Below are 56,488 nucleotides of genomic sequence, written 5' to 3' on the forward strand. Positions count from 1 at the left end.
GGGCTCACTTCCACTAAGCCAAAACCGCCTGCGGGTGGAGAACGGCCGGACGAGGGTTAGACGAAGCAATGTCACACAACTTAGTAAACGGATGCATGCCACATGCCCCCGCCAATGAAATGCCCAACGATGGACAAAGCAGAGAGGAAACGCGTTGATCGCGCTTGCGCTTCCCGCCGCCAATGAAGAGGGGTTTGTTCCACCAACCCTCGATGAAATGCACCTCCCTGAGATCCTTCCCTGGGGCGCCGAGTACGGCGAGGGCTTTGGAAAGCAGATGCTGCTTATCCTTCTGTCCGTTGCCCTGATCAGCTGGTTCTTTATTGCTGCCGCGCGGAAGCGGCAGCTTGTTCCGGGCCGGCTGCAGTTCCTGGGCGAGTTCAGCTACAACCTCGTCCGCAACTCGATCGGACGCGACATCATCGGTGAGAAGGACTTCCGTCCGTTCATCCCGCTGCTGTTCTCCCTCTTCTTCTTTATCCTGCTGAACAACCTGTGGGGCAGCATCCCGCTGGCCCAGCTGCCCACCACCTCGCATGTTGGAACGGCATATGCCCTGGCAGCGATCGTGTACTTCACCTGGATCATCCTTGGCATCAAGAAGCACGGCATCAAGTACTTCAAGTACGCCACTGTTCCTTCCGGTGTTCCGATGGCCATCCTTCCGCTGGTTGTCCTGATCGAAATCATCTCGACCTTCCTGGTCCGCCCGATCACGCACAGCCTCCGACTCTTTGCCACCATGCTCTCCGGCCACCTGATCATCATGCTTGCTGCATCGGGTACCGAGTTCCTGCTGCTCGAGGCTGAAGGCCTGCTGAAGCCGCTTGGCGCGCTGACGCTCGTTGGCGGCGTGGCAATGTTCTTGTTCGAAGTTTTGATCCAGTGCCTGCAGGCCTACGTCTTTACCCTGCTGACTGCGATCTACATCCAAGGCTCTGTCGCAGCCGCGGAACACTAAAACCTCCCCTTAGGGGGAAACCCCTGAACCAAACAACCTGCCTGCGGGCATCTTGAAAGGAACAAACCAAATGACTGGTGAAATCAACGGCAGCCTTAACCTCATCGGCTACGGCCTCTCCGCAATCGGTGGTGCTATTGGTGTGGGCCTCGTCTTCGCCGCTTACATCAACGGTGTTGCACGTCAGCCGGAAGCACAGCGCGTGCTGCAGCCGATCGCATTCCTGGGCCTGGCCCTGACCGAAGCACTCGCCATCCTTGGTCTGGTTTTCGCGTTCGTCCTCGGATAGTTTCAGCGCGTTTTCCCACACCAAGTAGATAGGACGGATGAGAAATGAACGAGGCAGTAATCCTCGCCGCCACTGAAGGCGCTAATCCTCTGATCCCAAACATCTGGGAGATCCTGGTAACACTGCTTGGCTTCGCCGTGCTGATGTTCATCGTCGTCAAGTTCGTCGTCCCGATGTTCGAGAAGACGTATGCAGAACGTACCGAGGCCATCGAAGGCGGACTTGCCAAGGCCGAGGCAGCACAGGCTGAGGCCAGCGCTGCCCTCGACGAGTACAAGCAGCAGCTGATTGACGCACGCACCGAAGCCAACCGGATCCGTGAGGAAGCGCGCGCTGAAGGCGCTCAGATTCTCGCCGACCTGAAGGCAAAGGCTGCTGCCGAATCGGCACGCATCATGGAACAGTCCCAGGCCGCCATCGAAGCAGAGCGGCAGGCAGCAGTTGTCTCGCTCCGCAGCGAAGTCGGAACCCTGGCCACTGAGCTGGCAAGCAAGATCGTCGGCGAGTCCCTCGCAGACGACGCTCGTTCGGCACGCGTAGTGGACCGTTTCCTGGATGAGCTGGAAACCTCGCAGAACGCAGGTGCGGTTCAGTAATGGCAGGTATATCGAGCGAGTCACTGGCAGCGGCCCAGGGTCAGTTGGAAGCACGCCTTCCCAACGCGACCCTTGGCCTTGCCGAGGAACTCTTTGGAATCCTGGGCCTCCTGGACGGCCAGACCGGCCTGCTGCGGGCCCTGACTGATCCGGCTCGTGACGGCCATGAGAAGGCAGCCCTGGTCTCCAAACTGGTTGGCGGCAAGGTTTCGGCCGACGCCGAGCAGATTGTTGCTTCTTTGGTTGAATCCCGGTGGCGCACACCGCGCGACCTCGGGGATGCTCTGGAAACCCTGGCTGCAACGGTTGTCTCCGCGGTCGCGGAAAACAAGGGTCCCGGTGCAGCCGGCCTTGAGGAACTTGAGGGAGACCTCTTCCGTTTCAACGAGACCGTGGCGTCCAGCCATGAAGTGCAGCGCGCACTGTCCAACCCGCAGGCAACTGTTCAGGCTCGGGCAGAGCTGGCACTGAAACTTGTACCCGGAGCGTCTGACGCAGCCAAGGTACTGATCCGGCAGGCTGTTACCGCTCCGCGCGGCCTCCGCCCCACTGCACTGGTCACCCGGTTCCTGGAACTGGTGGCTGGACGGCAGCAGCGGTGGATCGCAGAAGTGCGGACCAGCCGGCCCCTCACCGATGAGCAGCGTGCACGGCTGCAGGCGTCCTTGAACGGCCTGTACGCCCGTGAGCTGAAGATCAACGCAACCGTTGATCCCTCGATCGTCGGTGGTATCCGGGTTACGGTGGGCGATGAAGTCGTCGATTCCACCGTGGTGACCCGGTTGTCGGAACTGCGCCGGAAGCTCGCGGTTTAGCCACCTTTGTGGCTCTACCGGCCATGAGAAACATTTGAGAACCAATCGAAGGTCATCGGCACGAAGCGATGATCACAACATAGGAGAGCAGGGACTGCAGATGGCCGAATTGACCATCAACGCCGACGACGTCCGTAATGCGTTGAATGAATTTGCGGCGTCCTACGAACCCGGAAACGCAGAGCGCGTTGAAGTTGGCCGCGTAACCACCGCCAGCGACGGCATTGCCCGTGTGGAGGGCCTGCCCTCCGTGATGGCGAACGAGCTGCTTCGGTTTGAGGACGGCACGCTGGGCCTGGCCCAGAACCTCGACACCCGTGAAATCGGTGTCGTTGTCCTTGGCGACTTTGGCGGCATTGAAGAAGGCCAGGAAGTTCACCGCACCGGTGAAGTCCTGTCCGTCCCCGTTGGGGATGCCTTCCTTGGCCGCGTCGTCGATCCGCTGGGCGAGCCCATGGATGACATGGGACCGATCCAGGCTGAAGCACGCCGTGCACTGGAACTCCAGGCACCGGGTGTTACGCAGCGTAAGTCGGTTCACGAGCCGCTTCAGACCGGCCTGAAGGCCATCGACGCGATGATCCCGATCGGCCGCGGCCAGCGCCAGCTGATCATTGGTGACCGCAAGACCGGCAAGACGGCAATCGCCGTCGACACCATCCTGAACCAGAAGGCCAACTGGGCCTCGGGCGATGCGCAGAAGCAGGTGCGCTGCATCTACGTGGCCATCGGCCAGAAGGCTTCGACGATCGCCGAGATCAAGCGCACCCTCGAAGACGCAGGCGCCATGGAGTACACCACCATTGTGGCCTCCCCGGCATCTGACCCCGCAGGCTTCAAGTACCTGGCACCGTACGCCGGCTCGGCCATCGGCCAGCACTGGATGTACGGCGGCAAGCACGTCCTGATCATCTTTGATGATCTCTCCAAGCAGGCTGAAGCCTACCGCGCCGTGTCGCTGCTGCTGCGGCGCCCGCCGGGACGCGAAGCCTACCCGGGCGACGTCTTCTACCTGCACTCCCGCCTGCTGGAGCGCTGCGCAAAGCTCTCTGACGAGCTCGGTGCAGGCTCGATGACCGGCCTGCCGATCATCGAAACCAAGGCAAACGACGTGTCGGCTTACATTCCGACCAACGTCATCTCCATCACCGACGGCCAGATCTTCCTGCAGTCGGACCTCTTCAACGCCAACCAGCGCCCCGCAGTGGACGTCGGTATCTCTGTCTCCCGCGTTGGCGGTGCTGCACAGCAGAAGGCCATGAAGAAGGTCTCCGGTACTTTGAAGCTGGAACTGGCCCAGTACCGCGACATGCAGGCATTCGCCATGTTCGCTTCGGACCTGGACGCTGCTTCACGCCAGCAGCTGACCCGCGGTGCACGCCTGATGGAACTGCTCAAGCAGGGCCAGTACGCTCCGTTCCCCGTTGAAGACCAGGTTGTCTCCATCTGGGCCGGTACGAACGGCTACCTCGACGACGTTCCGGTGGAAGACATCCGCCGCTTCGAATCCGAGTTCCTTGACCACGTCCGCCACTCTTCGAAGGTCCTGACCGTTCTGGCCGAGACCAACAAGCTCGAAGATTCAACGGTGGATGAACTCAAGACCCTCATCACCAACTTCAAGCAGGGCTTCTTCGGCGAAGGCGACAACCGCATGGTTGCAGCCGGCCACGAAGAGGCATCGGCTCTGGACGAGGATGCAGTCGACCAGGAAAAGATCGTCAAGCAGAAGCGCTAGCGGCTTAGGGTTCCGCGGCCGGTTCACACCGGCCGCGGAACCCGCCGCAATTGCCTTAGCCCCTAGTTCAAAACGCTAGGAACCGAAAGGAAAAGTATGGGAGCCCAAATTCGGGTCTACCGCCAGAAGATCGCCTCGACCACGTCGATGCAGAAGATCTTCAAGGCGATGGAGCTGATTGCTGCCTCTCGCATTGGAAAGGCCCGCACCCGCGTAGCCGCGGCGCTGCCTTATTCCAACGCGATCACCCGTGCCGTTTCTGCTGTGGCGTCCCAGTCGGAAATCGATCACCCGCTGACTACCGAACCGGAGCAGATCCGCCGGGCAGCAGTGGTCATCATGACTTCCGACCGCGGTCTTGCCGGATCTTATTCCGCCGGCGTCCTGAAGCAGAGCGAATCGCTTAACGAGTTGCTCCGTGAAGAGGGCAAAGAGGTCAAGACGTACCTGGTTGGTCGCAAGGCCCAGGCGTACTACGACTTCCGTGACCGTGCCTACGAGCGCGTGTGGACCGGCGGTACGGATGCGCCCGAGTTCGAGACTGCCCGTGAAATCGGCAAGACACTCCTCGATGACTTCAATACGGCCTACGAAGACGGCGGCGTGGACGAAATCCACATCGTGTTCACGCGCTTCAAGTCCATGGTTGTCCAGGAACCTGCGGTTATCCGTCTGCTGCCGCTGGAAGTAGTCGAAGAGGAAGCACCGTCCGAATCGGACATCCTGCCCCTCTACGAGTACGAGCCCGAGCCGGAACAGGTCCTTGACGCCCTGCTGCCGCGTTACATCGAGTCACGCATCTTCGCAGCAATGCTCCAGGCCGCCGCTTCCGAGCTCGCAGCCCGCCAGCGTGCCATGAAGTCCGCAGGGGACAACGCCTCCGATCTTATTAAGAAGTACACGCGACTTCGCAATAACGCCCGTCAGGCTGAAATCACCCAGGAACTCTCCGAGATCGTGGCTGGTGCGGACGCGCTTAGCGCTTCCTAGCCCGCCTTCGAAGAGATCCACCAGAAAATACTTAGTCCACACGCCATCTAACTGAGTGAAGTGAGAGAGATGACTGCCCAAACTGCCGAGCACGGAGCAACCTCCGTAGCACCGGGCGCCACAGGCCGTATCGCCCGTGTCATTGGCCCGGTTGTCGACGTCGAATTCCCGGCTGACGCAATCCCCACCATCTACAACGCCCTCACCACCGAGCTGACGCTCAACGGTGAGACCAAGACCATCACGTTCGAGACCTCCCAGCACCTGGGTGACAACCTCGTCCGCGCCATCTCCCTGCAGGCCACTGACGGCCTGGTCCGCGGCGCAGCCGTGGTCGACACCGGTGCTCCGATCTCCGTGCCTGTTGGCGACGGCGTCAAGGGCCACATCTTCAACGTGCTCGGTGAGCCGCTTGACGTTCCGGCTGAGCAGCTGGAAATCAACGAGCGCTGGCCGATCCACCGCAAGGCCCCGAACTTCGCGGACCTTGAAGGCTCCACCGAGATGCTCGAAACCGGCATCAAGGTCATCGACCTCCTCACCCCGTACATCAAGGGTGGAAAGATCGGCCTGTTCGGCGGCGCCGGCGTTGGCAAGACCGTGCTGATCCAGGAAATGATCACCCGTGTTGCCCGTAACTTCGGTGGAACCTCCGTGTTCGCCGGTGTTGGCGAGCGTACCCGTGAAGGCAACGACCTCTGGGTCGAAATGGAAGAGGCAGGCGTCCTGAAGGACACCGCCCTTGTATTCGGCCAGATGGATGAGCCGCCGGGAACGCGTCTGCGCGTTGCACTGTCCGGCCTGACCATGGCGGAGTACTTCCGCGATGTTCAGAACCAGGACGTGCTGCTCTTCATCGACAACATCTTCCGCTTCACCCAGGCCGGTTCCGAGGTGTCGACCCTGCTGGGCCGCATGCCTTCCGCCGTGGGCTACCAGCCCAACCTGGCTGACGAGATGGGTCTGCTGCAGGAGCGCATCACCTCGACCAAGGGCCACTCCATCACCTCGATGCAGGCCATCTACGTCCCGGCTGATGACTACACCGACCCGGCTCCGGCCACCACGTTCGCGCACCTGGATGCCACCACGGAACTTTCCCGTGAAATCGCATCCCGTGGCCTGTACCCGGCTGTGGATCCGCTGAGCTCGACGTCGCGCATCCTTGACCCGCAGTACGTGGGCCAGGAGCACTACGACACGGCTGTCCGCGTGAAGCAGATCCTTCAGAAGAACAAGGAACTGCAGGACATCATTGCCATCCTCGGCATTGACGAACTGGGCGAAGAAGACAAGATCGTCGTCGCCCGTGCACGCCGCATCCAGCAGTTCCTGTCGCAGAACACCTACACTGCCAAGCAGTTCACCGGCGTCGAAGGCTCGACCGTGTCCGTCAAGGACACCATCGAAGGCTTCAAGGCCATCTGCGACGGCGACGTGGACCACATTGCCGAGCAGGCCTTCTTCAACGTTGGCGGCATGGACGATGTTGAGCGTCAGTGGGCGAAGATCCAAGAGCAGACCGGGAAGTAAGCCCCATGGCTGACACTGCTGAACTCGAAGTCGAGATTGTCGCGGCCGACCACTTTGTGTGGTCCGGCCCGGCAAAGATGGTCAAGGCACGCACTGCCGACGGTGAAATCGGGATCCTTCCCGGCCACGCGCCGGTGCTGGCGATCCTGGCCGAGGGCGAGCTGGCCATCGAACCGGTGTCCGGCAGCCGTATCACGGTGGGCGTCGACGGAGGATTCTTCTCCGTTGATTCCAACCGTGTGGTCATCGTCGCGGACAACGCCCAGCTGAACGACGCAGCCAACGCTGGGACCCGCTGACCCTTCCCAATGGACAGTACCTACGTGTTCATTGCGCTGGCAGCGGTCCTCGGACTGCTGGTACTCGCAACGGCGCTTTTCTGGGTGCGCCGCACACAGCTGCGGCGCACCCTGGGTACCTTCGACGCCTCCATCTGCTTCCCGCCCGGCGGGTGGCGGATGGGGGTTTGTCGTTATACGGACACCCATCTGGAATGGCTCCGGCTGCTCTCACTCAGCCCGGTTCCTCCGTACCGGTTCCTGCGCAGTTCCCTGGTGCTGAAGGGGTGGCGCCAGCCCACTGAGGCTGAGCGCGCCCGTATTCAGCCCGGAGCACTCGTAGTGACCTTTGAGTACGAAGGACGCGAGCTTCACATGGCGATGAAATACGACGTCTACACGGGACTGTCTTCCTGGCTGGAAGCCGGGCCCGTGATTGGCATCGGCACCTGGCGGTAACGCCGGCAGGACTAAGTACGCGTAAAGGCGCGGGGAATATTCCCCGCGCCTTTACGCGTATCCGGACCCCCTGAGGACCGGTGGCCAAACCGGACCTTAGTATGGAGGAATGGAAGACGTCATTGTTGTCACCGGCCCCTCCACACTCAACGGGTCGGTGACCGTCCCGGGGGCCAAGAACTCGGTACTGAAGCTGATGGCAGCAACGCTGCTGGCGCAGGGACGTTCCACCATCACCAACGTGCCGAATATCCAGGACGTCTGGATTATGTCGGAACTGCTCCGCCGGCTGGGCTGCGCGGTTGACTACGACGCCGACGCAGCGGAGGTACGGATCGACGTTCCAGCCGTCCCCGGGCACCAGGCCGACTATGACCTGGTTCGGGCCATGAGGGCATCGATCTCCGTCCTTGGGCCGCTGGTGGCCCGCTGCCGGCGTGCTGAGGTTGCCCTGCCCGGCGGAGACGCCATCGGCTCGAGGGGACTGGACATGCACCGGGCCGGGCTGGAGGCGATGGGCACTTCGATTTCCATCGACCACGGCTACCTGATCGCTTCTGTTCCGGAAGGCCTGCACGGCGCCCGCCACATCCTTGATTTTCCATCGGTTGGCGCAACCGAGAACATCATGATGGCCGCCACCCTGGCCCGCGGCACCACGGTGATCGACAACGCGGCCAGGGAACCGGAAATCACCGATATTGCGCAGATGCTGTGCTCCATGGGGGCGCGCATTAGCGGGATCGGTTCCAACACGCTCGTGATCGAAGGTGTTGAAAGTCTTTCTCCGGTGACGCACCGGGTTGTTCCGGACCGGATTGTTGCCGGTACGTGGGCCTTCGCAGCGGCTATCACGGGAGGGAATATCGAGATCCGCAACGCGGACCCGCGTGCCCTGACCATGGTGCTGGACAAGCTTTCCCAGGCTGGCTGCGCCGTGGAAACCGGCCAGGACAGTTTTACAGTCAAAGGACCGGCACGCCCGGAACCGATCAATGTTTCCACCCTCCCATACCCGGGGTTTCCCACTGACCTCCAGCCCTTCGTCGTCGCCCTTAACGCCGTGTCCACCGGTTCGGGCATGGTGACGGAAAATGTCTTCGAAGCCCGCTGGGGGTTCACGTCCGAGCTGGCCCGCCTGGGCGCCGTAGTGCGCCTGGACGGACACCACGCCCTGATCCAGGGAGTCTCGCGCCTCTCCGGCGCACCGGTGGAGGCGAACGACATCCGGGCCGGGGCCGCACTCGTCATCGCCGGACTTGCAGCAGAGGGAACCACCGAAGTGCGGGGAGTGGACCACATTGACCGCGGGTACGAGCGTTTTATGGAATCACTGCGGGGCCTCGGCGCCAACGTCCTGCGCCGCCGCAGCTGACGCCGCCCAGGCACCGCTTCCGTACCCGGTGCAGGAGAGCGTCCGGGCAGCAGAAAAGCGGGGACCGTTCGGTCCCCGCTTTTGCTGGTGCTGCGTACTTTTGCTGGTGCTGAGAACTAGAGGGCGGTTACGCCGGTGGCCTGGGGGCCCTTGGCGCCCTGGCCGATCTCGAACTGAACGCGCTGGTTCTCATCCAGGGTCTTGAACCCGTTGGACTGGATTTCCGAGTAGTGGACGAAAACGTCTCCGTCGGAATCATCCGGAGTAATGAAGCCAAAACCCTTTTCCGCGTTAAACCATTTGACGGTTCCCTGTGCCATTTGCCTGTCTCCTTTATTGCTGGAACTGTACCGGCACACTTCGTGCCTGTGGTTGTTACCGAAGCGGGAAGTCCAGGTTCCCTGCCGGTAAGGCAGTTCCTACAGGAGCTTCACGCTCGCAACCGTCTTGCGAGCATGAAAAACACCTACACAAAGACTGGTTATAGAATTACATACCACTAATGACCCGTCAATGGATTCGAAGAAAAACTTCGGAGATTTTTTCGGCACGTTTTGCGGCCATTAACCGGGCCGTCAAAGTGCTCAGAACAGGCGCGACTCGACGTCGTCCACACCGCGCATTTCGTCGTAGTCCAGGGTTAGGCAATCAATGCCGCGGTCCGCAGCAAGAACGCGTGCCTGCGGTTTGATCTGCTGGGCGGCAAAGACCCCGCGGACAGGTGCCAGGAGGGGATCGCGGTTCAGCAGTTCAAGGTAGCGGGTGAGCTGCTCCACGCCGTCGATGTCCCCGCGGCGCTTGAGCTCGACGGCTACGGTGCCGCCGTCGGCGTCGCGGGCCAGGATGTCCACCGGTCCAATGGCAGTCATGTACTCACGGCGGATCAGGGTGTAGCCCTCGCCCAGCTTCGTGATCTGCTCCGCCAGCAGGCGCTGGAGATCTGCTTCCACGCCGTCCTTGATCAGTCCGGGATCGGTTCCCAGCTCATGGGCGACGTCGGAGAGATGCTCGTACACGCTGATCACCAGCTTGTCGTCGGTCTTGGCGCTCTGGACGTTCCAGACCTCAACAACACCGGCCTCGGCGTCGTCCGGCGCCGGTTCCGTGATCCGGAGCGTAGCGGGCGGACTCATCCAGTTCAGCGGTTTATACGAACCGCCGTCGGAATGGATCAGCACGGAGCCGTCCGCCTTCACCATCAGCAGGCGGGTAGCGAGGGGCAAATGGGCACGGAGGCGGCCGACGTAGTCAACGGAGCAGCGGGCTATCACTAAACGCACAGTTGCACTTTACCGGCTCCGCTGCGGCAAGATGGACTCATGCCCCGCTCCAACCGTCCCCGCCGGCAGCTGCCGGCTTCCAGCACGGCCGCGGGACGCAATGCACGCCGCAAGTGGGCGGCCCCGGTCCCTGACATTGACCTGGAACGGGCGCGGGCCGGGCTGCCGCAGCGCGAGTCGGCCTCCGACGGCGAATGGTCGGTGCGCCGGATCACCGCCAGGAATGCTGCCAAGGACTACCGCTGCCCGGGCTGCGGGCAGATTATTCCGCCCGGGATCGAGCATCTGGTGGTCTGGCAGGAAGACTCCCTCTTTGGCAGGCAGAGCGCGGTCGAGGACCGGCGCCACTGGCATGCCCGGTGCTGGCGCACCCGTCCGGGTTCCGCTCCGCGCCGCTAGCCCCGGTCGTTCCGGAACCGGCTAGATCCGGTCCTGCCGGGCAATGACTACTTCCTTCATCAGCAGCAGCACCGCTGCGGCGGTGGGAATAGCGATCAGGGCGCCGAGCACGCCCAGGAGGGTTCCGCCGGCAATGACGGCGATGACCGCCACTGCGCCGGGAACCGCCACCGCCCGCTGCATAACGCGCGGAGAAACGAAGTAGGCCTCAAACTGCAGGTAGGCCATGTAGAGAATGGCGAAAACCACCGCCGTCTGCCAGCTGGCCGTGAGGGCGACGAGCGAGACCAGCACCAGTGCGATCGGCGGGCCGACCAGCGGGATGAAGGCCAGGAGCGCGACGACGAATGCCAGCAGCACGGAGAACGGAACTCCGGTGATGGTCATGATGATGAACGCGTAGAGGGCGTCAAGCAGTGCCACGAAGCCCTGGCCGATGACGTAGTTCCCCACGCTTCCGGTGATTTCCTCCGAGAGGGCTTCCACCCGCCTGCGGCGGCTGCGCGGTGCCAGCCGGTAGGCCCATTTCTTCATCGACGGCAGCGAGGCCAGGAAGTAGAGCGTCAGCACCAGGATGATCAGCGCGCCGAACAGGCCGTTGGCGATGACTGTGCCAACGCTAAGGACCCCGCCAAAGATGCCGCCCACCGCGTCAGCGTTGGAGAAGAACTTCTGCACCTCTTCATCCACGCGTTCGCGGATCTTGAACTGTGCCTCAATGGTGACGAAGAAGTCGGAGGAGAGGAACCGGTCCACATAGCTCGGGGCATTGTTCACGATTTCAGTGGTCTGGCTGACGATCGTGGGGATAAGGGTGGCGAAGAATGCGGTGACGGCTCCGGCAAGGACGACCACCACTATGGCTATGCCCGCGGGCCGGGGGACTCCCCGTGCGCTGAGCCAGCGCACCACCGGGTCAAGGCCAAGGGCGATGAAAAGTGCAGCACCAATCCAAACCAGCAGTTCCCCGACGTTGGTGATGATGAAGAACAGCAGCAGGGCAAAGCCCACGCCAACCGTGAACATAAAACCGAACCGGATGGGGTGTTTATCCGGGCCGGCGCCGGTCACGTTCGGAGGCTGGGCGCCTCCGAACCGGCGTCGTTCATCCGAAAGCTTGGCGTCCGGGTCCACCTCCGGTTCGGGAAGGATCTCCAGTTCCTCCTCTTCCGGCGGGAAGTCGAACTGTGGGCGGGGACGTGCACCCGGGATTCGGGAGACCATGCGCCAGACACGTGAGCTGGCCGAACTCAGCCGCTCGCGGCGGGTGGGAGGGGCACCCGGCGCAGGGAGTGGTTCGTCGACGGGAAGGTCCCGGTCTTCGCTCATCTGGCTTGCTCTCCCTCGGTGCCTGTACTGCTGCTCGGGGTGTACCGTGCCGCGCCAGATTATCAGTCGTATACCGGCTGCGGGCGAAGGCCCGCTGCAGGGACCCCCAGGGGAGCCCCGGATGCCCAAATGTGCTCTTGGAGGGGCTTTCGTTACCATAGGGTTATAAAGCAACCGCCAATGAGGATGACCATAGGGGCATCACGTCCCGTTCCCGCTGCCCAAGCGGAGGACCGTGACCAACGATAGGTAAGCTGTGCGAAACAAAATTGCAGTTCCGCTGATAGTGCTCGGAATCCTGATGATGCTCATCGGGATTGGCCAGCGCACGCTGTGGGCTCCGCCCGAAACCGTAACGGCCCAGGCGCCCCAGGATGCCGGAACCGCTCCGGTCGCCGTGCTGGAGGCTGACCTGCTGGCCTCGCGGCCGGACGGCGCAGAGATCAGGGTGCGGTCCGCGGACCCCGTGTTCCTGGCAGTCGGCCGGTCAGCCGACGTCGATGCCTGGGTTGGCGATGCAGCCGTCACGCGGATCTCCGCAGGCACCGAGGATTCCCTCAGCGCGCAAACTGCCGAGGGCGAAACAACGGTCCCGAATCCGGCCGGGTCAGACCTCTGGGTCAGCGAGGAAGCCGAGGACGGCGAGGTCTCCTATACCTGGACCGCGCCGGCCGCCGGAGACTTCTCGGTACTGATCGCCTCCGATGGAACTGCACCGGCTCCCACCGATATCACGCTCAGCTGGGCCAACGACGAAGGAACGCCGCTGGCGGTTCCGCTGATCATCGCCGGTGCACTGGCCGCCGTGCTTGGTCTGGCGCTTGCCTTCCTGGCCCGCAGCGGCGGCAAGCCGACCCCGCCTGCACCCGGCAGCCGCCGTGCAGTACGGGAATCCGACACCGCTGCCCAGCGAATCGTAGCCCGCCGGGGCGCCGGTGCTGCGTCGTCGTCTGCCACGAACACCGCACCCCGCACCGCAGCCGGGATTACCGCCGCGGTACTGGCCGGCGGCCTGGCAGTGAGCATGGTTCCCGGTGCCGCAACCGCAGCCGAAACCAGTGCTCCCGAGGAGAACTATCCGGTGGTGCTGGACGGGCAGCTGGCCAGGATCCTCAGCTCTGTTGCCGGGACGGTCCAGAAGGCAGACGCAGCCAAGGACGCGAAGCTGCTGGCTGACCGCACCGCCTCAACGGCACTGGAGCTGCGGAAAGCCAACTATGCAGCGGCTGCCAAGGTCCCTGACACGGAGGCTCCCGCTGCTGTCGCAGCTGCTCCGCTGCTTACCGACCTCGTCGCCACGGGGACAGAGTTCCCGCGGACGGTCATTGCCGTTACCCAGGGGGAGAACAACACCGTTCCCCAGGCACTGATGCTGGTGCAGGAATCCGCGCGGGAAAACTACAAGCTTGTCTCAGCGATCCAGATGCTGCCGGGCACAACATTCCCCCAGCCCCCGGCTGACGGAGCGGGCGTGGAAGCCGCAGCTGCGGACTCCGATGAGGACCTGGCCCTCGCACCCCAGGCATCAGTCGAGGCGCTGGCAGACGCACTGACCAACCCGGACGGTGACAACAAGGGAACTTTCGCACCGAACAGCTTTGCGGAGGCAGTTACCAAGTTCCAGGCCGAGGTGACGGCCAACCCGGACAACGAGTTCGCAACCATCACGTTCAAGCACACTCCGGTTGCCGCCGACACCAGGGCACTTCGGACAGCGGACGGCGGGGCGATCGTCTTCGGCTACATGTCCCACGACTACTCCAGCGTGCCGCGCGAAGCCGGCGACTCGATCAACCTGGAGGGCACCATTTACGAGAGCCTGACCGGTGAGAAGAACACCGAGAAGGGCATCGACGTCACCTACGGCGAGGCAGTGATGCTGTATGTGCCTCCGGCCGGCAGCTCCGACCAGGTTGAGGTCATTGGCGCAGCGCAGGAACTGCTCTCCGCCAAACTGAAGTAAGGAAGCGTTCATTACCGGCGGCGCCGCAGGCAACCAATGCCTGCGGCGCTGCTGCCGTTTCAGCAGAACCTGCGGGGACACTTGCCCGGCAGCACAGTGCCCGTATTAGGGTTGAGGCCATGAGTACACCGAACCACCGCCCTGCGCCTGCACCCTCCATGAACCTTCGGGGAGCAGTGGACCTTTCCGCACTCAAGAACCGGGCCAGTGCTCCTCCGGCCGCACCGGCACCGGCCGGGGGAGAGGGCGCAGGCGGCTCTTCCTATGTGGTGGAGGTTTCAGAGCAGACCTTCCCGCAGGTGGTGCAGCTTTCGGCGACCGTTCCGGTGATCGTGAACCTGTACTCGGCCCGCAGTCCGGAATCCGCCGAGGTTACGGCCGTGCTGGAGCAGGAAGCTGCAGGACGGCGGGGAAAGGTGCTCCTGGCCAACGTTGACGTTGATGCCCACCCGCAGATCGCCCAGGCATTCCAGGCAGCGTCGGTACCCACCGTCGCCGCCGTCATCAAGGGCCAGCCGGTCCCGCTCCTGGACCGTGCAGTTCCGGCGGAGCAGATCCGGGCGCTCATTACCGAACTCATGCAGGTGGCCGAGGCCAACGGCGTCAGCGGGAGTCTCGGAGAAGGCGGTGCCGCTGCCGAGGAAGAGGCGCCGCTCCCGCCGCTGCACCAGGAAGCCTACGACGCGATCGTTGCAGGGGACTACGACGGCGCTGCGGCCGCCTACCGGAAAGCCCTGGCGGAGCAGCCCGCTGATGCTGACGCAAAAGCCGGGCTGGCACAGGTTGAACTGATGCAGCGGCTCAGGGACGCAGATGCTGAGGCGCTCCGCTCTGCCGCCGCTCAGGAACCGGACAACGTGGATGCCCAGCTTGCCGTGGCGGACCTGGACATGTCCGGCGGCCATGTTGAGGACGCTTTCAACCGGCTGATCCGGCTGATCAGCCGCACCTTCGGGGAGGACCGGGAACGCATCCGCGTGCGCCTGCTGGACCTTTTCGAGATTGCGGGACCGGCCGATCCCCGTGTGACCAAGGCCCGCTCGGCTCTGGCCCGGGCTCTGTTCTAGGACTATCCGGGCTTTCCGGTCCCCACCCTCTGCCGCAACCTCCTGCGCAGGCCTAAGCTGAAACAGCCGGGCAGCGCAGGGGGACAGGCAGCCTCGCCGGTCCTGGATCCGGCCCGGCCCAGGACATAGGGACAGGCGGAACCCGATTCCGGGCCCGCCGGGACAGGAGAGTACCAAATGTGCACAGGCATCAGATTCTCTGACGGCAGCGGAAACCTCTATCTGGCGCGGAACCTGGACTGGACGGCAGGCTACGGGGAACGCGTGGTGCTGACTCCCACGGGGTACGCGACGCGGTCTCCGTTTGGTGCAGTGCCCCGGATCCGCCACGCCGTGATCGGCATGGGAATCGTGGAAGAAGACACACCGCTGTACTTCGACTGCGGCAACGACGCGGGCCTGGCCGTCGCAGGCCTCAACTTCCCGGGATACGCGGACTACGCGGCGGAACCGGCGGACGGTGCCGTGAACGTTGCCGCCTTCGAGTTTCCGCTCTGGGTTGCTTCGCAGTTTGCCAGCGTTGACGAGGTCGAGGCTGCCCTCGGCCAGGTAGTCATTGTGGACAAGCCGATCAACGAGAAGTACCCGAGCTCCCTGCTGCACTGGATCATCGGGGATTCGACGCGCGCGATAGTCGTGGAATACACCAGCGACGGCATGCACGTCTTCCAGGACGACGTTGACGTCCTGACGAACCAGCCAGGTTTTGGCTGGCACCACGAGAACCTGCGCAACTACCTCAGCGCTTCGCCTGACTATCCCGAGAAGGTTGTGCTCAATCGGGCCGACCTGGTGCCGTTCGGGTCAGGTTCCCTTATGCGGGGAATTCCGGGGGACTACTACTCTCCGTCGCGGTTCGTACGTGCGGCGTACGTCCACGCGCATTACCCGGGCAAGGACACCGAGGAAGAGAATGTCAGCCGGGCGTTCCACACGCTGCAGCAGGTCGCGATGGTGGAGGGCAGCGCGGCCATGGGATCGGGCGAGTTCGAGAAAACTATTTACACCGGCCTGTTCTCCTCCCGGACCAACAGTTATTACTGGAACACATATGAAGACCCCTCAGTCCATTCCGTGTCGATGGCAGACCATCCCTCCGGCGGGACGGACCTGCTGGTGTTGTAACCGGAGCCTCCACAGGGCCCCTAGTCCGCGCGGTGGGTGCGGCGCACATCTTAATTTTGCGGATTTCGTCCGCAAGATGGATGGCCGCAAGGCTCCAGGTTGCTAGATTTCAGGTATGAGCCAAACACCTGATCCTTCCGCAATGCCCGGAGGGAACCAGCAGCCCGACCCTTCCGTTTCGACACCCGCGGAGCAGGCGCCCTCGGCAGCCGCACAAGCCGTACCCGCCCTTGCAATCCGCGGACTGGCCAAGCGCTTCGGAGCGAAGATCGCCGTCAACGGCATCAACCTTGACGTGCCTGCCGGGTCCTTCTACGGCCTGGTTGGCCCCAACGGTGCGGGAAAGACGACTGCCCTGTCCATGGCGACCGGACTGATGCGCCCGGATTACGGCCAGGTCTGGGTCCACGGTGTGGATGTCTGGGAGCAGCCTCTCGCTGCCAAGAAGCTTATGGGCGTGCTTCCCGACGGGGTGCGGCTCTTCGACCGGCTGACCGGCGAACAGCTGGTGACCTACGCCGGACTGCTGCGCGGAATGGACCGGGACACCGTGGCCGAGCGGACAGCGGACCTCCTGCGTGCGCTTGACCTCTCTGCCGACGCAGGCACCCTGGTGGTGGACTACTCAGCCGGCATGACCAAGAAGATCGCACTGGCATCGGCATTGATCCATGCTCCGCGGCTGTTGGTCCTGGACGAGCCCTTCGAGGCCGTGGACCCGGTCTCCGCAGCGAACATCCGGGACATCCTGGCGGACTACGTCTCCTCCGGCGGAACGGTCATTGTTTCCAGCCACGTTATGGACCTGGTGCAGCGCATGTGTGACCACGTTGCCGTGGTCGCGGCCGGGAACGTCCTCGCGGCCGGGACCGTGGACGAAGTCCGTGGCGGACAGAGCCTGGAAGAGACCTTCGTCAACCTGGTGGGCGGCCGCAGCACCTCGGAGGGCCTCTCATGGTTGCGTACCTCCTAAAGCTCAAACTCATCCTGCTGCGCAACTCACTGCGACGCAGTCCCTGGCAGATCGTCGGCATCGTCTTCGGGGCGCTCTACGGCATCGGAATCCTGACCCTCCTGATCGGTGCGCTCTTTTTCCTTGGAATGAGCGATCCCGCCCTGGCGCGCACCGTCGTCATCCTGGCGGGGTCGGCACTGCTGCTCGGCTGGGGGCTCGTTCCGCTTCTCGCCACCGGCGTCGACATGACCCTCGACCCCGCACGCTTCGTGACCTTCGCGATCCCCATGCCCCAGATGCTCACCGGTCTGGCGCTCGGATCACTGATCGGCATCCCCGGACTCATCACGCTGCTCGCTTCCCTGGCACAGGCCTTTTCCTGGTGGGCACACCCTGCTGCCGTGCTGGCGGGAATCCCGGCGGCACTCATCGCTGTGATGTCCTGCGTTGTCCTGGCCAGGATGACTGTCGCCGCCACAACGTCGCTTGCCAGTTCGCGGCGGTTCAAGGACGTCGCGGGCCTGATCGCCATCGTGCCGCTGGTACTGATTGGCCCCATTTTCGGGACGATGGCCACGGCGTTTTCAGCGTCAGGGAACTTCCTGGCTGATCTGGCGGACGGACTCGCCTGGACTCCCTTTGGGGCCGCGTGGGCCATCCCGGGGGATATCGCAATGGGAAATCCCGGAGCAGCCGCCGCGAGATTCGTGATCGCCGCCGCCTTCCTGGCGCTGATCACCTGGGCCTGGAAAGTCCTGCTGGCCCGTGCGCTGGTTACGCCGGCACACAACGCGACTGCCCGCCGGGGCGCCGGTAAGCTGGGCTTCTTTGCCCGATTCCCGGCAACACCCACCGGCGCCGTCGCCGCGCGTGCACTCACGTACTGGATCCGGGATCCCCGCTACGGCGCTTCCCTGATCATCATTCCGGCGCTTGTCGTAGTGCTGGTCTTCACCGGCATCCAGGGCGGAGAGGGAATCCCTCCGGTGGTGCTTGGCCTCGGCCCGCTGGTGGCCTTCCTGCTCGCGTTCGGCATCTCGGCGGACATCTCCTACGACAACACCGCCTTTGCCCTCCACATTTCCACCGGGGTCTCCGGGACAGCAGACCGGGCCGGCCGTGCAATTGCCTGCGCAGTCTTCGCCCTTCCTGCCACGCTGGCGGCAGCGGTGGTGCCGCCGGTGCTGATTGGTCAGCCGGAAGCCATACCGGTTCTTCTCGGGCTCTCGCTGGGACTGCTGCTGAGCGGGCTGGGGCTCTCGAGTGTGTTCTCTGCCCGCTACACCTACAACGTGCCGCTGCCGGGGGAGAACGCCTTCAAGACCCCTCCGGGTTCCACGGGACGCACCATGCTGGTCCAGTTCCTCTGGCTTGCAGTGCAGTTCGTGATCGCGCTGCCCCTGCTGGTCCCTGCGGCACTGTATACGTTCGGCGCGGGCGGCTGGTGGGGCTGGGTCACTCTGGTGCTGGGAGTGCTGTACGGCTCGGCGGCCATGATCGCCGGTATCCGGATTGGCGGCAAGTGGCTGGACCGGCGTGCGCCGGAGGTTCTTTTGGCTGTTTCGGTCAACAAGTAGCTCCACCCCGCAGTACTAAGATGGGGGCATGACTCTGCCTCCTGATCCCTTCGAATCCGATCCCATGCGCCGGGCCGACAGCGGTTCCTCCACCGCAGTCATCGAGCGTGAAGAACAGCGCGAACTGGTTGAGCCCGGTGACGCGGAACGGTTCTCGCATTACGTGCGCAAGGAAAAGATCATGGAATCGGCCCTGTCCGGTGAACCGGTCATTGCCCTCTGCGGCAAGGTCTGGACCCCGGGCAGGGACCCGAAGAAGTTCCCGGTCTGCCCCACCTGCAAGGAAATCTACGAAGGCCTGCGCCCCGGCAAGGACAAAGGCGACAAATAAGCCGCTGCACCTCCCAGCCCTTCGTCGCCGTCGCATCCTGGCGCGGCAGTAAGTCCTGATGCCCTTATGAGTGAGCCCCTGCCCGCGGACCGGCGTGAGGGCGCGATGTCCGCTGCGTTCCGGCCGCTGACCCTTGGTGTGATCGCGATCGTCACCTGCGTGGCGTTCGAAGCCATGGCAGTCACGACGGCGATGCCCGTGATCGGCGCTGACCTCGGTGCCGGTGCGGGCTACGGCCTTGCCTTTTCCATGTTCCTGACCGCTTCCCTGCTCGGGTCGGTGCTGGCCGGATCCCGGTGCGACGTTGAAGGTCCGCGCAGGTCGCTGATCACCGGCATGGCCCTGCTGATCGCCGGGCTGGTGCTTTCTGCGGCGGCCGGTGAGTTCTGGCTGGTAACGGCCGGACGGGCCGTGTCAGGACTCGGCAGCGGTGCCATGGTGGTGGCGCTGTACGTAATCATCGGGCAGGTCTATCCATCGAAGCTGCAGCCGGTGATTTTCGGCTGGGTGGCCACTGCCTGGATCCTGCCTTCCATGGTGGGCCCGCTCGCAGCGGGACTGCTGGCACAGTACGCCAGCTGGCGGTGGGTTTTCGCCGTCGCCATTCCAATTGTCCTGATCGCCGCTGCGCTGGTCTGGCCTCGGGTGCGCCATCTCGGGCCGCCGGACAGCCCGGATCTTGACCGGGCGCTGGGCCGCAGGCGCGCGGTCTGGGGTCTTTTCCTGGCCGGAGGCGTCTTCGCGGCGCAGTGGGCCGGGAACGAAGCCGCTGCTGCAGGGTCCGTCTTCCTCGGAGTCCTTACGGCCGCGGGTGTCCTGGCAGCAGTGGCAGCCCTGGCCGTGCTGCTTCCGCGGGGGACACTGTGGCTGCGGAGGGGCCTTCCGTCAGTGGTGGCGACACGCGGATTGATCAACGCTGCTTTCGTGGCAGCAGAAGCCTTTATGCCGGTTATGCTCCTTGCCGTTTACGGCGTGAGCCCGGCCACGGCCGGAATCGCGCTGACCGCCGGCGCGGTAGGCTGGGCCATTGGATCCTTCCTGCAGGCCCGGGTACCCGGTGACCGGCGCCACCTGCTCCTGGCAGGCGGTTCGGGCCTGCTGACCCTGTCCATTGGCGGTACCGGACTGATGGCCGGCGCGCAGGCGCCCTTCTGGCTCCTGGTGGCTGTCTGGTCGCTGGCAGGCGTGGCCATGGGTGCGGCATTGTCCAGTACCTCCGTGCTGGTCCTGGACGCGTCCTCGGCAGCGGACCGGGGGCAGAACTCGGCGTCGCTCCAGCTCGCCGACCAGGTGGGTGCCGTGGCCGGCACCACCGTTGGGGGAGTGCTGCTCGCCGTACTGGTACAGCGTGAACCTGTGGGCCAGGAATCCGGATATGCCCTGATGTGGCTGGCCCTCGCGGCTTTTGCCGTGATTGGAACAGCTGCGGGCATCCGCAGTGCAAGTGTTAGACCAAGTACCGGAAAGGTGCATTCCCAAGCGTGAGTCCCGATACCCTGTTCGGCGGCGGACCGGCGCTGCCCCCTGCCTACCCGGAACGGGCAGCCTGGGGAACAGCCCCGAAGCTGCGCCAATGGCAGGCAGAAGCCCTTGAAAAGTACTTCGCCAAGAATGACAGCGATTTCCTCGCCGTCGCTACTCCGGGCGCAGGCAAGACGACGTTCGCCCTGCGTGTGGCAACCGAGCTGGTTGACCGCGGAATCGTCAACCGGATCACTGTGGTTGCTCCCACGGACCACCTCAAGCGCCAGTGGGCGGATGCCGCAGCACGCGTCGGGCTGGCACTGGACCCGAACTTCAAGAATGCCGACGGCCGACACGGCCACGGCTTCATTGGTGTAGCCGTTACCTACGCCCAGGTGGCAAGCAAACCCATGCTCCACCGTGCCAAGACGGAGGCAGCCCGTACCCTGGTGATCCTGGATGAGATCCACCACGGCGGAGACGCCCTGTCCTGGGGCGACGGAATCCGTGAAGCCTTCGAACCGGCGACGAAGCGGCTGGCCCTGACCGGTACGCCGTTCCGATCCGATACAGCGCCAATTCCCTTCGTGGAGTACATCGAGGACGGTGCCGGGATCCGGCGGTCCAAGGCTGACTACACCTACGGCTACGGCCAGGCACTGAAGGACCACGTCGTCCGTCCGGTGATGTTCATGGCCTACTCCGGACAGATGCGCTGGCGCACCAGCGCCGGCGAAGAGATGGCGGCCTCCCTCGGTGAGGCAGCCGTCACCAAGGACATCACCGCCCACGCCTGGCGCACCGCGCTGAACCCTGCCGGGGAGTGGATCCCCGCGGTCCTGGCAGCTGCCGACAGGCGGCTCAGCGAAGTCCGGCGTGCCGTTCCCGACGCCGGCGGACTGGTCATCGCCACGGACCACGAGGACGCCCGTGCCTACGCAGGGCAGCTGAAGAAGATCACGGGGGAGTCACCCACGGTGATTTTGTCTGACGATGCGAAAGCCTCGGACAAGATCGATGAGTTCTCGGCGGGCACCCAGCGGTGGATGGTCGCCGTGCGCATGGTGTCCGAAGGCGTGGACGTGCCGCGCCTCGCCGTCGGGGTCTATGCCACCTCCACCGCGACGCCGCTCTTCTTCGCCCAGGCTGTGGGACGCTTTGTGCGTGCCAGGAAGCGGGGCGAAACGGCGTCGGTCTTCCTGCCCTCCGTGCCGCACCTGATGATCCTCGCGAATGAGATGGAACTGGAGCGTGACCACGCCCTGGACCGGCCCGAGAACCACCTCGAAGAAGAGGGATTCGGCCTGGACGATTCGCTGATGGAAGCAGCCAACCGGGAGGAAAAAGCCTCCGGCGAGCTGCAGAAGCAGAAGTTCGAGGCCCTGGAATCGCAGGCGTCCTTCGACAGGGTGCTCTTCGACGGGGGCGAGTTCGGTACCGGGGGCGAGCTGGGCAGCGAGGACGAGCTGGACTTCCTGGGCATCCCCGGACTGCTGGACCCGGACCAGGTGACAATGCTGCTGCGTCAGCGCCAGCAGGAACAGCTCACCCGGCGCGGGCGCAAAAGAACCGAGGAAACGGTCCCGGAGGAGCTGCCGTCCGTGGCGGACCACCGGCACCTGACGGAACTGCGGGCGCAGCTGGCCAAGAACGTCTCCGCCTGGTCGGCCCGGTCCGGCATGCCGCACGGTGTGGTGCATTCGGAGCTGCGCCGGATCTGCGGCGGCCCGGCCGTGGCGCAGGCGAACGAGGAACAGCTCCAGAAGCGGCTGGCCAAGCTGCAGGACTGGTTCATCGGCCGCAAGTAGCCCGCCCTTTCGATGTGGTGGAGGAGCTAGAGGTCGAGCAGCTCGACCCCTGCATCCTCAAGTTCATCAAGGGCCGCCAGGACGTCCACCTTGTCCAGCCCGCGGCACAGCTCCGGAATGACGTAGGTGGCGTAGCCGGCGGCCACGGCGTCCAGTGCCGTTGCCTTCACACAGTAATCAGTGGCCAGGCCTACGATCACCACTTCGTCCACACCGTTGTCCCGCAGCCAGTCGTCCAGGCTGACGGCGTCCTCGTCCGGCTCCGGCTCCGCGTCGGGGTCGCCCAGCGGAACTTCGACATCCGGGGCCAGAAGCCCTTCGAAACCGGAGTAGGCGGCCTCGTACTGCCCTTTGCGGAAATACGCGTCGATGAACTCCGTGTCCAGGTCCGGGTTCAGTGCGGCTCCGTGGGTCCCTGCCACGCAGTGCACCGGCCAGGAATCCCGGAAGTTCGGATTGTCGGAGAAATGGCTGCCGGGTTCAATATGCCAGTCCTGGGTTGCTGCGACGACGGCGTACCGGTCCCGTGAGGTCTCGATGTAGTCGCTGATTTCCGCAGCGGTGTCATTGCCTCCCGGCACGGCCAGGGAACCGCCCTCACAAAAGTCGTTCTGGACGTCAACCACAATCAGTGCACGGGTCATCGGGTTTCCTCCTCGAATTCGGTCGGGATCACAGGCTCGCCGCGCTGCAGGCGGTAAGCAGGCGCCGGCAGTTCAACCAGCGAAGCATCGTGCCGGGCACGGGCGCGGGTGACAGCCTCCGGCCCGGTCCAGCCTTCCTGTACAACGCCGTCGGAGACGAAGGTCTCCAGCAGCTCGCGGTCATCGCCGTCGTTTGCCGGACGGGCGCCGACGCCGACTACCTCCGCCACGGCGCGGCCGCGTTCGTTCAGGCGGCGGAGGGCGTATTTGCGCCCGCCCAGGGAAGCCTTGTTCTTCGCGGCCTTGGCAACGGAGACGAAGTTGCCGTCCGAGCCTTCCCGGCTGACCAGCTTGTACACCAGCCCCGCAGTGGGGGCACCGGAACCCGTCACCAGGGATGTGCCGACGCCGTAGGTGTCCACGGGCGCGGAAGCCAGGGCTGCAATGGCGTATTCATCCAGGTCTGAGGTCACCATGATCCGGGTCGACGTGTTCCCGAGATCGTCCAGCAGCTCGCGGACCCACTGGGCCTGGGCCACCAGGTCACCGGAGTCCAGCCGGACGCCGCCCAGCTTGTGCCCGGCAACGGCAACGGCATTGCGGACGCCCTGTTCGACGTCGTACGTGTCCACGAGCAGGGAGGTATTGAGTCCCAGCGAAGCGGTCTGGGCCCTGAACGCATCCATCTCCGAGTCATGGAGCAGCGTGAAGGAGTGCGCTGCGGTGCCGACGGTCTTGATGCCGTAGCGAAGCCCGGCTTCCAGGTTGGAGGTGCTGTCGAACCCGGCGATGAACGCCGCACGTGCGGCGGCGACGGCGGCTTCTTCATGGGTGCGGCGCGAGCCCATTTCAATGCACGGACGGCCCCCGGCGGCGCTGGTCATCCGGGAAGCGGCGGAGGCAATCGCACTGTCATGGTTGAGCACGGACAGGATCAGGGTCTCAAGGATGCAGGCTTCACCGAAGCTGGCTTCGACCTGCAGGATGGGGGATCCGGGGAAGTACACGTCCCCTTCCGCGTACCCGGTGATGGTGCCGGTGAAACGGAAATCGGCCAGCCAGGCCAGCGTCCGGTCATCCACGACGCCGGTGGACCCGAGGAAATCCAGCTGGGCTTCCTCGAAACGGAAACTGCCCAGTGCCTCGAGCAGCCTGCCGGTGCCGGCGACTATCCCGTAGCGCCGTCCATCCGGCAGCTTCCGGGCGAAGGCCTCGAACACTGAGCGCCTCTCGGCGGTCCCGGCGTGCAGGGCGGCCTGCAGCATGGTCAGTTCGTAGTGGTCGGTGTACAGGGCAGCATTTGGCTGCTGCCACGCGGTGGTAGCGTTCACACCCAAAACTCTAACCCGCCGTCCCCGGCCTGCGCCGCACCCGCTCACCTGTTGGCCGCACCCGCACGGCGGGCCAAACTACAATTGGCACCATGAGCGTAGCCACCCTCCCGGGCACCGGGACACAGACCGACTCCCGGACTGCAGAGCAGACTGCCACCGATGTGCCCTGGGTCGTGATCGTCTGGAATGATCCGGTAAACCTGATGAGCTACGTCAGCTACGTCTTCCAAAGCTACTTCGGCTATTCGGAGGCGAAGGCCAACCAGCTGATGCTCCAGGTCCACAACGACGGCAAGTCGGTAGTGGCCACCGGCCCCCGCGAAGAAGCCGAACGACACACCCTGGCAATGCACTCCTACGGTCTCTGGGCAACGTTCCAGAAGGCCGACCAGTCCTAACCAGGCCCGCACACCACAGGAAAGGTCGCTTTGGCTACCGGATTCAAGCTCACCCGCAAGGGAATCACCGCCCAACTGGAGCCGGGGGAGCGCTCACTGCTGCGCGGCCTGTTCTCCGACGTCACAACCATGCTGGAACCGGAGTCTGCCGCCCATGAGGATCCGCTGGCAGCCATGGTGGGCCTGGACGCCAGTGCCGAGGTCCCCGGGGATCCGGCAATGCTGCGGCTGCTGCCCGACGCGGTTCGGGAGAACGACGCCGATGCCCTCGAGTTTCGGCGGCTCACCGAACGTTCCCTGAGGGAAGGGAAAATCGGCTCGCTCCGGGCCGCCTCCCTGGCCCTTGAATCCAGCCCGCTGAACCTGGACCCGGCACAGGCCCGTCATTTCGCCCAGGCCCTGAACGACGTGCGCCTGGTGCTTGGATCCCGGCTGGGACTTGAAACGGATGAGGATGCAGAGGCCCTGCATGACATCACGGAGCCGGGTGATGCGCAGAACGTCGACGAGTACCTGGCCCTTGTCTACAACTTCGTCACCTGGCTGCAGGAAACCCTGATGAAGGCCCTGCTGGACAGCCTGCCCCGGCGCTGACGGTCCGCACGGCAGCGGCCCCGGCAGCGGCAATTGTGACCAAGACCACGGATTCCCGGGTGCGCCCTGTCCGGGCCGGGGACTATTGTCAATACATCATGAGCTCTGACCATCCGGGTACTTCGCCGCTGAAGGACGACCTGCCGAAGACCACTGACGCACCGATCGGAATTTTCGATTCGGGAGTTGGTGGCCTGACGGTTGCCCGTGCCGTGATTGACCAGCTGCCAAACGAATCCATCCTCTACGTCGGAGACACGGCACACGGACCGTATGGCCCGCTGCCGATCGCCGACGTGCGGGCCTACGCACTGGGCGTTATGGATGAACTGGTGGACGCCGGCGTCAAGCTCCTGGTGATTGCCTGCAACTCCGCTTCGGCCGCCGTCCTGCGCGATGCCCGCGAGCGCTACACCGGCCGCTACGGAATCCCCGTCATCGAAGTCATCCAGCCGGCCGTCCGCAGGGCTGTCGCTGCGACGAGGTCCGGACGCATCGGCGTGATTGGCACCGCCGCGACGGTGAGCTCAAGGGCCTACGACGACACGTTCGCGGCAGCCCCGCACCTGACGGTGTCCTCAGTGGCCTGCCCCGCGTTCGTCGAGTATGTGGAAGCCGGAGTTACCGCCGGACCCGAACTCCTTGAGGCGGCGGAAAAATACCTGGCACCGCTGAAGGACGACGGCGTTGACACCCTGGTTCTGGGCTGCACCCACTATCCACTGCTTACCGGCGTTATCTCCTACGTGATGGGTGAGAACGTCACGCTGGTTTCCAGTGCGGAGGAAACCGCGAAGGACGTCTACAAGGCACTGCTCACCCACGGACTGCAGCGCGGGGCAGGGGTGCCGCCGCGGCATCGCTTCGTTGCCACCGGAGACGCGGAATCCTTCGAGCTGCTTGCCCGCCGGTTCCTCGGACCCGAAGTGGTGCGCGTGGAGCACGCAGACTCGGTTGCTGCCAGGTATCCCACGGGGGTACTGGCACGAATCACTCCCGAAATGATCGCTGCCGCGCGTGCCCAGGCCGGTCTGCCGGCAGCCGGCGCGGCCCTGGGGAACGGTGCCCGGTGAAACTGACAATCGTGGGCTGTTCGGGTTCCTTCCCGGGCCCGGCCTCGCCCGCCTCCTGCTACCTCGTTACCGCCAATGACGGCGAACGGGACTGGCGCATCCTCCTGGACCTGGGCAACGGCTCACTCGGCACGCTTCAGCGCTACATGGACATCAAGGACATCGACGCTGTCCTCATCACTCACCTGCATCCGGACCACTTCATGGATCTCTGCGGGCTGCACGTGGCCGTGCACTGGGACCCCAATGGCTGGAACCGGGACCGCGTGAAGGTATACGGCCCGGAGGCCACCGCGGACCGGATCGCGGTTGCCTACGGCCTGGACCCGGAACCGGGTATGCATGAGGACTTCGAGTTCCTGTCCTGGACCGCCGGCGTCCCTGTCCGGATCGGACCGTTTACGGTGACCCCGTACCCCGTGTCCCACCCGGCGGAGGAAGCCTATGCGCTTCGGGTGGAAGCAGCGGTGCCTGCCAAGGACGGCACCGAGGTAATCCGTACCCTGGCCTATTCCGGGGATACAGATTCCTGCCCCGGGCTGGAGGAAGCTGCGCGGGACACTGACGTGTTCCTCTGCGAAGCCGCATTCCATGAAGGCCGCGACGACGCGATTGCCGGTGTGCACCTGACGGGCAAGCGTGCCGGGGCCGCTGCCACTGCTGCCGGCGCCCGCCGCCTGCTGCTGACCCACCTGCCGGTCTGGAACGACGCGAACAGGGCCGTCGCCGAGGCAAGGGAAACCTACAGCGGAGACCTCGCCGTCGCCGTCGCCGGTGTTTCCTATGATGTGGGCACCGCGTTTGTTCCGCCGCTCGCCGTCGAACGGCTCTCCCCGCCCCTTGGCCACCCCTCGGAAGGACGTCCGGTAAGCGGCCGATAGACTGGGGCGCATGACTACAGCTTCTTCGCCTGCCCTGCGTGCCGACGGCCGCACCCCTGACCAGCTCCGCAGCATCAGCATTACCCGCGGCTGGTCCAGCCAGGCCGAGGGCTCGGCACTGATCGAGTTCGGCAGCACGCGCGTGCTGTGCACTGCCTCCCTCACGCCCGGAGTTCCCCGCTGGCTCAAGGGCGAAGGCAAGGGCTGGGTCACCGCTGAATATGCGATGCTGCCGCGGGCCACGAATACCCGCAATGACCGCGAATCGGTCAAGGGCAAGATCGGCGGACGCACCCACGAAATCTCCCGGCTCATCGGACGCTCCCTCCGCTCGGTCATCGACACCCGTGCCCTGGGCGAGAACACCGTAGTCCTGGACTGCGACGTCCTGCAGGCCGACGGCGGCACCCGCACGGCGGCCATTACGGGCGCCTATGTGGCCCTTGCGGACGCGCTGGCCTGGGCCAAAGAGAACAAGCTGGTGGCACGGAACGCCGAACCTCTGCTGGATACCGTGGCTGCGGTCAGCGTCGGCATCATTGACGGCGTGCCGATGCTGGACCTGCCGTACGTGGAAGACGTCCGGGCGCAGACCGACATGAACGTGGTGGTGACCGGCAGCGGCAAGTTCGTGGAGGTGCAGGGCACCGCCGAAGGAGCTCCGTTCGACCGCGCCGAACTCGATGCACTGCTGGACCTGGCACTGCTCGGCACCTCTGAGCTGGCCGATATCCAGCGGCGCACGCTCGCAGGCCAGTGACCGCCCCCGGGCCCCGGCTGGTGCTTGCCACCCGCAACGCCGGAAAACTGAGGGAACTGCGCGAACTGCTGCGCGGACGGATCGAAGGACTCGACGTCGACACCCAGGTGATCGACGCCGCCGCTGCCGGCGTGCCCGACGTTCCCGAAACGGGAGTCACGTTCGAAGAGAATTCCCTGCTGAAGGCACGCGCCGTGGCAGCGGCCACCGGACTGCCCGCCATCGCCGATGACTCCGGGCTGTCAGTGGACGTCCTGGGCGGTGCGCCCGGCATCTTCTCGGCCCGCTGGTCCGGGGTGCACGGCAACGACCAGGCAAACCTCGATTTGCTGCTGGCACAGCTGGCCGATATCGGCCCGGAACACCGGGGTGCTGCCTTTATCTGTGCAGCTGCGCTGGCAGTGCCGGGCGGCCAAGATGTCGTAGAGCACGGTGAGCTGCGGGGAACCCTGCTGGCGCAGCCGCGGGGGAGCGGAGGTTTCGGCTACGATCCGATCCTGCAGCCGGTCGGCGAGACGCGCAGCTGTGCGGAGCTCTCCGGGCCGGAGAAGAACGCCATCAGCCACCGGGGCCAGGCTTTCCGGGCACTGCTTCCGGCCATTGTCCGGGTGCTGGCGGGGTCTGAACCCGAGCAACTGACGTGAAATACGCCACTGGCTGAGGCCGGCGGGCCCTGCGGAGCCGGTCCCGGGCGGCCCGCTTCGTTCTTGCCCCGCGGGGGGATAGGGCACAATTGGTTCCGATATGAGTATCCTGACCAGCGCCTCCGTTGACCCTGCCAGCTCCGAATCGGCCCTGGGAGGGGTCGCCCAGTGGGCCGTGGACATCATGGAGGCGATCGGCGCCCCTGGTGCCGGCCTGGCAATCGCACTCGAGAACCTCTTTCCGCCGCTTCCCAGTGAAGTAATCCTTCCGCTGGCCGGTTTCGCAGCCAGCCAGGGCAACTTCTCCCTGGTTGAGGCGCTGATCTGGACCACGCTCGGTTCACTTCTGGGCGCGTGGGCGCTTTATGGCCTGGGAGCCTGGCTGGGACGTGACCGGATGCGGGCCATCGTCGCCAAGGTTCCGCTGGTGGACATCGAAGATGTCGACAAAGTAGAGGCGTGGTTCAACCGGCACGGCTACAAAGCGGTGTTCTTCGGCCGGATGATTCCGATTTTCCGGTCCCTGATTTCAATACCGGCGGGCATCGAGAAAATGCCCACGCTCAAGTTCCTCGGCCTCACCTTCGCGGGCAGCCTGATCTGGAATTCAATCTTCGTGTTCTCCGGCTTTTTCCTGGGTGAAAGCTGGCACATCGTGGAGGAGTACGCCGGAATTTTCCAGAAGATCGTGATTGCCGCAGTTCTTGTCGGCGGCATCTGGTACCTCACCACGAAGATCCGGTCCTACCGGCGGAGGAAGGCCCAGCGCGCGGCCGAAGAGTCCTGACGTGGGAGTGGATTTCACCTCCATCGACTTTGAAACAGCCAATGGATTCCGCGGATCACCCTGCTCCGTTGGGCTGAGCAAAGTCCGCGGGGGACGGATCGTCGAGGAAGCCTCCTGGCTGATGCGGCCACCGGAGGGCCATGACTTCTTCGACCGGCGCAACACCCGGATCCACGGCATCGAGGAACACCAGGTGGCGGACAAGCCGCGTTTCGGGGAACTGTTTCCAGAGATCGGCGCGTTCATAGGGGATGACCTCCTCGTGGCCCACAATGCCGCGTTCGACCTGGGCGTGATTCGCTCCGCCCTGGAGGTTTCCGGCCTGGCCGGACCCGCCTACGACTACGCGTGCACGGTTGTTCTTTCCCGCCGCACGTACTCCCTGCCCTCACATTCGCTGCCGTTCGTGGCCGAGGCCGCCGGCGTCCCGCTGGAACACCACCACGACGCAACCGCAGATGCCCGGGCATGTGCCGGAATCATGATCGATATTGTTGCGCGCTCAGGGGCCGGCAGTCTGGCAGAGTACTTCGCGCTGCAGGGCCTGCGCCCTAACCATGCCCCGGCGTACCGCCCTGGCCTGGACGAGCTGTCCAAAGCCACACGGGACGCGCTGGAGCGCGGAACCGGTACAGCTGCCACTGCTGGTTCATCGTTTGGCGGCTGGCCGTCCGAAGGCGTAAACCCGCCCCCGAACCCGGCGGCACAGCCGGGACATCCCCTTTACGGCCAGACCATCGTCTTTACCGGAAACCTCGGGATGCCCCGTCAAAACGCGAAGGACCGCGCCGCGGAGCTGGGTGCGCGCCCGGCCAGCAACGTTACGCGTGCCACCACCGTGCTGGTGGTGGGCGACGGCTTCGAGGCCGGTGACCTGCGCAACGGGCGGGTCACCGGGAAGGCCCGCCGCGTACTGGAACTGCATGAACGCGGGCAGCGGATTGAAGTGCTGTCCGAGGCTGAGTTCCTCCAGATGATCGGCGGCACCTGGCCTGTGGGCAGCCAGTAGGCCGTACGAATACCGTGCTTCGCCCGGTTTCTCTTCCGGCACCTTGAGCCAGGGGTGAGAGTTAGCCGACCGTGACGCCCAGCAGGGCCTCGGCCATCTTCTCCACGGTTACCCGGGCATCGATGGCGGCGGCCCACTCTGCAGGCATGGCCTCCCGGCCGTAGAGCACTCCGAGGATGTTTCCGGTGACTGAGGCAGTGGAGTCGCTGTCGCCGTCGTGATTTACCGCCAGCGCAGCAGCCTTGCGGAAATGCTGTTCCGGTGAACCGGCATCTGCTGTTGCCAGCGCGGCGTAGAGACCAATGGCGAGGGCTTCCTCCGCTACCCAGCCTTCACCGAGTGCCGCCTTGAGGCGTTCCGGCGAAGGACGGGACTGCCCGGCCAGGTCCTCCGAAGCGAGCGCCACGGCGGCTTCGAGGCGTTGGGCCAGTTCAGGGACCCCACTGGCTGCGGCACGTTCGACGGCGTTGGCCGCGGCGGCCTGCAGGGTGGCATCCGCCGGCAGCAGATCATGGATGAGGGTGCTGAACACGGCGGCACTGTGCAGGGCCGAAGGATGCCCGTGTGTCAGGGCCGCGCCGTCGGCGCTGAACTTGTAGACGGTCTCCGCGGCAACATAGGGGAGCAGCCCGAACGGTGCTGACCGCATCACGGTGCCGCAGCCCTTGGAATCCGGGTTCACCGGCCGCTTGCGGGTCCCCATTTCTCCGGTGAGCAGCCCCGAAAGGCAGGCATTGCCGGGCGCGCGGCGGTGGTGCAGGACTTCCTGCCCGTCGATCCAGCGGTCCGGCTGGTCCGGTGCGTTTACGGGCAGGGCCTCGCCCTGGGTCTTGAGCCAGCGGAGGTAGGCCAGCCAGAGGCAGGCCGTCTCGTCCGCGCCAACGCCGTCATTGGCCCATTGCAGGACTTCAACCAGGCCGTCAACGGTGTACAGCGTCATCTGGGTATCGTCGGAAACGGGGGCGGGCAGTTCCAACTGGTCAAAGCCGGTGAGTCCGGACGGCCCAAACCGCGCCCGGATGCCTTCAGCGGAATCGAATTCAACCGCGTAGCCCAGGGCATCGCCCAACGCGCCGCCCAGAAGGCAGCCGTGGACCTTCGAGCGGAAACTGGATGGATCAACCGGGGGCAGGGCAGCGGAATTATTCACTGTTCCAGCATAGGTCGCGGCGGGCCAGGTCCCTGTGCGGAGCAGCAAGTGTATGCTCAGTGCGCACCCAGCAGCCTCACAGGAACCGGTGGAAGGCTGGGGTGTTTGTGCGTCCGCTGCACGTTTCGCGTGCGCAGCGGGTCCGCATGAGGTACACCCGTTTTCACCAACTGACAAGGAACCACACCTTCATGACTGCAGAGCCACATTTCCCAGCCGGCGCCCGCGCCGCAGCTGTTGAGACCGAGGGCACAACGATCACGTCCCTGCGCTCCTACGGGCTCCTGGGCCGCAGCGTCGCCGAAGCGGCGGGTTCCTTCCTGCTGGTGCTGGCAGGCCTGGGAGTCTCCTTCTTCAACCCGTCCGGCGGGCTGTCTGCCCCGCTCGCCTTCGGCCTGGTGCTGGCAGCGGCGATGATCGCTTTCGGATACATCTCCGGGGGCCACTTCCTGCCCACCATCACCATTGGCAGCGCGCTGGCCGGCCGTACCTCCTGGAAGTCCGTGGTGCCCTACATCGTGGCGCAGCTCGTCGGCGCCCTGTTTGCGGCACTGATTCTGTGGGTCTCCATGACCGGTCACCCGCAGATTCCCGAAACCCAGCCGTTCTTCGCCGCCGTGGCCAACGGTTTTGGTGAACACTCAGCAACGCAGTTCCCGGTAGCCGGAGCACTGCTGACTGAGGTTATTGCAGCGGCGCTGCTGACCGCCGTCTTCCTCGGTGCCGGAAGCCGCCTGGCTTCCGCTGCCGGTGCCTTCGCCGTCGGCGTCACCTACGCGGCCCTGCTGACCTTCCTGGTTCCCATCACGGGCGGCTCCATCAACCCGGCCCGCTCCACCGCAGTTGCTGTCTTCGCCGAGCCGTGGGCGCTGGAACAGCTGTGGCTGTTCTGGGCCGCACCGCTGCTGGGTGCAGCCATCACCGGGCTGATCTACCGCAGCATGGATTACGCGGCACCGGCCGTCGTGGCAATCATTGAAGACGACGAGCTCCTGGCTGAGGACGAAGACGCGGCAGCCGAGGCCGCTTCCGGGGCCTCAGCGGCAGCAGGCAGCGAACACGATGTCCGGCACACCGCTGCAGACGACGCCGATGCCCGCGGTTTCTTCGAGTCCGGGGAGCCCGGCAAGGCACCGGAGTCCGGTTCTGCAGACGCTGACGGCGACGATCCTAACGGCCGTCCCCGCAGCTGATTGCCGGCCTTCGGCACGGATGCTGACCGCCCGCCGGTGACATTTCCCGTTCAGACATGGGTCTGGCGATGGGGTGTCACCGGCGGGCGGTAGTTTTATTGGTATGCGAATCCTGCACACGTCCGACTGGCATCTGGGCCGTTCCTTCCACGGTGTGGGGATGCTTCAGGCCCAGCGCTCCTTCCTTGACCAGCTGCTGGCAACCGTCCGGGAAGAGAACGTTGACGCCGTCCTCATCTCCGGTGACGTCTACGACCGCGCGCTGCCGGGCGTGGATGTGGTGGGTCTGCTGGATGAGGCCCTTGCTTCAATCACGGCTGCCGGCGCGCGTGTGGTGCTCACCAGCGGAAACCATGATTCTGCCGCGCGCCTGGGTTTCGGCGGACGGATCTTTGAACAGGGCGGAGTGCACCTGCGAACCGGAATTGCCGGGATCACCTCTCCTGTTCTGCTGGAGACGGGCAGTTCGACAGTTGCCGTGTACGGCATTCCCTATCTTGAGCCGCGGCTTGCTGCGCCCGAACTTGGCAAGGATATTTCCCCGACGCACGCCGCAGTGCTGGGCGAAGCCCTGAACCGCATCCGCCAGGACGTGTCCGAGCGCAGGGAAGCAGGGCACCCGGTCCAGCCGGTGGTCATGGCGCATACCTTTGCTTCCGGCGGCATCACGTCGGACAGCGAACGGGACCTCACCGTGGGCGGTGTGGGAGCCGTGCCGCTGGATCTCTTCAGCGGTTTCACGTATGCGGCTCTTGGCCACCTGCACGGCAGGCAGGAACTCGCTCCGAACGTCTGGTACTGCGGCTCGCCGCTGCCCTATTCCTTCTCCGAAGCCAGGCAGTCCAAGGGCGGACTCCTGGTGGATCTTGGGGGTGAGGGTCTGCGCTCCGTCACGCCGGTCCCCTGGACAGCACCAAAACGGCTGGAGATCCTCCGGGGAACGCTGGAGGGCCTGCTGGCAGATCCAGGTCTCACGGATGCTGAAGATGCCTGGTGCCAGGTCACTCTGACGGACGATTCACGTCCGGCCCGGGCCATGGAACGGATCCGGTCCCGGTTCCCCGGCACCCTGGTGCTTTCCTTCGAACCCGCTTCCGGCTCCCGCGGAGTCAATGAGAGTTACAGCCAGCGTCTGGCGAAGGCAACGGACGACCTCGATGTCTGCTGTGGATTCCTGGACCACGTCCGTTCACGCGAAGCCGCCCCGGAGGAAAAGGATCTGTTTGCTGAAGTCCTCCGCAAGGTGAACGCTGCTGAGGTGGCCAAATGAGGATCCACCGCCTGGAGATGCAGGCCTTCGGCCCTTTCGCTGACCGCCAGAAAATCGACTTCGACGAGCTCGGTGCCCAGGGCCTGTTCCTGCTCAACGGTCCCACGGGCGCCGGGAAGACCAGCGTCCTCGACGCGATCTGTTTCGCGCTTTACGGGGCCGTGCCCGGCGCGCGCCAGGAAGCCCGGAAACTGCGCAGCGACCATGCTGCTCCAGGGGTCCCGCCGGAAGTGGTGCTTGAGTTCAGCGCCGGACCACGGCGGTTTACCGTTGTCCGCAGCCCGCAGTGGGAACGGCCGGCCAAACGTGCGGGCAGTGCCAGGGGTACGGTAACCGAACAGGCCAAGACGCTGCTCAGCGAACAGGTAGACGGCGAGTGGGTGCAGAAGACTGCCCGCAACGATGAGGCAGCAGCGGAGATCCAGCAGCTGCTCGGTATGAGCCGCGAGCAGTTTACCCGCGTGGTGATGCTGCCGCAGGGTGATTTCGCCGCCTTCCTCCGTGCCGATGTCACGTCACGGGCAGAGCTTCTGCAGCGTTTGTTCGGTACCTGGCATTACGAGGAAGTCGAACGTGAACTCAAGCTCCAGGCTGATGACGCAAAGGCTGAGCTGGCCCAGGCACAGACATCAGTGGACCTGCTCCGTGCCCAGGCCCGCAACGAGGCTGCGCGTTGCGCGAAGCTGCTGGGCAGGGAAGATCCCCAGGAGCTGGTCCAGGCTGCGGCCGGGGATACCGCGGAGGCAGCGGACGCGCAGACGGCAGCGGCTGTACCGCCCAGCCAAAGAGCCGAGACCGGTTCGGACTGGCTCCGAACGGTCCGGGAGGCCCTTGCCGGGCACCTTTCCACGCTAAAGGCAGCGCAGGCCGTGCGGACCGTGACGCTTGCCGACGCCGAGGCATTCCTGCACAAACTTGAAGCACGGCGTGCCCGCGGACTCGCCGTCCTGCAGCTCGAAGCTGAGGAACGCGAGCTCGCCCGCAGGCAGTCGTCCAGCCTGCCGCAGCGGGCAGCCCTCGAGTCACATACGCGGGCGGAAGGACTCAGGGGTTACCTGGATGCTTTCGCGTCGGCCGAGGCCGGCGCGGGGAAGTCGGCTGCCGCCGCCGTCGAAGCGCTCACGGAATTGCGGAAAGCAGCGGGTCCGGCCGGATTGGGAGACCTGGTTCCTGACGCAGAGTACCAGGGCAGCGGGAGCAGCGTGCTGCCCGAAGCCGATGCCCTTCAGGGCCTGGAAGAACGCACGGCCAAGGAAACCACGGCGGCTGAGAACGCACTGGCAGACGCGGAACGGGCCGCCGCCCTGGACCGCCAGGCAGCCGGGGAACGCTCCCGGGAAACCTCCCTTCGGGCTGAAGCCGCAGCGGCGGAGGAGAAAGCGGACGAACTTCGGATCGAGCAGGAATCGCTGCGGACAGACCTTCCCCGGCTAAGGGCCCTGGCCGCCGGCACTGAACCCGCCCGCCGCCGGATGGAAGACGCGGACAAGGTCCTGGCTGCGATCGAGGCCTTTACCGAGGCGCAGGCCGCTGCGGCTGCCTCGGCAGAGAAGGCCGCACTGTCGCGGCAGCGGTACCAGGACGCACGGGAGGAATGGCAGAACCTGCTGCAGCTGCGGCTGGACCAGGCTGCAGCGGAACTGGCATCCAGTCTGGAACCGGGGGAGGGCTGCCCCGTTTGCGGCAGTGAGGCCCACCCGTCCCCGGCACCGCTCCCGGAGGACGGAAAATTCGTCACCCGGGAAGAAGAGTCCGCGGCCCGGACCGCTGCCAGGAACGCTGAACGGTCCTGGGAAGGCGCCCGCACGGCTGCCGAAACTGATGCTTCGCACGCTGCCGCCCTGCAGGCGCAGGGCGGGGACTCCGACCCCGGTGAATCCCGCATTGCGCGGGACCAGGCCGCCGAAGACCTGCGGGCCGCGGAGGAAGCGGCTGCGATCCTGGCCGTTTCCGAAGAACGCCTCCAGGAGGTGGAAACCGAATTGGGGAGGCTGGGCGAGAAACGGTCCGGCCTCCTGCAGGAAGCCGCCCAGGCGCAGGCCCGTGCCTCGGCGGCTCAGGAAGAAATCGAAGAGCTTGCCCGCAGGGGTTCCGCGGAGCTTACCGAAACCGCTGAGCTCTCGGACCGGCTGGAACGTCTGCGGACAGTGCGCCGTCTGACGGCTTCAGCCAGGACAGGCCTGCAGGGTTTCCAGCAGGCAGCGGTGTTCAGGGAAGAAGCCGAAGCCTCGCTTGCCCACGCGCTGGACGGGACGGAATTCGCCGATGCAGCTGCCGCCCGGAAAGCCCTCCTGCCCGCAGACGAGGCAGGCGCCCTGTGCCGGGAACTCGAAGCCCTCGATGCCCAAGCAGCCCGGCTGGCCCTCCGGCGTGAAAATGAGGACGCGCTTGCGGCGCTGGACAGCGACGGCGCTCCTGAGCAAATGCCGGACGAAGAAGACGTGGCAGAAGCGTCCGAGGCCGCCGGTGCTGCCCGCCGCGCAGTTTCCGACGGAGCAGTGCAGATCGGGCAGCTGGAGGGCTCGGCCGGAACGCTGGAGGAACTCGGCGCCCAGCTGGCGGTTGCCGAGGAAGAACTCCAGCCGCTGCACAGCAGGCACGAGCTGCTGCAGTCACTGAGCGACACGGCCCGCGGTAACGGCGAGAACAACTACCGGATGGCACTCAGCACCTATGTGCTGGCTGCGCGGCTTGAACAGGTCGCGGCCGCTGCCACCGAGCGGCTGGCGGCAATGACTGCCGGGCGGTACTCGCTGGTCCACGACGATTCACGTTCCGGAAACCGGCGTGCCGGACTCGGACTCCACGTGATCGATGACTGGACCGGGGTCCGAAGGGATACTTCGACCCTTTCAGGCGGGGAGTCCTTTATGGCGTCCCTCGCGCTGGCGCTGGGCCTGGCCGACGTGGTGCAGCAGGAATCGGGCGGAACAAGCATGGAGACCCTCTTCGTTGATGAGGGCTTCGGCAGCCTGGATGAGGAGGCACTCGAACAGGTCATGGATGCCCTGGAAGGGCTGCGCGACGGCGGCCGGGTAGTTGGGCTCGTAAGCCACGTGGCGGAAATGAAGCTGCGCATCGCCGCCCAGCTGCAGATCACCAGGGGCCGTAACGGTTCCACTGTCCGTTACCGTGCTGCGGAAGCCCTGCCTGCCTAGGACCCGCACGGACGTCCATGCCCCTCCCGGAAAGGCTGTGTACGCCGACAGCGAGAACCGTCCCGGAGGCGGTGCTGTCCGGGTTAGGATCATTCTGTATTTGGGTTGGGCGCATCGGGAGGAGGGACGATGCGCGCTTTTTCCTGAACTGAGTAATCCATGAGTCCTGAACCTTTCACGCAGCAGGCCGGCACCGAGTCCGGTATCTCCACGAACAGCGCTTCCGCTGTCGACGCACCGCCGGCCAAGGGCCGATATGCCCGGATCTATGAAATCGCCGGCGCTGCCTTTTTCTCCGTGGCCTTCCTGGCCAGGCTTCCCCTGGCAATGCTGACCATCGGGGCCCTGACCCTCGTTACCAGCATTACCGGGTCCTATGCGCAGGGCGGCTTTGCTGCCGGAGCGGTGGGCGTTGGATCGGCGCTTGGGGGTCCGGCCCTGGGGTATCTGGCGGACCGCATAGGACAGCGGCCTGTGCTGCTGGGTGCCGCCGTCGCGAATCCCCTGCTCATTGTTGCCACTCTCCTGACTGCATCCCAGCTGCCCGACGGCGGGCCGCTCCTGGCCGTGCTGGCGGCAGCCTTCGGCATGGGTGCCACCGGCCCGCAGGTCGGTCCGCTTGCCCGCGTGCGCTGGATGGCACTCACCGCCAAGGACCGCAGCGGACGGGAAATGGGCACGGCACTGTCCTACGAGAGCATGGCCGACGAACTGAGCTTTGTGCTGGGCCCGGCTTTGGTGGGCCTGCTCGCCGCAGCCGTCGCACCCTGGCTTCCGCTGGCCCTGGCAGCTCTCCTGTCCGCCACGATGGTTAGCGCCTTTGCCTTCCACCGCTCGGCCGCTGCCGTCGTTCCGTCCCGCCGCAGGGACAGCCGCGCTGCAGCGGCGGAGAGCGGAACGCCGGAACGCGGCGGTGTGTCCTGGGGGCTCCTGGCCCTTCCCGTCCTTGGGATGGTGGCCATGGGAACCTTCTTCGGCGCCACGCAGGCGAGCCTGGCGGCCTTCGGCGGCTCATTCGGCGCAGCGGATACCGCAGGCCTCCTGTATTCGGCCATGGGCATCAGCTCGGCTGCCGCGGCACTTTCAGTTGCCTTCTGGCCGCAGCGCCTGAGCCAGTCCGTGCGCTGGGTTCTCTCGGCTGCAGCGATGACCGGGGGCACTCTGCTGCTGCTCCTGCCCTCGGGCATCCCGGGAATGCTCCTGGCGCTCTTTGTTCTCGGCATCCCGGTGGGGCCCACCATGGTCAGTATCTTCGGCATTGGTGCTGAACTTGCCCCGCGGCACCTGATGGGTACGTTCATGACGCTGCTTGCCAGCGGAACTGTTGCCGGCACTGCCGTCGGATCGGGCCTGGCGGGGCCGCTGGCGGAAGAGTTTGGACACCCGGCAGCTTTCCTGGTGAGCGTTGGCGCGGCATGCGCGCTCCTGATCCTGGGCCTGGCGTCTGCTGTGGCTGTGCATAGGGTTAAGAGCAGGCAAGTCTAGCCCAGCCCGGGCCGGTTCCAGAGACGCCCTGCGGCTGCGGGGTAACATTACGTACGCCGATCTCGATTGTGTTTCCAATCACATTTTTTCCTTGACGGAGGGTGACGCATTTCATAGCGTTTACCTGTAGAACTTCTGTTCAACATGCGAACATCCGCAGTTGCAGGACGTTCTTGGCCCCGTACCGTTCAAACGGGGTTTCCCACCTAAAGGAGCGCACTCGTGAAACGTACTGTCCCCGTTGTTATTGCCGCTACGGCGGCCCTGGCCCTTAGCGCCTGTGGCGGCGGGTCCCTTTCCGGTGACGACAGCTCCAGTGCCGCTGCAGGCTCGTCAGACCTGACCGCACTTTCTGTCGGTGTGATCCCGATCGTCGATACCGCACCTATCTGGCTGGGCAAGGAACAGGGTTTCTTCGAGGACGAAGGCATTGACCTGGACATCCAGACCACTACGGGCGGGGCGGCTGCCGTACCCGGCGTTGTCAGCGGTGATTTCCAGTTTGCCTTCGGCAACGTCGTCTCTGTGATGGTTGCAAATGACAAGGGCCTGAACCTCGAATTCGTTTCCAACGGAAACTCGACCACCGGCGATACCACGTCCGACTTCGGCGCAGTGGTAGTGCCGGCGGACTCCGACATTGAGACCGCAGCGGACCTCGCAGGCAAGACCGTGTCCGTTAATAACCTCTCCAACATCGGCGACACGACCATCCGCAAGGTCGTTGAAAACGCCGGAGGCGACCAGGAAAGCATCAAGTTCGTTGAAATCCCGTTCCCGGACGCTCCTGCAGCGATCGAGGGCGGCCAGGTTGATGCGGCCTGGATCCTGGATCCCTTCCTGACCCAGTCCGTGGATGACGGTGCCCGGGTGATTGCTTACAACTTCGCCGAAACCCACCCCAACCTGGACATCTCCGGCTACTTCACCTCGCAGCAGTATGCGCAGGAGAACCCGGAACTCGTAGAGAAATTCACCGCAGCGATGAAGAAGTCGCTGGAGTATTCACAGGAGAACCCGGACGCAGTCCGGGAAATCGTCGGCACGTACACCAAGATCGATGAAGAGATGCGCGCCAAGATGATCCTGCCCACCTTCCGCCCCGGCTTCGACCGCGAGGGCCTGACCGTGCTCGGCGAAGCTGCAGCTAGTTACGGCACGCTGTCCAAGGCTCCTGATCTGGACGCAATGCTGCCGGCGCAGGACTAGCGTCAGTACCATTCCGCCCGGTCTGAAAAGAACGAGAGCATATGAAATCCGCTAAACGTCTTCCCACGGGACCGTTGCTGGGTGTGGCAGGAATCCTCGGGTTCCTGCTCACCTGGGAACTCATCCCGCGGCTCGGGATAGTCAACCCGCGCTTCCTTCCGCCGGCCAGCGAGGTGCTGGGTGTCTTCGTAAGCAACCTGGGTCTTGGAGCCTTCTGGGCTGCTGTCCTGGACACCATGACGGGCTGGTTCCTTGGCCTGTTGATTGCCACGGTCGCTGCAGTGGTCCTGGGCCTGCTTATCGGTTCCAGCAACTTCCTGCGCAAGGCGACCAACTCCACCATTGAGTTCCTGCGTCCGATTCCGTCCGTGGCACTCATCCCGCTTGCGGTGCTGCTGTTCGGGCTTCGGCTTGAGTCGACGCTGCTGCTTGTGATCTATGCGTCCTTCTGGCAGGTCCTGATCCAGGTGCTCTACGGGGTGGCCGACGTCGATCCCGTAGCCAATAACACCGCCAAGAGCTTTGGCCTGGGCCGGCTGGCACGCATCAGGTATGTCGTATGGCCGACCACCCTTCCGTACCTCATGACCGGCGTCCGGCTTGCCGCAGCCGTTGCACTCATCCTGGCCATCACGGCGAGCCTGATTATTGGTTCTCCGGGGCTGGGCAAGGAAATTGCCAACGCACAGTCCGGCGGCGCAATCGCCCAGATGTATGCCCTGGTGCTCACCACCGGTGTGCTGGGCATCCTCATCAATATGGGAATGCGTGTGATTGAACGCCGGACCCTGTCCTGGCACAGCTCGGTCCGCGGGGAGGTCGTAGTATGAACACGCTCAAAAAAGCCGGCTACCTGGTAGGTCTTCCGGTACTGCTGATCTTCATCTGGTGGTTCAGTACGCTTGGCAGCACCAATTTCTTCGTGCCGAAGCCGGGAATGCTCGTCGATAAGCTCCTGACCGTGTGGACGGGGGAGCGGCTGGTGCAGGATGTCCTGCCGAGCCTCATCCGTCTGGTCACCGGCATCCTGCTGGCGATCGTCCTCGGTACGGTCATGGGCATTCTCATCGGCACCACCCGGTGGCTGCGGAGCCTGCTGGAACCCGTGCTGGAGTTCTTCCGCGCCATTCCGCCGCCGGTGCTGATCCCCGTTTTGATGCTCCTGATCGGTGTCAACGACCAGATGAAGGTAGCCGTGATCGTCTCGGGCTGCATCTGGCCGGTACTGCTGAACACCATCGAGGGCGTCCGCGCCGTTGACGGGGTGCTCAGCGATTCAGCCCGGACCTTCCGCATCGGCGGATTCGCCCGGCTGCGTTACCTGGTTCTTCCGAGTGCCAGCCCCCAGATCATGGCCGGCATCCGTCAGTGCCTGTCCATTGGCCTGATCCTGATGGTCATTTCGGAGATGTTCGCTTCCTCCGAAGGCCTGGGTTTCACCATCGTTCAGTTCCAGCGTTCCTTTGCCATTCCCGAAATGTGGAGCGGCATTGTGGTCCTTGGCCTGATCGGTGTGGCCATGTCATTTTTGTTCCAGTGGTCCGAGCGCCGCATCCTTGGCTGGTACCACGGCTTGAGAGAGGTAGAACATGCAGAGTAATCCCACGGAAGGCCAGGTCCAGCCGCTGCTGTCGGTCCGCGGCGTCCAGAAGATCTACAAGGTCGATGCCGGGGAGATCGAAGCTGTCCGCAACCTGACCTTCGACCTGCGTCCCGGCGAACTGGTCTGCCTGGTAGGCCCGTCAGGCAGCGGCAAGACCACACTCCTGAAGATCATTGCCGGGCTGATGGCCCCGACTTCCGGTGAAGTCGTCCTCGCTGGCAAGAAGGTCACCGAGCCGCCGAAGGACATGGCAGTTGTCTTCCAGGAATACGGGCGCAGCCTTTTCCCCTGGATGACAGTCCGCGGCAACGTGGAGCTGCCGCTCAAGAACGCAGGCATAGCCAAGGGCGAGCGGAACCAGCTCGTGGATGATGCGCTGGAGGCCGTGGGCCTGGCACACGTGCCCACCAGCTATCCGTGGCAGCTCTCCGGCGGTATGCAGCAGCGCGTGGCAATTGCCCGGGCCGTTGCCTACCAGCCGAAGGTGCTGCTCATGGACGAGCCGTTTGCCGCCGTCGACGCCCAGACCCGTGCCGACCTGGAGGACCTGGTCCGCAGCGTCTGGGAGAAGCTCGGCGTGACGATCCTGTTCGTTACCCATGACATCGATGAATCCGTCTATCTGGGGGAGCGGGTGGTGGTGCTCTCGAGCTCACCGACCGTGGTCCAGGAAGACATCGTCATTGACCTGCCGGAGAAACGGGACCAGCTGACCACCCGTTCACTGCCGCGCTTCGTGGAGCTGCGGAACCACGTGTACGAGCAGATTCAGATTGCCAAGCAGAACAAGGGAGCAGTATCTGCTGAACCTGCCGCCCCCCGGACGTCGGTGCCTCATGGTGTCGCGGCAACCCACGGAGTACTGGCAGACGGCGGCGGCGGAGGGGCTGACGCTTCCTAGCATTGGATGAAAGCAGCATCTGCTGAACAGGGCCGGTGGACTCTCCGATTCGGAGAATCCACCGGCCCTGTGTTGTATCCCGCAGGTGGCTTAGTATCGGTAGAGCGCCCGGACACCGGTATCCGGGCCACCCGACCGAAGGACGAACCATGGCTGAAGCAGGCAAGGGCACACCCGACGAAAAGGATGAGAACGGCGGAGCAGGGCCGGAAGGCACCATCCCCGAGACCGGCGACGGCGTCGCGGCATCCAGCACCGAGGAAGCATCCAGCTTCGAACCTGAAGAGGACGCAGACGGGGTCTGAGGGTTAACCCAGGCTGGGGGCGTGCGACGGCGGGAGCGGAATGTAGATGTTCCCGGTAGTGACTCCGCCGGTGCACACCTCCTCCGCGTCTGCGTCGTCGCCGCTGGCCGGGGGCACCGCTACTTCGGGCTCCACGGCCAGGAGGCGCAGTGCGCCCGCCGCCTCGTGGGCTGCAGGACGTGCCTCGGGCAGACGGTTGGTCATGGCGCGCAGCAGCTCTACCCAGTCGCTGCCAAGCGACTCGGGGATTTCGGGGTCGCGCAGCAGCCGGGCAACGGCTGCTTCGACAATCGGACCGGGGAATGCTTTCTCTCCGGTGAGGGATTCAAGAAGTACCAGTCCAAGCGAGTAAATGTCCGTGGAGGGTGAGACTGTACCGCCCTGGGCTTGTTCGGGGCTGAGGTAGTTTGCCGTGCCGATCGTCGCACCGTGGGCAGTGGCGACGGTTGCCTCCACCATGCGGGCAATGCCGAAATCGGTGAGCTTGGGGTAGAGCCGGGAGTCGTGCTCCGCCTGCGGGTAGAGCAGGATGTTCGCCGGCTTCACATCCCGGTGGATGACGCCGTTGGAATGGACGTAGCCCAGCGCGTCGGCCAGGTCTGCCCCCAGGGAAGCTACGGATACAGCCGGCAGCGGCCCGGATTTCAGGGTCCGGCGCAGGTCGGGGCCGTCCACAAGTTCCATGACCAGGTAATTCAGGACCTGTTCGTCTTCCTCATGGTGCAGGCCGGCGTCAAGAAGGGTGACCAGGCCCGGGTGATTCAGGGTTGCCAGCAGCAGCGTCTCGGTGTGCTGGCGGCGGTAGTCGTCGTCCTCCTGGGCGCTGGGACGGAAGACCTTGACGGCGACTTCGCGGCCAAGGTTCTCATCCATCGCCCGGTACACGGACGCAGCGCCACCGGAGCCGATCAGGTCGGTGGTGCGGTAACGCTGCCCCAGGAATAAGTCCACGGGCGTCCTCACTTAGGGGTTGAACTGCGGGGATGGGTCAATGGACGGATGCTGCTCGATGAATATCGAAAGCACACTTACTAATCTCATGTCAGTGTACTGATTACTCGATCCTATCCTGTCCGGACACCCTTCCCGCGCAGATCTCTCCCGCCGTAACCAACTCTTGACCTGCGGCTGCCGCTGCCGGGGAGGATTCCTACCCGCCGAGAAACTCGAGGGCTGCGGTCTTAAACGCCCGCGAGGTCACGGCATTCGCATGCCTGCGCCCGGGCAGGAGCAGCAGGTCAGCCTTTCCGTTCAGCTCTGCCAGCTGCGGAGCGCTCACAGCCAGTTCATCCTGGTCTCCGGCAACCAGCAGCAGCGGCATGGAGGGAACGGACTCCGCTGGACGGAAGGGCTCTTCCTTGATGGCCTCAATCAGCGTGAACAGCGCCTCGAGGTTATTGCTGGGGACTATCTGCGCCATCTTCAAAAGGTCGGCGCTGACCGGGTCCGGGACCGGAGTGCCTTCTGACAGGAACTTCCGTGCACCCTCCAGATCGAAGTCAGCCAGCGGATCGCCTGCGCCGGGACCTCCAAGGACCATGCGGTGCACCAGCTGCGGGGCAGCTGCGCCGAACTCCCAGGCGAGCCTTGAGCCCAGGGAATAACCGATCACGTCCACACCAGACGCCGGATCCGCGTCAACCAGCGGGGTAACGCCGGACTCATCCAGCAGCTCAAGAAGTGCCTTACGAATCCGGCTGGGCCGGTAGTGTTCCCTCTCTTCGGGGCTGCCGCTGAGTCCGTGGCCGGGAAGGTCCACGGTGATGACCCGGCGGCCTGCGCCGGTCAGGGCGCCTATCCATCCGGTGGAGGCCCAGTTCATCTCCGCGGAGGAGGCGAAGCCGTGCAGGGCCAGCACCGGGCGCAGCACGCTGCCGCCGTCGGGCTCGTGAATCTGGCTGTGCAGGAGCGGGGAGGTGCTGTCCAGGGTTCCGGCGCCCATCTCAGTCCTCATCAAGGACCGCGGACAGGCGGACCCGGCGGCGTGCCGGCGCCTCCTGCGGTACGGTGCCGACAATGCCGGCGGTGTCGTCGGGAACTTCGAAGACTACGAGGGGTTCGCCCACGTTGATCTTCTCTCCGGCTTCGCCGTAGACGCGGGCAACGACGCCGGCCTGCGGGGACGGCAGCTCAACAGCAGACTTGCTGGTCTCCACCTCAACCAGCGGCTGGTTGCGCTCAACCTGGTCGCCGGGGGCAACCAGCCATTCCAGGACGGTGGCCTCGATCAGGCCTTCACCAAGGTCGGGCAGGGGGAAAGAAATTTCAGCCACGCCGGTACTCCAATACTCGCTGGATCCCAAAAAGGATGCGGTCAATGTTCGGGATGTATTCGTCTTCCAGGTCACCCGAGGGATACGGTACGTCGAATCCGGTCACTCGCTCCACCGGGGCCTTCAGTGTGTCGAAACAGTGCTGCGTGATGAGTGCGGCAACTTCCGCTCCCAGCCCAGCGGTGAGCGGGGCTTCATGGACGACGACGGCGCGCCGGGTCTTGGAAACCGAGGCAGCCAGGCCTTCGGCGTCGATCGGCTTCAGCCAGCGCAGGTCCAGCACCTCGATTTCGATTCCGTCCTCGGCGGCAAGCTCGGCGACCTGCAGGCAGCGCGCAACCATTGCGCCCCAGGCGACCAGGGTCAGGTGCCTGCCCTCGCGGACCACCTGTGAACCCTGCAGGTTTCCGGGAGTGCCCGTGTCCACGGTGTCCTTCTGCCAGTAGCGGGACTTCGGTTCCATGAAGATGACCGGGTCCGGTTGGGCGGCAGAGTGGCGAAGCAGGTGGTAGGCCTGGTGCGGGCTCGACGGCGACACGACCTTCAGTCCCGGAACGTGCGCGAAGAGCGCCTCGAGGGACTCGCCGTGGTGTTCGGGTGCACGGATGCCGCCGAAGCTGGGAACGCGGAGCGTGACCGGCATGGGCATGGTGCCGCGGCTGCGGTAGTTCATGCGTGCCAGCTGGGTGATGATCTGGTTCACCGCGGGGTAGGCAAAACCGTCGAACTGCACCTCGGGGATGGGGTGGAAGCCGGCCATCGCCAGTCCCACGGACATACCGAGGATGCCTGACTCGGCCAGTGGAGTATCGAAAACCCGATCAGCTCCGAACTGCTTCTGCAGTCCGTCAGTGATGCGGAAAACCCCGCCAAGCCGTCCCACGTCTTCACCCAGCACTACGGCCTTGGGATCCTCGGCCAGGATCTCGGCGAGTGCACGGTTCAGCGCAGCCTGCATGGACATGGTCTCTACGGTGCCGGCGGGGGCATCAGCCTCCATGGGCCGGGCTCCTTCGGTCAATTGGCTAGACATGCTCGGATTCCTCCCGCCAGGCGCGGGCCTGGGCCTTGAGTGCGTCGGTGGGTTCGGCGAAGACGTAGTCGAACATCTCCTGGCCGGGGCGGGGTTTCAGCGCCTGTACACCTTCGCGGACTGTTTCGGTGTGTGCCTTTGCCTCTGCTGCGGCGTTGTCCAGGAATGCCTGGTCTGCGGCACCGCTCTCCAGGAGCAGGTGTGCCAGGCGTGCAACGGGATCCTCGCCGCCGTCGCGCCGTTCCTCGTCGAGGGTGCGGTACCGCCCGGGATCGTCGCTGGTTGAATGCGGTCCGCGGCGGTAGGTCATGGCTTCAATGAGCACCGGCCCGTTCCCGGAGCGTGCGTGCTTCAGGGCCGCCCGTGTTGCCCGGACGACGGCGGGGGCGTCGTTGCCGTCGACGGTCACCGAGGCCATTCCATACCCGGCGGCCCGGGCTGCCACGGTGCCGCCTGCCACCTGTTCCTCGGTGGGCAGCGAGATGGCCCAGCCGTTGTTTTGGACGAAGAACACCACCGGAGCTTTGAGTACGCCGGCGAAGTTCATGGCTTCATGGACGTCGCCCTGCGAGCTTGCACCGTCGCCGAAGTAGGTGATGGCCGCCGGCAGGCCGCCGGTTTCATCCTCTGACCGGACAACGTCTGCAGCGGCAAGGCGCTGGCCATGGGCCCAGCCGACGGCGTGCAGCACCGAGCCGCCCACGACGGCCTGGATCGGTGCCAGCCGGGTAGTGACCGGATTGTAAAGGCCTCCGTGCCAGCTGGCCTTGTGTGTGGACATGTACTCCACCATGTCCACGCCAAGGGTTAGGGCGACGCCCATCTCGCGGTAGGTCGGAAACGCAAAGTCGCGCGAGGTATCCAGGGCGAACGCGCTGCCCACCTGCGCAGCTTCCTGGCCAAGTTCCGGTGCGTAGCCGGGCAGGATGCCCTGCCGCTGCCAGGCGACGGCAGCGAGGTCAAGTTCCCTGGTGGAGATAAGCAGTTTGTACAGCTGCCGCAGTTCCTCGGCGGTGAGCTCGGGGATGCTCGTTGTATCTAGGTCCATGATGGAAACGTAACGTGAGTCACCAGACTCTGCAATACGCATCACAAACGGTAGGCACAGTGCGCAGATCGTCAATCGCATCACTTAAGTACCTATACAAAGTGCAAAGTCCAGCGAGCTGCTGTTCGGTCGGGGCGCCGGAACGTGGGGCTCCCGCGGCTGGAGCCGGATCAGTAAAAACGAAGGCGCCCTCCCGGACGGGAGTGCCGGGGCGGCTCTTTTCGGGTAAGCACATGAAGCGTTCGCAGCGCAGGACTGGCATTTATTTTATTTCCGGGTATGGTCTGGGTATCCGGTCTTTACGAATAAACCGGGTTTCTGAGTGTAGGCATAAAGTTAGGCGGCCTGAGGAAATTCCCGGCCCGCCGCTTACCAGTCGCTGAGGAGTGCACATTGTCGGGAAACGCAAAAAAGCCAGGCAAGTCCATCAAGGAGAAACGCGCCGAGAAGCGGGCCAAGTCGGCCGGTGCTGAGCCGGCCCCCCGTAAGCGCAAGGGCCAGTAGCAGCCCTACGTAGTTGAGCAGGTGCGGCCGGTGCGTGGCCATGAGGCTGCGCACCGGCCCGCACCTGCGCAAACGCTTCAGGCGGACGGGCAGCGGACGTTACTTTCCTGCCTTGATTTTTCACCCGCATCACTTATTGCATGGGGAATTCCGCAATTCACCGCGGCTGCGTTTTATATCCGCGGGAACGGAATTTCCGGCGGCAAATAGTATTTTCAATTCTGTGCCCGCAGGTCCGTTTTTCGCTTCTTGCACGGTGCCGGCCTGTAATTCATTCCGTGCGTGGCGCGCTGCAGCAGGGCTGCCGTGCCGCTAAAGTTCCCACAGGGGCAGTGCCACGTCCCTGATCCGGACGGTTGTCCGGTTCTTCTCCGGAACTTCCTGTACGGAAAGGTTGCCATGGCAACAGATCAGCTTGACGCCCGGATCGTGTCCCTTTTTACCGATGACCCTCGGATGTCGGTCCTGGAGGCTTCGCGGAAGCTGAAGGTTGCACGGGCAACCGTGCAGGCCAGGCTGGACCGCATGCAGCGAAGCGGCGTCATTGCAGGTTGGGGACCCCGGTTGGATCCGGCCGCGCTGGGCTATGTTGTCACCGCGTATTGCTCCCTGACGATCCGCCAGGACATGGGCCATGATGCTGTGGTAGCCGCGCTGGCAGAGATCCCCGAAGTGCAGGAAGTTCATACCGTGTCGGGGGAAAGCGACCTCATTGCCCGTGTCGCCGCTCGGTCAAACTCAGACCTGCAGCGGGTAATCGACTCCATGGTTGCCACTGGCGCCGTGCTCAGGTCTTCCTCGGTCATTGTGCTCAACACCCACTTCGAGGGACGCATGCTCCCGCTTCTGCACGCGGCAGCCGGTGCCGAGGCCAAGGAGTCCGGGCAAAGCGCGTAACGTTCCCGGTTCAAAGCGCCTGGAACCCAGGGTGATGAGTTAGAGTCGGCATGACTCTTACTTAGCTCCTGCGGGCACAGGCCCGCGTCCCGGGAAGGCCACGACTGATGAGCCCCAGATATGCCAACGTCTCGGAGCGGGAGCAGGAACCGCCGTCGCTGGCCATCTCAACGGTGATTTTCGCGCTCCGCCCGGATCCTGACACGGGCAGCCTGACGCTCTGGCTGCCGCTCGTCCGTCGGATCCGGCAGCCTTACCTCGATCTGTGGGCACTGCCGGGAGGGCCGCTGCAGCCCAGCGAATCACTCCAGGATGCCGCAGCGCGCAACCTGCAGGAGACCACCGGGCTGCAGCCAAGCTATCTGGAACAGCTGTACGCCTTCGGCGGCCCGGACCGCTCTCCGTCCCCCAGGGTTGTCTCGATCGTGTACTGGGCCCTGGTGCAGCCGGACGAGGCCGCCCTGGCCCGGCAGGACGAAAACGTTGCCTGGTTCCGGGCGGACAAAGTTGGAACGCTGGCCTTTGACCACAACCAGATTGTTGACTATGCGCTCTGGCGGCTCCGGAACAAGCTTGAATACGGCACCGTGGCCTATGCGTTCCTGGGTCCCACTTTCACCCTGGCGCAGGTCCGGGAGGTCTACGAGGCTGTTCTGGGGCGTGGCCTGGACCCTGCCAACTTCCGCCGCCAACTCCAGGCCTCCGTGCACATTGAACCCACCGACGGATACCTTCAGGGCGGCCGCCACCGCCCGCCGCGGCTGTACCGGTATGCGGGCCCGGATCCCCGGACGGATTCATTCCCCGCGAGCCAGGCACGCCCTCAAGCAACGGAGCACTGAGATGACCGAAACGATCCAGCCCTCCGGCGGCAGCGTTGCCACCAGGATCGCCCTGCTTTCCGGACCCGGGGAAGCACAGGTGGTGTCCGCAGCGTCGACCTGCACACCGGGACTGGCCGCCGCGCCCTGGGACTTCGACGCCGCACCCGGCTACGGCCCCGGGGCTTCCCTGTCAGATCCGGTCCCTGCCGGAACACCCCGGCAGGATGAGCTCCCGCAGGAATACCGGCAGGCGACGGACACGGAGCTGGAAGAACGGATTGCCAGGGCGAAGGATGCGCTGGGGGAGAGGGCCGTGATCCTGGGGCACTTCTATCAGCGCGACGAGGTGGTCCGGCACGCAGACTTCGTGGGGGACTCGTTCCAGCTGGCAAGGGCAGCCAGGAGCCGGCCGGAGGCGGAAGCGATCATCTTCTGCGGCGTGCACTTCATGGCCGAAACTGCTGATCTTCTTTCCGGCCCTGAACAGGCAGTGCTGCTCCCGAACCTGGCGGCCGGATGTTCAATGGCGGACATGGCCGATGCCGATTCTGTCGCTGAATGCTGGGAGCAGCTGACAGCGCTCTACGGCGAAACCCCGGACGCAGACGGACGGCAGCAGGTCATACCCGTGACCTACATGAACTCCTCCGCTGCATTGAAGGCCTTCTGCGGAGAGAACGGCGGGATCGTCTGCACCTCCTCCAACGCGGCGGCTGTCCTGGAATGGGCCTTCGAACGCGGCTGCCGGGTGCTGTTCTTTCCGGACCAGCATCTGGGGCGGAACACGGCCAGGGCCATGGGTATTCCGCTTGAGAAGATGCCCATGTGGAATCCCCGCCTGCCCCTGGGCGGCAACACCGCCCAGTCCCTGCAGGAAGCCAGGGTGCTCCTGTGGAACGGGTTCTGTTCGGTGCACAAGCGCTTTACCGTGGACCAGATTGCCAGGGCACGCGCAGAACATCCCGGCGTCCGGGTGATCGTGCATCCCGAATGTCCCATGCCGGTGGTCGATGCCGCGGATGAATCCGGGTCCACCGACTACATCCAGAAAGCCGTCGCCGCAGCGGAGCCCGGAAGTACGTTCGCGGTTGGCACGGAGATCAACATGGTGAACCGGCTTGCCGCGCAGTACCCGGAGCACACCATTTTCTGTCTTGATCCCGTCGTCTGCCCCTGTTCCACGATGTACCGCATCCACCCCGGCTACCTTGCGTGGGTTCTTGAGGGCCTGCTCGACGGGCAGACCCGCAACCGGATCATAGTTCCCGGACACACCGCTGCGGCCGCCCTCACCGCACTGGAACGGATGCTGGCGGTCCGGCCGTGACAATAGCCGTGGCCGGCAGCGGCATAGCCGGAAAGCTTTCCAGACTAGTGAATGGACACAGATGACCAACACAGAGCCAATGAGCGATTCGGAGCGCGGCTTCGGCACCGGGGTGCTGCCCCCGGACGGCGCAGCGCAGCCTATGCCGCTTCCCGTCACCGAAGTGGAAACAGTAGTCACGGCGGCGCTCGCAGAAGACTCACCCTGGGGCGACCTCACCTCACATGCGCTGGTTCCTGAAGCCGCGGAGGTTACTGCCTTCCTCACGGCTCGGGAAGGAGGCATTTTCTGCGGTGAACAGATTCTTGAGGCAGCCTTCCGGCTCGCCGGCCCGGGCACTTCCGTCATGTGCCTTGTGCGCGACGGCGAACGGTTCGACGCGGGCGGAATCCTCGCCGAGGTCTCCGGCCCGGCCCGGAGCGTCCTCACCGGGGAAAGGGTGGCACTGAATCTGGTGCAGCGGCTCTCAGGCATCGCTACCCAGACCGCCCGCTTCGTAGCGCAGGCAGCTGGAACCCGGGCCCGTATTGCGGACACGCGTAAAACAACACCGGGACTGCGGGCGCTTGAACGCTATGCGGTGCGCTGCGGGGGCGGGTTCAACCACCGCTACTCGCTCTCCGACGCCGTCATGGCAAAGGACAACCACCTGGCCGTTATCGCCGCAGCAGGGATGGACCTGGCAACGGCGCTTCGCCAGGCAAAGGACAGGCTGCCCCACACAGTGCACTTCGAGGTGGAGGTGGACTCGCTGGACCAGATCGAACCGGTGCTGGCAGGAGGAGCAGATACGGTGCTTCTGGACAACTTCAGCATCGAAGACCTCCGGCGCGGGGTGGCGGTTGTCAACGGGCGGGCACTTGTGGAGGCCAGCGGGAATGTCCGGCTCGACACCGTTGCAGCGATTGCGGACACGGGCGTGGACATCATCTCCGCAGGTGCCCTGACCCACAGCGTCCGTGCCCTGGACCTGGGACTGGACATCCGCGCGGCGGTGCCTCAGGCGCAGCCGCGATGATCTACTTCGACGCCGCAGCCACAACACCGGTTCGTCCGGAAGTACTGGCAGCCCTGGCCCCGCTGTACACCAGCGACTTCGGCAACCCGTCCAGCGTCCATTCAGCCGGTGAGACCGCTGCCCGCGCCCTGGACTACGCCCGCCGCACTGCAGCGGGTGTCCTGGGCTGCCGTCCCGGAGATATCGTCTTCACCTCAGGCGGAACCGAGTCGGACAACCTTGCCATCAAGGGCCTGGCGCTCGCCGCCCCGCAGGGACGGCACATTGTCTCCAGCGCCGTCGAGCATCCGGCCGTCCTCGAATCCCTGGCCTACCTTCAGCGCCTGCACGGGTTCCGGATCACCCTGGTTCCGGTGGACGGGACCGGACGGGTTGATCCCGCTGGAGTTGAAGCTGCGCTGACGCGTGACACGACTCTGTGCACCATCATGACGGCGAACAACGAGGTAGGAACCCTGCAGCCGGTCAGCGAGATTGCCGAAGCCTGCCGCGCCCGGGGAATACCGTTCCACACCGACGCCGTGCAGGCTGCAGGCTGGCTGCCCGTGTCCGTGGCCGGCACCGGCATCGACGCGCTGAGCATCTCCGGGCACAAACTCGGTGCTCCCAAGGGCTGCGGACTGCTCTACGTCCGCGGAGTGCTGCCGCTGGAACCGCTGATCCACGGCGGCGGGCAGGAACGCGGCCGGCGCGCTGGCACCGAGAACGTGGCAGGAGCAGTTGCGCTGGCCACCGCACTGTCCCTGGCCGAGCAGGAGCGCCCGGCCGCCGCTGAGCGGGCCCGGAAACTGCGGGACTACCTGATCGACACGGTGCTGGAACAGGTACCGGGCGCACTGCTGACCGGCCACCGCACCGAACGGCTGCCGGGACACGCCTCATTCTGCTTCCCGGGTACGAGCGGCGAAGCCGTGCTCCTGGAAGCCGAGCGGGCCGGGATGCTCTGCTCCTCGGGGTCGGCGTGCGCCTCCGGGTCGGACGAACCTTCCCCCGTGCTCACGGCAATGGGCCTGGACCGGGAAACGGCACAGACCGCCGTCCGCCTGACCTTTGCCCCTACTGTGCGGGAGAACGAGGTGGCACTGGCCGCCCGGGCACTCAGCGGTGCCGTGAAACGCGTCCGGGACCTGCAGCAGGCGCCGTCGTAGCATCGCGTCGCAAAACTCATCCGTAACACGGCCGCCCTACACTTCTGCCATGTACACGAGCACACCGGCAGAAGCGCTGCCCCGGGACTTGGGCGAGGCTGCAGCCCCCAGGCTTGCCCGGCTAATTACCTGCCGCACGGTTTCCTCACGCAGCCCGGAGGAAGTGGATGACGCCGAGTTCGCCCGTTTCCGCGCTGAACTCGCCGCACTGTACCCGGGAGTCCACAACAGCCTCACCGTGGAAGAAGTTGGCGGAGGCCTCCTGTTTCACTGGGCAGGCCGGAACCCCGGGCTTGAACCGGTGGTGCTGATGGCGCACTACGACGTTGTGCCCGTCGAGGACGAGGCAACATGGGACTACCCGCCCTTCGCCGGCGTTGTGGCCGGCGGTTATGTCCATGGCCGGGGAACCCTGGATGACAAGGGATCCCTGGCAGCTGTCATGGAGGCCGTGGAAACGCTGCTGGCAGAGGGCTTTGTTCCCGAACGCAGTGTCTACCTCTCCTTCGGCGACAACGAGGAAACAGCGGGGGAGACCGCAGCGAAGGCAGCGGCCCTGCTGGAAACACGCGGGATACGCCCCTGGCTGGTCCTGGATGAAGGCGGTGCCGTGGCCGCGCAGGCCTTCCCCTTCGTGAAATCCCCGGTGGCGGTCGTTGGGGTCTCGGAGAAAGGGATCCTCGACGTCGAACTTTCGGCAGAGGATCCGGGCGGACACGCCTCGACTCCCAGCCGCATGGGCGCCACCGCACGGGTGGCACGCGCCGTCGTGCGCCTGGACCGGCGCCCGTTCCCGGCCGCACTGCATCCGGTAACCATCGAAATGCTGAACCGGCTTGCCGCCGGCGCAGGGTTTCCGGCGCGGCTCGTGTTTTCCCGCGCCGGAACCCTGCGGGGTCCGCTGACCCGGATCTTTGGTGCCCTTGGAGGAGAACCGAATGCGCTGACCCGCACAACGGTCGCGGTCACCCAGCTGCAGGGATCCAAAGCCTCCAACGTCCTGGCAACCCGGGCAAGTGCCAACGCCAACGTGCGGATCGCGCCGGGCGAGAGCATCGAAACGGCGCTGGAGCGGCTGCGCCGAACGGTCCGGGACCGCAAAATCACCCTGCGCGTAGTGGAAGGCACAGAACCTTCCCCCGTCTCACCGACGTCGAACGCACAGTTCGCTGCGCTGGAGCGGACCATCCGTGAAGTGTTCCCTGACGCCATTCCGGCTCCCTACATCATGCTTGGCGGGACTGATTCCCGCCGTTTCACCGGGATCAGCGGTGCGGTGTACCGCTTTGCCCCGTTCCGGATGGACAGGGCCGCCCGCGCCTCCATCCATGCGGACAATGAGAAGCTCTCCATCCAGGCACTGGGCGAAGGAATCACCTTCTACCGCCGCCTCCTGCAGAACCTGGCGCCCTGATGCGCGCGCTCGGTCCGGTGGTGCTGTTCCTGGTGCTCGTGGAGATCACCAGCGGAATCCTGCAGGGGTATTACACGCCGATCCTCACCGACATCGCACGGAACCTCGGAATCGCCGACGGCGACGTGAACTGGTTCGAGGCAGCCCAGCTGATGTTCAGCGCACTGGCCGTTCCGGTGCTGTCCCGGCTGGGGGATATGTTCGGACGCAAACGGATCCTGCTGGTATCCACGGTGCTGACTGCTGCTGCGTCCTGGGGGGTGGCATTCGCTCCGGACTTCTGGACCTTCCTGGTTGCCTGGTCCCTGCAGGGCTTCTACGTGGTGTGGCTTCCGCTGGAGGTCGCGCTGATATTTGCCCGGGCTGCGTCCGCGCCAAACCGCGCAGCGCTGACCCGCAAGGCCGCCGGTGTGCTGGTGGGAGGCCAGCAGTTCGGCGTGATCGCCGGAGCGCTCGCGGCCGGTGCACTGGTGGATGTGTTTGGCGGCGACCTGCGGCTGACCCTGATGGTGCCGGCCGCGGCCGCGACGCTCTGTGTGTTCGCTGTCTGGTTTGGCGTGCCGGAAACCGGGCTGCGGGCAGGCGGCGCGCTTGATGTCCGCGGGTTTACGCTGCTGGCCATTGGACTGCTGCTGCTGACTTCCGGGCTCACCTTCATGCGCATCAACGGAGCCGGGACCTGGTGGGTCTGGGCTGTTCTTGCGGCCGGGCTGGCGGCGTTCGTTCCCTTTGTGCGGTACCAGCTGCGGATCTCCGAACCGCTGGTGGACATCCGTATGCTCTGCGCCCCAACCATGTGGCCGGTGCAGCTCACTGCGGGACTGTTCGGCATCTCCGTACTGGGAGCACAGGCACCGATGTCCACTTTCGCCCGGACCGACCGCGAGCTGCACGGCTACGGGCTGGGGCTGGAAGCGGGTTCCGTGTCTCTCATCATCGGTGCCTACGTGCTTTCGGTGCTGACCGGTGCGCTCCTGTTCCCCCTGGCGGCCAGGCTTACGACGCCGAGGATCACTCTCTGCGGTGCCGCAGCGGTGGTGGGGACCGGCTACGGGCTGTTCCTGCCGTTCCATGATTCGCTGGGGCAAACCCTGACAAACATGGTGATCGCCGGCCTTGGGTCAGGCGCCCTGGTGGCGGCACTGCCTTCGGCTGCTGCTGCAGCCGCTCCGCTGAACCGGACAGGAATGGCGACCGGCCTGACCAACACCACTAAGACAATCGGAGGGTCCTTCGCATCGGCGGTTTTCGGGATCGCGCTGCTCAGTGCTGCCGGGGAGACGCTGGGAGAGGTTGCCGGTGCGGCAACTGCCGCGCCGCTCACGGGGTACCTCACGGTGTGGACGGTCTGCTCCGTGACCGCGTTCGTGGCGGCGGCAGCTCTCCTGTTTGTGCCGAAGCTGGCGTTCGCGGATCCGCCGCTGGTGCCGGGCAGTGGGAACAGCCCTATCGGGGTGCCTGGAGATAACGCACCCCGCTGACCACCGCCGCGGTGCCGTGCAGCTCCCCGTTGGGGACCCCGCGGCGCTGCGGCGTTGTGGTCATTCCGTGCCGGGCTTGCCTTCAGAAGCGAGGCTGGCGAGGAGCTTGTCCATGAGTTCCTTGACCTGGTCCAGCTCCTCCGCCGTCAAAGCCGGTGCCAGCAGGTCATGGATGCCGCGCACATGGATCCGGCCCAGCCGTTTCTGCATGGCCCGGCCCTCGTCGGTGAGCGCAAGCTCCACGCCGCGCTGGTCGTTCCGCGCCGGCCGGCGCTGGACCAGGCCCTTGTTCTCCAGCCGTTCCACCATCCTGCTGAGACTGGGCTGGCTGATGAGCAGGTGCTCGTTGAGCTCGTTGAGCCTGGTCCAGCCGGTGGGGCAGCGGCTGAGGTTGAACAGCACGTCGTACTCCCGCATGGTCAGTTCCTTGAACTCCGGATCCCGCTGAAGCCTGCGCATAACACCGACCTGGGCGCGGAAGAGTGACTCCCAGGCCTCAGCGGTCTGTTTTACGTTGGATACCTGGCTGGTCTCGGAACTCATTGCTTTAGCCTACTGAAGATGGTGCGTCGGTGGTGGACAAAGCTGCTGCGCGAGCCGCCGCACGTGCAGCATGCGTGGGGCCGTCAGGTACGTGTGCCGGACGCCGCGAGTCGAGTTCCCGGCGCAGCTCCGGCAGGACGTGCTCGCCGAAGAGGTCCAGCTGTTCCAGGACCGTCTTGAGCGGCAGGCCCGCGTGGTCGATGAGGAAGAGCTGCCGCTGGTAGTCCCCGAAGTACTCCTGGAACGTG

General features: G+C 64.9%; 57 protein-coding genes (2 of these 57 only partly in view). 44 read left to right on the forward strand and 13 right to left on the reverse strand.

What is annotated here, in order from left to right; translation table 11 throughout:
* From FYJ28_RS10915 to murA, 11 genes are all read left to right on the forward strand, one after another.
* On the forward strand, positions 1-60 hold the 3' end of the coding sequence (locus FYJ28_RS10915; protein ID WP_055239625.1) for a hypothetical protein. Its footprint begins 219 nt before the window's first position; the window shows 60 of its 279 coding nt (coding positions 220-279); the start codon falls outside the window, past its left edge; it ends in the stop codon at positions 58-60.
* Positions 61-154: 94 nt separating this feature from the next.
* A complete protein-coding gene (atpB, locus tag FYJ28_RS10920; protein WP_055239626.1) occupies positions 155-961 on the forward strand; it encodes a F0F1 ATP synthase subunit A in 807 nt (268 codons plus the stop codon).
* Between the two features lie 70 nt (positions 962-1,031).
* The gene (atpE, locus tag FYJ28_RS10925; RefSeq protein WP_055239627.1) at positions 1,032-1,250 is read left to right on the forward strand and encodes an ATP synthase F0 subunit C; all 219 of its coding nucleotides are present in this window, start codon (positions 1,032-1,034) and stop codon (positions 1,248-1,250) included.
* Positions 1,251-1,294: 44 nt separating this feature from the next.
* Positions 1,295-1,846, forward strand: a complete 552-nt coding sequence (locus FYJ28_RS10930; RefSeq protein WP_154579299.1) for a F0F1 ATP synthase subunit B — start codon at positions 1,295-1,297, stop codon at positions 1,844-1,846.
* The gene (locus tag FYJ28_RS10935; RefSeq protein ID WP_154579300.1) at positions 1,846-2,661 is read left to right on the forward strand and encodes a F0F1 ATP synthase subunit delta; all 816 of its coding nucleotides are present in this window, start codon (positions 1,846-1,848) and stop codon (positions 2,659-2,661) included. Before FYJ28_RS10930 ends, FYJ28_RS10935 begins: the two co-directional genes overlap by 1 nt.
* 100 nt (positions 2,662-2,761) lie before the next feature.
* Positions 2,762-4,399: a F0F1 ATP synthase subunit alpha gene (gene atpA, locus FYJ28_RS10940; RefSeq protein ID WP_055239630.1), complete on the forward strand. Its 1,638-nt coding sequence runs from the start codon at positions 2,762-2,764 to the stop codon at positions 4,397-4,399.
* Positions 4,400-4,495: 96 nt separating this feature from the next.
* Positions 4,496-5,389, forward strand: a complete 894-nt coding sequence (locus FYJ28_RS10945) for a F0F1 ATP synthase subunit gamma (RefSeq protein WP_055239631.1) — start codon at positions 4,496-4,498, stop codon at positions 5,387-5,389.
* A gap of 69 nt (positions 5,390-5,458) precedes the next feature.
* A complete protein-coding gene (gene atpD, locus FYJ28_RS10950) occupies positions 5,459-6,922 on the forward strand; it encodes a F0F1 ATP synthase subunit beta (protein WP_055239632.1) in 1,464 nt (487 codons plus the stop codon).
* Between the two features lie 5 nt (positions 6,923-6,927).
* A complete protein-coding gene (locus tag FYJ28_RS10955; RefSeq protein WP_055239633.1) occupies positions 6,928-7,221 on the forward strand; it encodes a F0F1 ATP synthase subunit epsilon in 294 nt (97 codons plus the stop codon).
* A 9-nt stretch (positions 7,222-7,230) separates the two neighbouring features.
* Positions 7,231-7,659, forward strand: coding sequence for a DUF2550 domain-containing protein (locus FYJ28_RS10960; RefSeq protein WP_055239634.1), 429 nt, complete (start codon positions 7,231-7,233; stop codon positions 7,657-7,659).
* A gap of 109 nt (positions 7,660-7,768) precedes the next feature.
* Positions 7,769-9,034, forward strand: a complete 1,266-nt coding sequence (murA, locus tag FYJ28_RS10965) for a UDP-N-acetylglucosamine 1-carboxyvinyltransferase (protein ID WP_154579301.1) — start codon at positions 7,769-7,771, stop codon at positions 9,032-9,034.
* A 116-nt stretch (positions 9,035-9,150) separates the two neighbouring features.
* Here murA and FYJ28_RS10970 read toward each other — a convergent pair whose 3' ends face one another.
* Positions 9,151-9,354: a cold-shock protein gene (locus FYJ28_RS10970; RefSeq protein ID WP_055239636.1), complete on the reverse strand. Its 204-nt coding sequence runs from the start codon at positions 9,352-9,354 to the stop codon at positions 9,151-9,153.
* Positions 9,355-9,618: 264 nt separating this feature from the next.
* Complete coding sequence (nucS, locus tag FYJ28_RS10975) at positions 9,619-10,314, reverse strand: endonuclease NucS (RefSeq protein ID WP_055239637.1); 696 nt, start codon at positions 10,312-10,314, stop codon at positions 9,619-9,621.
* A gap of 39 nt (positions 10,315-10,353) precedes the next feature.
* Here nucS and FYJ28_RS10980 point away from each other — a divergent pair, with 39 nt between their 5' ends.
* The gene (locus FYJ28_RS10980; protein WP_055239638.1) at positions 10,354-10,713 is read left to right on the forward strand and encodes a hypothetical protein; all 360 of its coding nucleotides are present in this window, start codon (positions 10,354-10,356) and stop codon (positions 10,711-10,713) included.
* Positions 10,714-10,734: 21 nt separating this feature from the next.
* Here FYJ28_RS10980 and FYJ28_RS10985 read toward each other — a convergent pair whose 3' ends face one another.
* The gene (locus FYJ28_RS10985; protein ID WP_154579302.1) at positions 10,735-12,042 is read right to left on the reverse strand and encodes an AI-2E family transporter; all 1,308 of its coding nucleotides are present in this window, start codon (positions 12,040-12,042) and stop codon (positions 10,735-10,737) included.
* A 256-nt stretch (positions 12,043-12,298) separates the two neighbouring features.
* Between FYJ28_RS10985 and FYJ28_RS10990 the strand changes: the two genes are divergently transcribed.
* The 8 genes from FYJ28_RS10990 to FYJ28_RS11025 all read left to right on the forward strand — a co-directional run bounded on the left by FYJ28_RS10990 (position 12,299) and on the right by FYJ28_RS11025 (position 22,332).
* Positions 12,299-14,005: a hypothetical protein gene (locus FYJ28_RS10990; RefSeq protein WP_154579303.1), complete on the forward strand. Its 1,707-nt coding sequence runs from the start codon at positions 12,299-12,301 to the stop codon at positions 14,003-14,005.
* A gap of 119 nt (positions 14,006-14,124) precedes the next feature.
* Positions 14,125-15,072 carry a tetratricopeptide repeat protein gene (locus FYJ28_RS10995; RefSeq protein ID WP_055239641.1) on the forward strand — a complete coding sequence of 316 codons (948 nt, stop codon included), beginning with the start codon at positions 14,125-14,127 and terminating at the stop codon, positions 15,070-15,072.
* A 177-nt stretch (positions 15,073-15,249) separates the two neighbouring features.
* Complete coding sequence (bsh, locus tag FYJ28_RS11000; RefSeq protein ID WP_154579304.1) at positions 15,250-16,197, forward strand: choloylglycine hydrolase; 948 nt, start codon at positions 15,250-15,252, stop codon at positions 16,195-16,197.
* A 115-nt stretch (positions 16,198-16,312) separates the two neighbouring features.
* Complete coding sequence (locus FYJ28_RS11005) at positions 16,313-17,170, forward strand: ABC transporter ATP-binding protein (protein WP_082413288.1); 858 nt, start codon at positions 16,313-16,315, stop codon at positions 17,168-17,170.
* Positions 17,152-18,729, forward strand: a complete 1,578-nt coding sequence (locus tag FYJ28_RS11010) for a transporter (protein ID WP_154579305.1) — start codon at positions 17,152-17,154, stop codon at positions 18,727-18,729. The genes FYJ28_RS11005 and FYJ28_RS11010 overlap by 19 nt, the downstream gene beginning before the upstream one ends.
* Positions 18,730-18,757: 28 nt before the next feature.
* On the forward strand, positions 18,758-19,060 hold the full coding sequence (locus FYJ28_RS11015; RefSeq protein ID WP_055239644.1) for a DUF3039 domain-containing protein: 303 nt from the start codon (positions 18,758-18,760) through the stop codon (positions 19,058-19,060).
* A 66-nt stretch (positions 19,061-19,126) separates the two neighbouring features.
* Positions 19,127-20,545 carry an MFS transporter gene (locus tag FYJ28_RS11020; RefSeq protein ID WP_154579306.1) on the forward strand — a complete coding sequence of 473 codons (1,419 nt, stop codon included), beginning with the start codon at positions 19,127-19,129 and terminating at the stop codon, positions 20,543-20,545.
* The gene (locus FYJ28_RS11025) at positions 20,542-22,332 is read left to right on the forward strand and encodes a DEAD/DEAH box helicase (protein ID WP_326831667.1); all 1,791 of its coding nucleotides are present in this window, start codon (positions 20,542-20,544) and stop codon (positions 22,330-22,332) included. Before FYJ28_RS11020 ends, FYJ28_RS11025 begins: the two co-directional genes overlap by 4 nt.
* Before the next feature lie 26 nt (positions 22,333-22,358).
* On the opposite strand, the gene FYJ28_RS11030 is transcribed toward FYJ28_RS11025, so the two are convergent.
* Both FYJ28_RS11030 and FYJ28_RS11035 read right to left on the reverse strand, forming a co-directional pair.
* Positions 22,359-22,976 (reverse strand): nicotinamidase, encoded by a 618-nt coding sequence (locus FYJ28_RS11030; RefSeq protein ID WP_055239647.1) that lies wholly within the window; start codon positions 22,974-22,976, stop codon positions 22,359-22,361.
* Positions 22,973-24,307: a nicotinate phosphoribosyltransferase gene (locus FYJ28_RS11035; protein ID WP_326831668.1), complete on the reverse strand. Its 1,335-nt coding sequence runs from the start codon at positions 24,305-24,307 to the stop codon at positions 22,973-22,975. Before FYJ28_RS11035 ends, FYJ28_RS11030 begins: the two co-directional genes overlap by 4 nt.
* Before the next feature lie 92 nt (positions 24,308-24,399).
* On the opposite strand from FYJ28_RS11035, the gene clpS reads away from it, so the two are divergent.
* The 8 genes from clpS (at position 24,400) to FYJ28_RS11075 (ending at position 30,456) form a co-directional block, all read left to right on the forward strand.
* Positions 24,400-24,708 carry an ATP-dependent Clp protease adapter ClpS gene (gene clpS, locus FYJ28_RS11040; protein ID WP_055239648.1) on the forward strand — a complete coding sequence of 103 codons (309 nt, stop codon included), beginning with the start codon at positions 24,400-24,402 and terminating at the stop codon, positions 24,706-24,708.
* Between the two features lie 30 nt (positions 24,709-24,738).
* Positions 24,739-25,302, forward strand: a complete 564-nt coding sequence (locus tag FYJ28_RS11045) for a DUF2017 domain-containing protein (RefSeq protein WP_154579308.1) — start codon at positions 24,739-24,741, stop codon at positions 25,300-25,302.
* A gap of 98 nt (positions 25,303-25,400) precedes the next feature.
* Complete coding sequence (gene murI, locus FYJ28_RS11050) at positions 25,401-26,375, forward strand: glutamate racemase (RefSeq protein ID WP_154579309.1); 975 nt, start codon at positions 25,401-25,403, stop codon at positions 26,373-26,375.
* Positions 26,372-27,256: an MBL fold metallo-hydrolase gene (locus FYJ28_RS11055; protein WP_082413291.1), complete on the forward strand. Its 885-nt coding sequence runs from the start codon at positions 26,372-26,374 to the stop codon at positions 27,254-27,256. The genes murI and FYJ28_RS11055 overlap by 4 nt, the downstream gene beginning before the upstream one ends.
* Positions 27,257-27,266: 10 nt before the next feature.
* On the forward strand, positions 27,267-28,016 hold the full coding sequence (gene rph, locus FYJ28_RS11060; RefSeq protein ID WP_154579310.1) for a ribonuclease PH: 750 nt from the start codon (positions 27,267-27,269) through the stop codon (positions 28,014-28,016).
* Positions 28,013-28,660, forward strand: coding sequence for an RdgB/HAM1 family non-canonical purine NTP pyrophosphatase (gene rdgB / locus FYJ28_RS11065; protein WP_055239651.1), 648 nt, complete (start codon positions 28,013-28,015; stop codon positions 28,658-28,660). Before rph ends, rdgB begins: the two co-directional genes overlap by 4 nt.
* 100 nt (positions 28,661-28,760) lie before the next feature.
* Entirely contained in the window at positions 28,761-29,447 is a 687-nt protein-coding gene (locus tag FYJ28_RS11070; RefSeq protein ID WP_154579311.1) for a DedA family protein, read from the forward strand.
* A 1-nt stretch (position 29,448) separates the two neighbouring features.
* Entirely contained in the window at positions 29,449-30,456 is a 1,008-nt protein-coding gene (locus tag FYJ28_RS11075; RefSeq protein WP_055239653.1) for an exonuclease domain-containing protein, read from the forward strand.
* Between the two features lie 61 nt (positions 30,457-30,517).
* Here FYJ28_RS11075 and FYJ28_RS11080 read toward each other — a convergent pair whose 3' ends face one another.
* Positions 30,518-31,606 carry an ADP-ribosylglycohydrolase family protein gene (locus FYJ28_RS11080; RefSeq protein WP_326831669.1) on the reverse strand — a complete coding sequence of 363 codons (1,089 nt, stop codon included), beginning with the start codon at positions 31,604-31,606 and terminating at the stop codon, positions 30,518-30,520.
* Positions 31,607-31,797: 191 nt separating this feature from the next.
* On the opposite strand from FYJ28_RS11080, the gene FYJ28_RS11085 reads away from it, so the two are divergent.
* The 9 genes from FYJ28_RS11085 (at position 31,798) to FYJ28_RS17130 (ending at position 42,730) form a co-directional block, all read left to right on the forward strand.
* Positions 31,798-32,799, forward strand: coding sequence for an MIP/aquaporin family protein (locus tag FYJ28_RS11085; RefSeq protein ID WP_195840655.1), 1,002 nt, complete (start codon positions 31,798-31,800; stop codon positions 32,797-32,799).
* Positions 32,800-32,902: 103 nt separating this feature from the next.
* Positions 32,903-34,069, forward strand: coding sequence for an exonuclease SbcCD subunit D (locus FYJ28_RS11090; RefSeq protein WP_154579313.1), 1,167 nt, complete (start codon positions 32,903-32,905; stop codon positions 34,067-34,069).
* Positions 34,066-37,227, forward strand: coding sequence for an AAA family ATPase (locus FYJ28_RS11095; RefSeq protein ID WP_154579314.1), 3,162 nt, complete (start codon positions 34,066-34,068; stop codon positions 37,225-37,227). The genes FYJ28_RS11090 and FYJ28_RS11095 overlap by 4 nt, the downstream gene beginning before the upstream one ends.
* A gap of 159 nt (positions 37,228-37,386) precedes the next feature.
* Positions 37,387-38,712 carry an MFS transporter gene (locus FYJ28_RS11100; protein WP_154579315.1) on the forward strand — a complete coding sequence of 442 codons (1,326 nt, stop codon included), beginning with the start codon at positions 37,387-37,389 and terminating at the stop codon, positions 38,710-38,712.
* Positions 38,713-38,934: 222 nt separating this feature from the next.
* A complete protein-coding gene (locus FYJ28_RS11105; protein ID WP_055239659.1) occupies positions 38,935-39,921 on the forward strand; it encodes an ABC transporter substrate-binding protein in 987 nt (328 codons plus the stop codon).
* A 41-nt stretch (positions 39,922-39,962) separates the two neighbouring features.
* A complete protein-coding gene (locus tag FYJ28_RS11110; RefSeq protein ID WP_055239660.1) occupies positions 39,963-40,751 on the forward strand; it encodes an ABC transporter permease in 789 nt (262 codons plus the stop codon).
* The gene (locus FYJ28_RS11115) at positions 40,748-41,521 is read left to right on the forward strand and encodes an ABC transporter permease (protein ID WP_154579316.1); all 774 of its coding nucleotides are present in this window, start codon (positions 40,748-40,750) and stop codon (positions 41,519-41,521) included. The genes FYJ28_RS11110 and FYJ28_RS11115 overlap by 4 nt, the downstream gene beginning before the upstream one ends.
* The gene (locus FYJ28_RS11120; protein WP_154579317.1) at positions 41,511-42,425 is read left to right on the forward strand and encodes an ABC transporter ATP-binding protein; all 915 of its coding nucleotides are present in this window, start codon (positions 41,511-41,513) and stop codon (positions 42,423-42,425) included. The genes FYJ28_RS11115 and FYJ28_RS11120 overlap by 11 nt, the downstream gene beginning before the upstream one ends.
* A gap of 149 nt (positions 42,426-42,574) precedes the next feature.
* Positions 42,575-42,730, forward strand: coding sequence for a hypothetical protein (locus tag FYJ28_RS17130; RefSeq protein ID WP_195840656.1), 156 nt, complete (start codon positions 42,575-42,577; stop codon positions 42,728-42,730).
* 3 nt (positions 42,731-42,733) lie between these two features.
* Here the strand turns inward: FYJ28_RS17130 and FYJ28_RS11125 are convergent, their stop codons facing one another.
* From FYJ28_RS11125 to FYJ28_RS11145, 5 genes are all read right to left on the reverse strand, one after another.
* Entirely contained in the window at positions 42,734-43,681 is a 948-nt protein-coding gene (locus FYJ28_RS11125) for a serine/threonine-protein kinase (protein ID WP_055239662.1), read from the reverse strand.
* Positions 43,682-43,880: 199 nt separating this feature from the next.
* Positions 43,881-44,672 carry an alpha/beta fold hydrolase gene (locus FYJ28_RS11130; RefSeq protein WP_229780411.1) on the reverse strand — a complete coding sequence of 264 codons (792 nt, stop codon included), beginning with the start codon at positions 44,670-44,672 and terminating at the stop codon, positions 43,881-43,883.
* 1 nt (position 44,673) lies between these two features.
* The gene (locus tag FYJ28_RS11135) at positions 44,674-45,003 is read right to left on the reverse strand and encodes a biotin/lipoyl-containing protein (RefSeq protein WP_055239664.1); all 330 of its coding nucleotides are present in this window, start codon (positions 45,001-45,003) and stop codon (positions 44,674-44,676) included.
* Entirely contained in the window at positions 44,996-46,036 is a 1,041-nt protein-coding gene (locus FYJ28_RS11140; protein WP_154579319.1) for an alpha-ketoacid dehydrogenase subunit beta, read from the reverse strand. Before FYJ28_RS11140 ends, FYJ28_RS11135 begins: the two co-directional genes overlap by 8 nt.
* Entirely contained in the window at positions 46,029-47,084 is a 1,056-nt protein-coding gene (locus tag FYJ28_RS11145) for a thiamine pyrophosphate-dependent enzyme (protein WP_154579320.1), read from the reverse strand. Before FYJ28_RS11145 ends, FYJ28_RS11140 begins: the two co-directional genes overlap by 8 nt.
* A gap of 903 nt (positions 47,085-47,987) precedes the next feature.
* Between FYJ28_RS11145 and FYJ28_RS11150 the strand changes: the two genes are divergently transcribed.
* The 7 genes from FYJ28_RS11150 (at position 47,988) to FYJ28_RS11180 (ending at position 55,697) form a co-directional block, all read left to right on the forward strand.
* The gene (locus FYJ28_RS11150; RefSeq protein WP_055239666.1) at positions 47,988-48,485 is read left to right on the forward strand and encodes an Lrp/AsnC family transcriptional regulator; all 498 of its coding nucleotides are present in this window, start codon (positions 47,988-47,990) and stop codon (positions 48,483-48,485) included.
* 107 nt (positions 48,486-48,592) lie between these two features.
* Positions 48,593-49,327, forward strand: a complete 735-nt coding sequence (locus FYJ28_RS11155; protein ID WP_055239667.1) for an NUDIX hydrolase — start codon at positions 48,593-48,595, stop codon at positions 49,325-49,327.
* 1 nt (position 49,328) lies between these two features.
* Positions 49,329-50,636: a quinolinate synthase NadA gene (gene nadA, locus FYJ28_RS11160; RefSeq protein ID WP_154579321.1), complete on the forward strand. Its 1,308-nt coding sequence runs from the start codon at positions 49,329-49,331 to the stop codon at positions 50,634-50,636.
* 142 nt (positions 50,637-50,778) lie between these two features.
* Positions 50,779-51,654 carry a carboxylating nicotinate-nucleotide diphosphorylase gene (gene nadC, locus FYJ28_RS11165; RefSeq protein ID WP_154579361.1) on the forward strand — a complete coding sequence of 292 codons (876 nt, stop codon included), beginning with the start codon at positions 50,779-50,781 and terminating at the stop codon, positions 51,652-51,654.
* Positions 51,651-52,802: a cysteine desulfurase family protein gene (locus FYJ28_RS11170; protein WP_154579322.1), complete on the forward strand. Its 1,152-nt coding sequence runs from the start codon at positions 51,651-51,653 to the stop codon at positions 52,800-52,802. The genes nadC and FYJ28_RS11170 overlap by 4 nt, the downstream gene beginning before the upstream one ends.
* Before the next feature lie 49 nt (positions 52,803-52,851).
* Positions 52,852-54,216, forward strand: coding sequence for a M20/M25/M40 family metallo-hydrolase (locus tag FYJ28_RS11175; RefSeq protein WP_055239669.1), 1,365 nt, complete (start codon positions 52,852-52,854; stop codon positions 54,214-54,216).
* Entirely contained in the window at positions 54,216-55,697 is a 1,482-nt protein-coding gene (locus FYJ28_RS11180; RefSeq protein ID WP_154579323.1) for an MFS transporter, read from the forward strand. Before FYJ28_RS11175 ends, FYJ28_RS11180 begins: the two co-directional genes overlap by 1 nt.
* 60 nt (positions 55,698-55,757) lie before the next feature.
* Here FYJ28_RS11180 and FYJ28_RS11185 read toward each other — a convergent pair whose 3' ends face one another.
* A complete protein-coding gene (locus FYJ28_RS11185; protein ID WP_055239671.1) occupies positions 55,758-56,240 on the reverse strand; it encodes a MarR family winged helix-turn-helix transcriptional regulator in 483 nt (160 codons plus the stop codon).
* Positions 56,241-56,244: 4 nt separating this feature from the next.
* A protein-coding gene (locus FYJ28_RS11190; protein WP_154579324.1) for an LLM class flavin-dependent oxidoreductase crosses the window boundary here: on the reverse strand, positions 56,245-56,488 show its final stretch. Its footprint extends 869 nt past the window's final position; only the last 244 of its 1,113 coding nucleotides appear in the window; its start codon lies off the right edge, out of view; it ends in the stop codon at positions 56,245-56,247.

Source organism: Arthrobacter sp. BL-252-APC-1A (assembly GCF_009696625.1).
GTDB lineage: Bacteria > Actinomycetota > Actinomycetes > Actinomycetales > Micrococcaceae > Arthrobacter_B.

Coding starts and splice junctions, on each gene's coding strand:
- atpE (WP_055239627.1), top strand. CDS start 1,032: ATGACTGGTGAAATCAACGGCAGCCTTAACCTCATCGGCTACGGCCTC.
- FYJ28_RS10930 (WP_154579299.1), top strand. CDS start 1,295: ATGAACGAGGCAGTAATCCTCGCCGCCACTGAAGGCGCTAATCCTCTG.
- FYJ28_RS10935 (WP_154579300.1), top strand. CDS start 1,846: ATGGCAGGTATATCGAGCGAGTCACTGGCAGCGGCCCAGGGTCAGTTG.
- atpA (WP_055239630.1), top strand. CDS start 2,762: ATGGCCGAATTGACCATCAACGCCGACGACGTCCGTAATGCGTTGAAT.
- FYJ28_RS10945 (WP_055239631.1), top strand. CDS start 4,496: ATGGGAGCCCAAATTCGGGTCTACCGCCAGAAGATCGCCTCGACCACG.
- atpD (WP_055239632.1), top strand. CDS start 5,459: ATGACTGCCCAAACTGCCGAGCACGGAGCAACCTCCGTAGCACCGGGC.
- FYJ28_RS10955 (WP_055239633.1), top strand. CDS start 6,928: ATGGCTGACACTGCTGAACTCGAAGTCGAGATTGTCGCGGCCGACCAC.
- FYJ28_RS10960 (WP_055239634.1), top strand. CDS start 7,231: ATGGACAGTACCTACGTGTTCATTGCGCTGGCAGCGGTCCTCGGACTG.
- murA (WP_154579301.1), top strand. CDS start 7,769: ATGGAAGACGTCATTGTTGTCACCGGCCCCTCCACACTCAACGGGTCG.
- FYJ28_RS10970 (WP_055239636.1), bottom strand. CDS start 9,354: ATGGCACAGGGAACCGTCAAATGGTTTAACGCGGAAAAGGGTTTTGGC.
- FYJ28_RS10980 (WP_055239638.1), top strand. CDS start 10,354: ATGCCCCGCTCCAACCGTCCCCGCCGGCAGCTGCCGGCTTCCAGCACG.
- FYJ28_RS10985 (WP_154579302.1), bottom strand. CDS start 12,042: ATGAGCGAAGACCGGGACCTTCCCGTCGACGAACCACTCCCTGCGCCG.
- FYJ28_RS10995 (WP_055239641.1), top strand. CDS start 14,125: ATGAGTACACCGAACCACCGCCCTGCGCCTGCACCCTCCATGAACCTT.
- bsh (WP_154579304.1), top strand. CDS start 15,250: ATGTGCACAGGCATCAGATTCTCTGACGGCAGCGGAAACCTCTATCTG.
- FYJ28_RS11005 (WP_082413288.1), top strand. CDS start 16,313: ATGAGCCAAACACCTGATCCTTCCGCAATGCCCGGAGGGAACCAGCAG.
- FYJ28_RS11010 (WP_154579305.1), top strand. CDS start 17,152: ATGGTTGCGTACCTCCTAAAGCTCAAACTCATCCTGCTGCGCAACTCA.
- FYJ28_RS11015 (WP_055239644.1), top strand. CDS start 18,758: ATGACTCTGCCTCCTGATCCCTTCGAATCCGATCCCATGCGCCGGGCC.
- FYJ28_RS11020 (WP_154579306.1), top strand. CDS start 19,127: ATGAGTGAGCCCCTGCCCGCGGACCGGCGTGAGGGCGCGATGTCCGCT.
- FYJ28_RS11030 (WP_055239647.1), bottom strand. CDS start 22,976: ATGACCCGTGCACTGATTGTGGTTGACGTCCAGAACGACTTTTGTGAG.
- clpS (WP_055239648.1), top strand. CDS start 24,400: ATGAGCGTAGCCACCCTCCCGGGCACCGGGACACAGACCGACTCCCGG.
- murI (WP_154579309.1), top strand. CDS start 25,401: ATGAGCTCTGACCATCCGGGTACTTCGCCGCTGAAGGACGACCTGCCG.
- rph (WP_154579310.1), top strand. CDS start 27,267: ATGACTACAGCTTCTTCGCCTGCCCTGCGTGCCGACGGCCGCACCCCT.
- FYJ28_RS11070 (WP_154579311.1), top strand. CDS start 28,761: ATGAGTATCCTGACCAGCGCCTCCGTTGACCCTGCCAGCTCCGAATCG.
- FYJ28_RS11085 (WP_195840655.1), top strand. CDS start 31,798: ATGACTGCAGAGCCACATTTCCCAGCCGGCGCCCGCGCCGCAGCTGTT.
- FYJ28_RS11090 (WP_154579313.1), top strand. CDS start 32,903: ATGCGAATCCTGCACACGTCCGACTGGCATCTGGGCCGTTCCTTCCAC.
- FYJ28_RS11095 (WP_154579314.1), top strand. CDS start 34,066: ATGAGGATCCACCGCCTGGAGATGCAGGCCTTCGGCCCTTTCGCTGAC.
- FYJ28_RS11100 (WP_154579315.1), top strand. CDS start 37,387: ATGAGTCCTGAACCTTTCACGCAGCAGGCCGGCACCGAGTCCGGTATC.
- FYJ28_RS11110 (WP_055239660.1), top strand. CDS start 39,963: ATGAAATCCGCTAAACGTCTTCCCACGGGACCGTTGCTGGGTGTGGCA.
- FYJ28_RS11115 (WP_154579316.1), top strand. CDS start 40,748: ATGAACACGCTCAAAAAAGCCGGCTACCTGGTAGGTCTTCCGGTACTG.
- FYJ28_RS11120 (WP_154579317.1), top strand. CDS start 41,511: ATGCAGAGTAATCCCACGGAAGGCCAGGTCCAGCCGCTGCTGTCGGTC.
- FYJ28_RS17130 (WP_195840656.1), top strand. CDS start 42,575: ATGGCTGAAGCAGGCAAGGGCACACCCGACGAAAAGGATGAGAACGGC.
- FYJ28_RS11130 (WP_229780411.1), bottom strand. CDS start 44,672: ATGGGCGCCGGAACCCTGGACAGCACCTCCCCGCTCCTGCACAGCCAG.
- FYJ28_RS11140 (WP_154579319.1), bottom strand. CDS start 46,036: ATGTCTAGCCAATTGACCGAAGGAGCCCGGCCCATGGAGGCTGATGCC.
- FYJ28_RS11145 (WP_154579320.1), bottom strand. CDS start 47,084: ATGGACCTAGATACAACGAGCATCCCCGAGCTCACCGCCGAGGAACTG.
- FYJ28_RS11150 (WP_055239666.1), top strand. CDS start 47,988: ATGGCAACAGATCAGCTTGACGCCCGGATCGTGTCCCTTTTTACCGAT.
- FYJ28_RS11155 (WP_055239667.1), top strand. CDS start 48,593: ATGAGCCCCAGATATGCCAACGTCTCGGAGCGGGAGCAGGAACCGCCG.
- nadA (WP_154579321.1), top strand. CDS start 49,329: ATGACCGAAACGATCCAGCCCTCCGGCGGCAGCGTTGCCACCAGGATC.
- nadC (WP_154579361.1), top strand. CDS start 50,779: ATGCCGCTTCCCGTCACCGAAGTGGAAACAGTAGTCACGGCGGCGCTC.
- FYJ28_RS11170 (WP_154579322.1), top strand. CDS start 51,651: ATGATCTACTTCGACGCCGCAGCCACAACACCGGTTCGTCCGGAAGTA.
- FYJ28_RS11175 (WP_055239669.1), top strand. CDS start 52,852: ATGTACACGAGCACACCGGCAGAAGCGCTGCCCCGGGACTTGGGCGAG.
- FYJ28_RS11180 (WP_154579323.1), top strand. CDS start 54,216: ATGCGCGCGCTCGGTCCGGTGGTGCTGTTCCTGGTGCTCGTGGAGATC.
- FYJ28_RS11185 (WP_055239671.1), bottom strand. CDS start 56,240: ATGAGTTCCGAGACCAGCCAGGTATCCAACGTAAAACAGACCGCTGAG.